The sequence below is a fragment of the Micromonospora vulcania genome, from assembly GCF_042658605.1.
Taxonomy (GTDB): Bacteria; Actinomycetota; Actinomycetes; order Mycobacteriales; family Micromonosporaceae; genus Micromonospora; species Micromonospora vulcania.
Genome location: NZ_JBHSQS010000025.1, coordinates 1 through 57,671, shown reverse-complemented (window position 1 = coordinate 57,671; position 57,671 = coordinate 1). Strand labels below are relative to the sequence as shown.

The 57,671-nt window shown below is 72.1% G+C and carries 45 protein-coding genes (1 of these 45 running past the window's edge); 27 read left to right on the top strand and 18 right to left on the bottom strand.

Going from position 1 to position 57,671, the window contains the following annotated elements; all coding sequences use genetic code 11:
* Together alr and ACFQGL_RS27600 are read right to left on the bottom strand one after the other, a co-directional pair.
* Nucleotides 1–1,096: the 5' portion of an alanine racemase gene (alr, locus tag ACFQGL_RS27605; RefSeq protein ID WP_377515447.1), read on the bottom strand. Its footprint begins 47 nt before the window's first position; only the first 1,096 of its 1,143 coding nucleotides appear in the window; the start codon lies at nucleotides 1,094–1,096; its stop codon lies off the left edge, out of view.
* Nucleotides 1,093–2,196 carry an acyltransferase family protein gene (locus ACFQGL_RS27600; protein ID WP_377515446.1) on the bottom strand — a complete coding sequence of 368 codons (1,104 nt, stop codon included), beginning with the start codon at nucleotides 2,194–2,196 and terminating at the stop codon, nucleotides 1,093–1,095. The genes alr and ACFQGL_RS27600 overlap by 4 nt, the downstream gene beginning before the upstream one ends.
* Nucleotides 2,197–2,345: 149 nt before the next feature.
* Here ACFQGL_RS27600 and ACFQGL_RS27595 point away from each other — a divergent pair, with 149 nt between their 5' ends.
* Together ACFQGL_RS27595 and ACFQGL_RS27590 are read left to right on the top strand one after the other, a co-directional pair.
* Nucleotides 2,346–3,221: an LLM class F420-dependent oxidoreductase gene (locus ACFQGL_RS27595; protein ID WP_377515445.1), complete on the top strand. Its 876-nt coding sequence runs from the start codon at nucleotides 2,346–2,348 to the stop codon at nucleotides 3,219–3,221.
* Between the two features lie 147 nt (nucleotides 3,222–3,368).
* Nucleotides 3,369–5,468 (top strand): serine/threonine protein kinase, encoded by a 2,100-nt coding sequence (locus tag ACFQGL_RS27590; RefSeq protein WP_377515444.1) that lies wholly within the window; start codon nucleotides 3,369–3,371, stop codon nucleotides 5,466–5,468.
* A gap of 66 nt (nucleotides 5,469–5,534) precedes the next feature.
* On the opposite strand, the gene ACFQGL_RS27585 is transcribed toward ACFQGL_RS27590, so the two are convergent.
* Nucleotides 5,535–7,778 carry a catalase gene (locus ACFQGL_RS27585; protein WP_377515443.1) on the bottom strand — a complete coding sequence of 748 codons (2,244 nt, stop codon included), beginning with the start codon at nucleotides 7,776–7,778 and terminating at the stop codon, nucleotides 5,535–5,537.
* A 210-nt stretch (nucleotides 7,779–7,988) separates the two neighbouring features.
* Between ACFQGL_RS27585 and ACFQGL_RS27580 the strand changes: the two genes are divergently transcribed.
* From ACFQGL_RS27580 to ACFQGL_RS27520, 13 genes are all read left to right on the top strand, one after another.
* Nucleotides 7,989–8,888 carry an alpha/beta hydrolase family protein gene (locus tag ACFQGL_RS27580; RefSeq protein WP_377515442.1) on the top strand — a complete coding sequence of 300 codons (900 nt, stop codon included), beginning with the start codon at nucleotides 7,989–7,991 and terminating at the stop codon, nucleotides 8,886–8,888.
* A gap of 137 nt (nucleotides 8,889–9,025) precedes the next feature.
* Nucleotides 9,026–9,811, top strand: coding sequence for an ABC transporter ATP-binding protein (locus ACFQGL_RS27575; RefSeq protein WP_377515441.1), 786 nt, complete (start codon nucleotides 9,026–9,028; stop codon nucleotides 9,809–9,811).
* Nucleotides 9,808–10,530: an ABC transporter ATP-binding protein gene (locus tag ACFQGL_RS27570; RefSeq protein WP_377515439.1), complete on the top strand. Its 723-nt coding sequence runs from the start codon at nucleotides 9,808–9,810 to the stop codon at nucleotides 10,528–10,530. The genes ACFQGL_RS27575 and ACFQGL_RS27570 overlap by 4 nt, the downstream gene beginning before the upstream one ends.
* A gap of 28 nt (nucleotides 10,531–10,558) precedes the next feature.
* Nucleotides 10,559–11,437, top strand: coding sequence for a branched-chain amino acid ABC transporter permease (locus ACFQGL_RS27565; protein WP_377515438.1), 879 nt, complete (start codon nucleotides 10,559–10,561; stop codon nucleotides 11,435–11,437).
* Complete coding sequence (locus tag ACFQGL_RS27560; protein ID WP_377515437.1) at nucleotides 11,434–12,549, top strand: branched-chain amino acid ABC transporter permease; 1,116 nt, start codon at nucleotides 11,434–11,436, stop codon at nucleotides 12,547–12,549. Before ACFQGL_RS27565 ends, ACFQGL_RS27560 begins: the two co-directional genes overlap by 4 nt.
* A gap of 82 nt (nucleotides 12,550–12,631) precedes the next feature.
* Nucleotides 12,632–13,918, top strand: a complete 1,287-nt coding sequence (locus ACFQGL_RS27555; RefSeq protein ID WP_377515436.1) for an ABC transporter substrate-binding protein — start codon at nucleotides 12,632–12,634, stop codon at nucleotides 13,916–13,918.
* 155 nt (nucleotides 13,919–14,073) lie between these two features.
* Nucleotides 14,074–14,841 (top strand): SDR family oxidoreductase, encoded by a 768-nt coding sequence (locus ACFQGL_RS27550; RefSeq protein ID WP_377515435.1) that lies wholly within the window; start codon nucleotides 14,074–14,076, stop codon nucleotides 14,839–14,841.
* A 103-nt stretch (nucleotides 14,842–14,944) separates the two neighbouring features.
* Nucleotides 14,945–15,556 carry a TetR/AcrR family transcriptional regulator gene (locus tag ACFQGL_RS27545; protein ID WP_377515434.1) on the top strand — a complete coding sequence of 204 codons (612 nt, stop codon included), beginning with the start codon at nucleotides 14,945–14,947 and terminating at the stop codon, nucleotides 15,554–15,556.
* Nucleotides 15,557–15,639: 83 nt separating this feature from the next.
* Nucleotides 15,640–18,414: a helix-turn-helix transcriptional regulator gene (locus tag ACFQGL_RS27540; RefSeq protein WP_377515433.1), complete on the top strand. Its 2,775-nt coding sequence runs from the start codon at nucleotides 15,640–15,642 to the stop codon at nucleotides 18,412–18,414.
* A 46-nt stretch (nucleotides 18,415–18,460) separates the two neighbouring features.
* The gene (locus ACFQGL_RS27535; protein ID WP_377515431.1) at nucleotides 18,461–19,609 is read left to right on the top strand and encodes an acyl-CoA dehydrogenase family protein; all 1,149 of its coding nucleotides are present in this window, start codon (nucleotides 18,461–18,463) and stop codon (nucleotides 19,607–19,609) included.
* 15 nt (nucleotides 19,610–19,624) lie between these two features.
* Entirely contained in the window at nucleotides 19,625–20,083 is a 459-nt protein-coding gene (locus tag ACFQGL_RS27530; protein ID WP_377515430.1) for a MaoC family dehydratase, read from the top strand.
* Nucleotides 20,084–20,448: 365 nt separating this feature from the next.
* Complete coding sequence (locus tag ACFQGL_RS27525) at nucleotides 20,449–21,744, top strand: extracellular catalytic domain type 1 short-chain-length polyhydroxyalkanoate depolymerase (protein WP_377515429.1); 1,296 nt, start codon at nucleotides 20,449–20,451, stop codon at nucleotides 21,742–21,744.
* A 41-nt stretch (nucleotides 21,745–21,785) separates the two neighbouring features.
* Nucleotides 21,786–23,147 carry a glycoside hydrolase family 10 protein gene (locus tag ACFQGL_RS27520; RefSeq protein WP_377515428.1) on the top strand — a complete coding sequence of 454 codons (1,362 nt, stop codon included), beginning with the start codon at nucleotides 21,786–21,788 and terminating at the stop codon, nucleotides 23,145–23,147.
* 82 nt (nucleotides 23,148–23,229) lie between these two features.
* Here ACFQGL_RS27520 and ACFQGL_RS27515 read toward each other — a convergent pair whose 3' ends face one another.
* Nucleotides 23,230–25,632 carry a beta-galactosidase gene (locus ACFQGL_RS27515; protein ID WP_377515427.1) on the bottom strand — a complete coding sequence of 801 codons (2,403 nt, stop codon included), beginning with the start codon at nucleotides 25,630–25,632 and terminating at the stop codon, nucleotides 23,230–23,232.
* Between the two features lie 117 nt (nucleotides 25,633–25,749).
* Between ACFQGL_RS27515 and ACFQGL_RS27510 the strand changes: the two genes are divergently transcribed.
* The 5 genes from ACFQGL_RS27510 (at nucleotide 25,750) to ACFQGL_RS27490 (ending at nucleotide 32,332) form a co-directional block, all read left to right on the top strand.
* Complete coding sequence (locus ACFQGL_RS27510) at nucleotides 25,750–26,781, top strand: LacI family DNA-binding transcriptional regulator (protein WP_377515426.1); 1,032 nt, start codon at nucleotides 25,750–25,752, stop codon at nucleotides 26,779–26,781.
* 8 nt (nucleotides 26,782–26,789) lie between these two features.
* Nucleotides 26,790–28,451 carry an ABC transporter substrate-binding protein gene (locus ACFQGL_RS27505; RefSeq protein WP_377515425.1) on the top strand — a complete coding sequence of 554 codons (1,662 nt, stop codon included), beginning with the start codon at nucleotides 26,790–26,792 and terminating at the stop codon, nucleotides 28,449–28,451.
* 63 nt (nucleotides 28,452–28,514) lie between these two features.
* Complete coding sequence (locus ACFQGL_RS27500; RefSeq protein WP_377515424.1) at nucleotides 28,515–29,510, top strand: ABC transporter permease; 996 nt, start codon at nucleotides 28,515–28,517, stop codon at nucleotides 29,508–29,510.
* Between the two features lie 22 nt (nucleotides 29,511–29,532).
* Nucleotides 29,533–30,462: an ABC transporter permease gene (locus ACFQGL_RS27495; protein WP_377515423.1), complete on the top strand. Its 930-nt coding sequence runs from the start codon at nucleotides 29,533–29,535 to the stop codon at nucleotides 30,460–30,462.
* Nucleotide 30,463: 1 nt separating this feature from the next.
* Nucleotides 30,464–32,332: an ABC transporter ATP-binding protein gene (locus ACFQGL_RS27490; protein ID WP_377515421.1), complete on the top strand. Its 1,869-nt coding sequence runs from the start codon at nucleotides 30,464–30,466 to the stop codon at nucleotides 32,330–32,332.
* A gap of 22 nt (nucleotides 32,333–32,354) precedes the next feature.
* On the opposite strand, the gene ACFQGL_RS27485 is transcribed toward ACFQGL_RS27490, so the two are convergent.
* The 5 genes from ACFQGL_RS27485 to ACFQGL_RS27465 all read right to left on the bottom strand — a co-directional run bounded on the left by ACFQGL_RS27485 (nucleotide 32,355) and on the right by ACFQGL_RS27465 (nucleotide 38,991).
* A complete protein-coding gene (locus ACFQGL_RS27485; protein ID WP_377515420.1) occupies nucleotides 32,355–32,594 on the bottom strand; it encodes a hypothetical protein in 240 nt (79 codons plus the stop codon).
* 94 nt (nucleotides 32,595–32,688) lie between these two features.
* The gene (locus ACFQGL_RS27480; protein ID WP_377515419.1) at nucleotides 32,689–34,227 is read right to left on the bottom strand and encodes an alpha-amylase family glycosyl hydrolase; all 1,539 of its coding nucleotides are present in this window, start codon (nucleotides 34,225–34,227) and stop codon (nucleotides 32,689–32,691) included.
* The gene (locus ACFQGL_RS27475) at nucleotides 34,224–35,966 is read right to left on the bottom strand and encodes a GH39 family glycosyl hydrolase (RefSeq protein ID WP_377515418.1); all 1,743 of its coding nucleotides are present in this window, start codon (nucleotides 35,964–35,966) and stop codon (nucleotides 34,224–34,226) included. The genes ACFQGL_RS27480 and ACFQGL_RS27475 overlap by 4 nt, the downstream gene beginning before the upstream one ends.
* A 3-nt stretch (nucleotides 35,967–35,969) precedes the next feature.
* Nucleotides 35,970–37,826, bottom strand: a complete 1,857-nt coding sequence (locus tag ACFQGL_RS27470; RefSeq protein WP_377515417.1) for a GH39 family glycosyl hydrolase — start codon at nucleotides 37,824–37,826, stop codon at nucleotides 35,970–35,972.
* Between the two features lie 139 nt (nucleotides 37,827–37,965).
* On the bottom strand, nucleotides 37,966–38,991 hold the full coding sequence (locus ACFQGL_RS27465) for a LacI family DNA-binding transcriptional regulator (protein WP_377515416.1): 1,026 nt from the start codon (nucleotides 38,989–38,991) through the stop codon (nucleotides 37,966–37,968).
* Nucleotides 38,992–39,096: 105 nt separating this feature from the next.
* Between ACFQGL_RS27465 and ACFQGL_RS27460 the strand changes: the two genes are divergently transcribed.
* Nucleotides 39,097–39,726, top strand: coding sequence for a VOC family protein (locus tag ACFQGL_RS27460; RefSeq protein ID WP_377515415.1), 630 nt, complete (start codon nucleotides 39,097–39,099; stop codon nucleotides 39,724–39,726).
* Between the two features lie 95 nt (nucleotides 39,727–39,821).
* Here the strand turns inward: ACFQGL_RS27460 and ACFQGL_RS27455 are convergent, their stop codons facing one another.
* Nucleotides 39,822–41,747, bottom strand: coding sequence for a S9 family peptidase (locus ACFQGL_RS27455; protein ID WP_377515414.1), 1,926 nt, complete (start codon nucleotides 41,745–41,747; stop codon nucleotides 39,822–39,824).
* Between the two features lie 84 nt (nucleotides 41,748–41,831).
* On the opposite strand from ACFQGL_RS27455, the gene ACFQGL_RS27450 reads away from it, so the two are divergent.
* Complete coding sequence (locus tag ACFQGL_RS27450) at nucleotides 41,832–42,374, top strand: RNA polymerase sigma factor (protein WP_377515413.1); 543 nt, start codon at nucleotides 41,832–41,834, stop codon at nucleotides 42,372–42,374.
* A complete protein-coding gene (locus ACFQGL_RS27445; protein WP_377515412.1) occupies nucleotides 42,371–43,405 on the top strand; it encodes a CU044_5270 family protein in 1,035 nt (344 codons plus the stop codon). Before ACFQGL_RS27450 ends, ACFQGL_RS27445 begins: the two co-directional genes overlap by 4 nt.
* Nucleotides 43,406–43,411: 6 nt before the next feature.
* Here ACFQGL_RS27445 and sthA read toward each other — a convergent pair whose 3' ends face one another.
* From sthA to ACFQGL_RS27430, 3 genes are read right to left on the bottom strand one after another with little or no spacing between them, the layout of a single operon-like run.
* Nucleotides 43,412–44,815 (bottom strand): Si-specific NAD(P)(+) transhydrogenase, encoded by a 1,404-nt coding sequence (sthA, locus tag ACFQGL_RS27440; RefSeq protein ID WP_377515411.1) that lies wholly within the window; start codon nucleotides 44,813–44,815, stop codon nucleotides 43,412–43,414.
* Between the two features lie 56 nt (nucleotides 44,816–44,871).
* Nucleotides 44,872–45,510, bottom strand: coding sequence for a response regulator (locus ACFQGL_RS27435; RefSeq protein WP_377515410.1), 639 nt, complete (start codon nucleotides 45,508–45,510; stop codon nucleotides 44,872–44,874).
* Entirely contained in the window at nucleotides 45,507–46,709 is a 1,203-nt protein-coding gene (locus ACFQGL_RS27430; RefSeq protein WP_377515409.1) for a sensor histidine kinase, read from the bottom strand. Before ACFQGL_RS27430 ends, ACFQGL_RS27435 begins: the two co-directional genes overlap by 4 nt.
* A gap of 147 nt (nucleotides 46,710–46,856) precedes the next feature.
* Here ACFQGL_RS27430 and ACFQGL_RS27425 point away from each other — a divergent pair, with 147 nt between their 5' ends.
* Nucleotides 46,857–47,612 carry an ABC transporter ATP-binding protein gene (locus ACFQGL_RS27425; protein WP_377515407.1) on the top strand — a complete coding sequence of 252 codons (756 nt, stop codon included), beginning with the start codon at nucleotides 46,857–46,859 and terminating at the stop codon, nucleotides 47,610–47,612.
* Entirely contained in the window at nucleotides 47,609–50,155 is a 2,547-nt protein-coding gene (locus ACFQGL_RS27420) for an ABC transporter permease (protein ID WP_377515405.1), read from the top strand. Before ACFQGL_RS27425 ends, ACFQGL_RS27420 begins: the two co-directional genes overlap by 4 nt.
* A 131-nt stretch (nucleotides 50,156–50,286) precedes the next feature.
* Here ACFQGL_RS27420 and ACFQGL_RS27415 read toward each other — a convergent pair whose 3' ends face one another.
* Together ACFQGL_RS27415 and ACFQGL_RS27410 are read right to left on the bottom strand one after the other, a co-directional pair.
* Nucleotides 50,287–52,545, bottom strand: coding sequence for an esterase-like activity of phytase family protein (locus ACFQGL_RS27415; RefSeq protein WP_377515403.1), 2,259 nt, complete (start codon nucleotides 52,543–52,545; stop codon nucleotides 50,287–50,289).
* Nucleotides 52,546–52,677: 132 nt separating this feature from the next.
* Nucleotides 52,678–53,100, bottom strand: coding sequence for a DUF2000 family protein (locus ACFQGL_RS27410; RefSeq protein ID WP_377515402.1), 423 nt, complete (start codon nucleotides 53,098–53,100; stop codon nucleotides 52,678–52,680).
* A 50-nt stretch (nucleotides 53,101–53,150) separates the two neighbouring features.
* Between ACFQGL_RS27410 and ACFQGL_RS27405 the strand changes: the two genes are divergently transcribed.
* Both ACFQGL_RS27405 and ACFQGL_RS27400 read left to right on the top strand, forming a co-directional pair.
* Nucleotides 53,151–54,002 (top strand): helix-turn-helix transcriptional regulator, encoded by an 852-nt coding sequence (locus ACFQGL_RS27405; protein WP_377515400.1) that lies wholly within the window; start codon nucleotides 53,151–53,153, stop codon nucleotides 54,000–54,002.
* Nucleotides 54,003–54,040: 38 nt separating this feature from the next.
* Nucleotides 54,041–54,862: an alpha/beta fold hydrolase gene (locus ACFQGL_RS27400; protein WP_377515399.1), complete on the top strand. Its 822-nt coding sequence runs from the start codon at nucleotides 54,041–54,043 to the stop codon at nucleotides 54,860–54,862.
* 3 nt (nucleotides 54,863–54,865) lie between these two features.
* Here the strand turns inward: ACFQGL_RS27400 and ACFQGL_RS27395 are convergent, their stop codons facing one another.
* From ACFQGL_RS27395 to ACFQGL_RS27385, 3 genes are all read right to left on the bottom strand, one after another.
* Entirely contained in the window at nucleotides 54,866–55,699 is an 834-nt protein-coding gene (locus ACFQGL_RS27395) for a helix-turn-helix transcriptional regulator (RefSeq protein ID WP_377515398.1), read from the bottom strand.
* Between the two features lie 162 nt (nucleotides 55,700–55,861).
* Complete coding sequence (locus ACFQGL_RS27390) at nucleotides 55,862–57,286, bottom strand: aldehyde dehydrogenase family protein (RefSeq protein WP_377515397.1); 1,425 nt, start codon at nucleotides 57,284–57,286, stop codon at nucleotides 55,862–55,864.
* Nucleotides 57,287–57,371: 85 nt separating this feature from the next.
* Nucleotides 57,372–57,671, bottom strand: a 300-nt coding sequence (locus ACFQGL_RS27385; protein ID WP_377515396.1) for a zinc-binding dehydrogenase, incomplete at its 5' end; no start/stop codon positions are given.

The following is a 57,671-nucleotide window of genomic DNA, read 5'->3' as shown; positions in this document are numbered from 1 at the left end:
CCCCGATCCCGGTCAAGATCTCGTGCGGGTTGGTGCCGGCCCACCGCGCCCATTCGGCGACGGTCGGCGCGGCGTCGTCGCCGCCGTCGGCGCCGAACACCACGACCGGATCCCCGATCGTCACCGGAAGCTCGCCGGCGTCGACCACGCACTGGTCCATGGCGATGCGCCCGACGATCGGGCAGCGTCGGCCGCCGAGCCACACCGACGCGCGGCCCTCGGCCGCCCGGGTCACACCGTCGGCGTAGCCGAGCGGCAGCAGGGCCAACGTGGTCGGGGCCTTGGTCACGTACTCCGGTCCGTAGGACACGCCCGTGCCGGCCGGTACCCGCTTCACGTTGACCACGGTCGTACGCAGCGTCAGCGCGGCACGCAGCCCGAACTCGCCGGGGCCGGCCTGGCCGAACGGGTCCACGCCGTACAGGGCGAGCCCGATCCGGCAGAGGTCGAAGCGGCTCCGGGGAGCCGACAGGGCGGCCGCCGAGTTCGCCAGGTGGACCAGGTCGGGGTCGAGGCCGGCGGAGCGGGCGAATCCCAGCGCCTCCTCGAAGGCGGCCACCTGTCGTGCCAGAGCGGGACTGCCCGGTATGTCCGCGTCGGCCAGGTGGGACCACACGCCGCGCACCCGGACCCCGCCCTCCCGCTCGTACTTCCGTGCCCAACCGACCAGTTCGGGCCAGTCGTTCCAGCCGGCCCCGTTGCGGGACAACCCGGTGTCGGCCTTGAGCTGCACCATGGCGGGCACGCCGAGCCGGTGGGCCGCGTCGGCGACCGCCCGGAGGTGGGTCGTCGTCGACACGCCGATGTCGACGCCCGCGGTGATCAACTTACCGAAGTCGTCATCCGGGCGGTGCAGCCAGCTCAGGGTAGGTGCGGTGATGCCCGCCCGGCGCAGGGCCAGGGCCTCGGCGGCCGAGGTCACACCCAGCCAGCCGGCGCCCGCGCACAGTGCCGCCCGGGCGACCGGCACCGCGCCGTGGCCGAACGCGTCCGCCTTCACGACGGCCATCAGTTCGGTGTCGGTGACCGACGCGATCGTCCGTACGTTGCTGGTGATCGCCCCCAGGTCGATCACCGCTTCGGCCAGCGCGCTCATCGGGCCGCCGCCACGTGGCGGGGTGCCGGCCGTCGGGAGGTGGGAAGGGCGAACAGCCAGCGTGCGTGGACCGCCAGCAGGCCGCGGTGCAGGGCCAGGCTCACGCCGATCACGAGCCCGGTGAGCAGGATCGGGTAGCCGAGCACGATCAGGCCCTGACCGACGCCGTCGAGCCCGGAGACCGGCGCGTGCAGGAGCCGGTGCAGCAGGGCCAGAACAGGCATGTGGATGACGTAGATGGGCAGCGTGATGCGGCCGAGCGTGGCCAGCCGGTCACCCAGAGCGGGCCAGCGGCCCAGCCGGGCGGCGGCGGTGACGCCGAAGGCGACCGCCACGACGGAGACCAGTGGCCAGACACCGAACCAGCGTTGGGCGCCGGCCACCGCCATCGCGGCGAGCGCGAGGACGTACGCGCCCGCGGTGAGCACGAGCCGGCGTCGGTTGGCGGTGGCCGCCCACCGTTCGATCTGCGGTCGCAGGTGAAGGCCGGCGAGGAAGAAGACCAGGTTCTGGTAGAGGCCGGCGCGGTTGCCCGGCGTGTCGAGCAGGCCAGCGGCGGCGACGGCGGACAGCGCGGCGGCGGGCACCAGGACCAGCGCCCGTGGCACCCGGCGGACCGTCTTGGCGATCGTGAAGTAGAGCGCCAGGGCGTACAGGTACCAGAGGTTGGAGGGCGTGATGGTGAGCTGTTCCAGCAGGCCGAGAAGCGAGGTGGCGCGGTCGGTCGGCAGGTCCGGGGCCAGGGCGAGGATCGCGGTGTGGATCAGCAGCCAGAGCGCGTACAGGTAGAGGAAGCCGGCGACCCGGCTGCGGGCGACGACCCGCCACGGCCGCAGGACGGCGTTCGCCGCGAAGACGCCGGAGATGGTGAAGAACAGCGGCATCCGCAGCGGCAGGAACTGCTCGCCCAGCGCGCCCCACAGGCCGGGCACCGGCACGCCGATGTGCCAGTCGATCTGCAGGTAGTCCTTGACCACGACGTGCCACAGGACGACGAGGATGATGCAGACGCCCTTCGCGGCGTCGGCCCACGCCGCGCGCTTGTCGGCGGGGTCGGGCTTGGCGGGTGGGGTGTCGGTGCGGGTCGGCAGTCGGCTCACTCGACCGAAGGTGTCAGCCGGATATCCGCACGTGATCCACGGATTGTCATGAACCGGTAATGGAGTTCGCCGGACGGTGCCGGCGGCTGCGCCGACCTTCGCGCCGGTGACCGCGATGAGCCATTAGGCTCGACTTGGAGGTGCCGAACATGAAGCTCGGGCTGCACTACTGGAACTACTCGACTCCGGCGGAGCCGGCGGCGATCGCACCGACTCTGGCCGAGACCGCCGCCGTCGCCGAGCAGGCCGGCGTCGCGTCGTTCACGGTGATGGACCATTTCTTCCAGATGGAGGCGGTGTTCGCGGCCGAGGAACCGATGCTGGAGGCGTACACCACGCTGGGTTTCGTCGCGGCGAAGACGCAGCGGATGACGCTGGGTGTGCTGGTGACCGGCGTGATGTACCGGTACCCGGGGCTGCTCGCCAAGACCGTGACGACCCTCGACGTGCTCTCCGGCGGCCGGGCCCGCCTCGGCATCGGCGCGTCCTGGTACGAGCGGGAGCAGCTCGGGCTGGGGGTGCCGGTGGTCCCGGTGGCCGAGCGGTTCGAGCGGCTGGAGGAGACGCTGCGCATCTGCCGGCAGATGTGGAGTGACGACGACGGCCCTTTCAACGGACGGCACTACCAGCTCGCCGAGACCATCAACTCGCCGCAGCCGTTGAGCCGCCCGCACCCGCCCATCATGATCGGTGGCAGCGGCGAGAAGAAGACCCTGCTCCTGGTGGCCCGCTACGCCGATGCCTGCAACCTGTTCGGCAGCGACAAGGGCGCCGCTGAGGTGGCACGCAAGCTGGACGTGCTGCGTGGGCACTGCGCCACCGAGGGCCGCGACTACGACACCATCGAGAAGACCGTGGTCGCCTCCCGGTCGCCGCTGGTCGACCTCGACGCGTTCCTCGCCGAGGTGTCCGACTACGCGGCGCTCGGGGTGAGCGAGGTGCAGGTCACGCCGGATCGACACCCGGTGGAGTTCGCCCAGCGGCTCGGCGACGAGGTGCTGCCGCGGTTGACCGACATCGGTTGAGCCCAGCGCCAGGCGTGCGATCGGGGGAGACCACTATGAACAGAAAGCAAATTTTCGGTACGCCCCGACGGGAATGATCCGAGTCACAAAATGGCTCTCGTGATCTGTCGGAAACGGTTCGCGCGATCGGCCGGGTAACCTCTCCGGGTGCCGCAGATCTTACCCTTCCTTGTTACCGATCGGTATGAAGTCCTGGAGCTCCTCGGCCAGGGCGGAATGGGTCGGGTGTGGAAAGCTCGCGACCAGATGCTGCAGCGGGACGTGGCCATCAAGGAAATCGTCCCGCCACCCGGCCTGACCGATCAGGCGCGCGAGGAATTGCGGATCCGATCGCTTCGCGAGGCGCGGGCGATCGCGAAGCTCGACCACCCCAACGCCGTTCGGGTATTCGACGTGTTGTTGGGCATCGACGGCGACCCGCAGATCGTGATGGAGTACGTGCCGTCCCGGTCGCTGCACGAGACCATCGCCGCGGACGGCCCCATTTCACCGGTGCGGGCGGCCGAGATCGGGCTGGCCGTGCTCGGCGCCCTTCGCGCCGCCCACCGCGCCGGGATCATGCACCGCGACGTGAAGCCGGCCAACATCCTGATCGGTGTCGACGGTCGGATCGTGCTCACCGACTTCGGCCTGGCCACCGCCGTCGAGGACGTCAACCTGACCCTCAGTGGCGTGGTGCTCGGCTCGCCCGCGTACGTCTCTCCCGAACGGGCCATGAGCGGCATCGTCGGCCCCGAGGGGGACTTCTGGTCGCTGGGCGCCACCCTGTTCGCCGCGGTCGAGGGCCAGTCGCCGTACGCCCGGCCGTCCAGCCTGATGAGCCTCACCGCGCTCGTCACCGAGCCACCGCCGGTGGCCCAGCACGCGGGACCGCTCGCGCCGGTGCTGACCGGACTGCTGCGCAAGGACCCGACCGAGCGGATCGACGCCGACACCGCCGAGCGGTTGCTGCGCGCGGTGCTCGCCGGGTCGCCGCAGCCCGCAGTGGGGACGACGACGGGGTTGGCGTCGACCGGGCTCCGGCCGCAGTCCGCGCCCCAGCCGACCGGCACCACTCACGTCGTACCCCTGATCCCGGCCGTGCCCACGCCCCAGGGCGGGGGGGCGCAGCCGGCGGCGACCACCACGCGGCGGCGACGGGCCTGGCTGATCGGCGGCGTCGCGGCCGCGCTGACGCTCGCAGTGGCGATCGGCGTCCCGCTGGCCACCCGCCGGGCGCCCGCCGACACCGGCAACGGGTCCGAGCTTGTGGAAGGGGCCCGGCCGGGCGCGTCGTCGCCGCCCGGCTCGTCGCCGGCCGCCACGGCGCACGGGTCGATCTCCTGGTCGGTCTACCGGGACACCACCGGCTTCAGCGTTCCGGCGCCGCGCGACTGGCGGATCCTGCGGCACGGGCGGCAGATCGAGTTTCTGGAGCCGGGCGGCGAGCGCGCCCTCACGGTCAGCCAGACCGACTCACCGCGTGGCGACCCGCTCGCCGAGCTGACCGCCCGCGCCAAGGATCCCGCCGTCGTGGGGCAGCTCCGTGACTACCGCCGGATCGAGGTCGTCGCGGTCAACTACCAGCTGAAGGCCGCTGACTGGGAGTGGGTCCACACCAGCCAGACCGGCACGGCGATGCACACCCGGCAGCGCACCTTCACGACCGCGAAGCGCAAGGGCTACAGCATCGCCTGGTCGACGCCCGATGCCGCCTGGACGGCCTCGGTGGACGCCTTCCGGGAGGTCACCGCGGGTTTCCGGCCGGTCTCGACGGCGGGGGGAACGACCACCACCACGACCAGCCCCAGTGCCGACCCCACCACGGGTTCGGGTCCGGGGTCGGTGGCGCTCACGCCGAGCGCTCGCCCGAGAACGGCGGGCGACCGGCTCGTCGGGGTGGCGAGCAAACGGTGCCTCGACATCTCGGCGCCCGACTCGCCCGACCCGGTCCGGTTGCAGCTCTGGGACTGTCAGGACGACCGTGACCGCAACCAGCTCTGGACGTTGCGGGCGGACGGGAGCGTGCAGCTGGGTGGCCGCTGCCTGGACGTGCTCGGCGCGTCGAGCGACGACGGGGCGGCGATCCAGATCACCACGTGCAACACCACTCCGGCCCAGCAGTTCACCCTCAACGGGCAGCGTCAACTCGTCAACGCGCACAGCGGGAAGTGCGTGGGCCCGGTGGACCTGGGCACCGGGAACGGTACGTCGATCGAGCAGCGGACCTGTACCAGCGCCGACGCCCAGGAGTGGACGCGGGGCTGACACCCCGACGGCCGCGGGCTGCCCTCCCGGCGAAGCGGAGGACAGCCCTCGAAGCGGTTCGTCGCGTCAGGCGACCGAGGCGGGGAACCGTTCCCACACCCGGTGCGCGGCCATCAGCTCCTGCACCGAGGCCAGGGCCTGCGCCCCGGACCCCGCCGTGACTACGCCGGGGCTGTCGGTCACCCCGACCTGCTCCAGCACCGTGGTGCCGGCTCCCCAGGCGCCGATCGCCTTGGCGTGCCGCCAGCACTCCTCGACGAGGAGCAGCACACGCGGATCCACGGTCGTCGTACCGGCGTCCGGTGCGGGGACCGCGTCCGGCGCGGGTGCCGGTGCGCCGGCCAGCAGGAGCGCGTCGAACTCGACCGACCGGCCGGTCGCGAAGGTCCGCTGGACGGGCAGGTCTCCCACCACGCCTCCGTGCGGGGCGATCAGGAGCGGCACCATGCCGGCGGCGAACACGGCCGCGCGTACCGGGGCGACGTCGTCGAGGTCGCCGTCGGGGTCGACGACGACCCCGACCGTGCGTCCGTCGGCCGGCCACTCCCCGCCGACCTGCGACAGCGCCGGGCTGGGTGTGACGTCGGCGAGCGGCACGGTCGGCTCCGGAGTGGGCAGACCGAGACCGGTCGCGACCTGGGCGCACAGCTCCGGGTCGATGTTGGCGAGGCTCTGCAACTGGCGTTCCTTGATCGCCTGGTGGTAGCACTTGCCCAGTTCGAAGGTGTAGGCGCGGATGATGTGCTCCTTCTCGACCGGCGACATGCTGAGCCAGAACAGCCGTGCCTGGCTGTAGTGGTCGTCGAAGGAGGCCGGGTTCGCCCGCACCTTGGGCGCCTCGGTCACCGTCACCGGTACGTCGAGGAAGGCGTGCTCGTCGTCGCCCGCCGGGAAGGGGTTGCCGCCGTCGAGTGAGTTCGGCCGGTACGGCGCGACTCCCGCGTGCACGGCCTGCTGGTGGAAGCCGTCCCGCAGCATGTCGTTGACCGGGGCGTGCGGACGGTTGATCGGGATCTGCGAGAAGTTCGGCCCGCCCAGTCGGGTGAGCTGCGTGTCGACGTACGAGAAGAGCCGGCCCTGCAGCAGCGGGTCGTTCGTGACGTCGATGCCGGGTGGGAGGTGCCCGAGGTGGAAGGCGACCTGCTCGGTCTCGGCGAAGAAGTTCGTCGGCGTCCGGTTCAGGGTCAGCTTCCCCACGAGCTGCACCGCCGCCAGTTCCTCCGGCACGATCTTCGTGGGATCGAGCAGGTCGATCCCGGCGAAGGTCTCCTCGGGGGTGTCGGGCAGGACCTGGATGCCCAGCTCCCACTCGGGGAACGCGCCGGCTTCGATCGCGTCGTAGAGGTCCCGCCGGTGAAAGTCCGGGTCCATGCCGCTGAGCATCTGCGCCTCCTCCCAGGTCAGGGAGTGCACGCCCAGCTTGGGCTTCCAGTGGAACTTGGCCAGCGCCGTCGCGCCGGCCTCGTTGACGAGGCGGAAGGTGTGGACGCCGAAGCCCTCCATCGTCCGGTACGAGCGCGGGATGCCGCGGTCGGACATGTTCCAGAGCGTGTGGTGCTGCGCCTCGGTGTGCAGCGAGACGAAGTCCCAGAAGGTGTCGTGTGCGCTCTGTGCCTGCGGGATCTCGCGGTCCGGGTGTGGCTTGGCGGCGTGGATGATGTCGGGGAACTTGATGGCGTCCTGGATGAAGAAGACCGGCATGTTGTTGCCGACGAGGTCGAAGGTGCCCTCGTCGGTGTAGAACTTCGTCGCGAAACCGCGGGCGTCACGGACGGTGTCGGCGGAACCGCGCGAGCCGAGGACGGTGGAGAACCGGACGAAGACGTCCGTCTCCCGCCCCTCCTTCAGGAAGCCGGCCCTGGTGACCTGCTCGGCGGTGCCGTACGCGGTGAACACACCGTGCGCGCCCGCGCCGCGCGCGTGCACCACGCGCTCGGGAATCCGCTCGTGGTCGAAATGCGTGATCTTCTCGCGTAGGTGGTGGTCCTGGAGCAGGGTCGGACCGCGCGGGCCGGCCTTGAGCGAGTGATCGGTGTCGCGGAGCCGCGCGCCCTGCGCGGTGGTGAGGTGCGCGCCCTGCTGACCGTTGGCGGTCGTCGGCGCGCCGGTCTCGGCACCGGTCGGCGTGCGCGTCTGCGGAGCACCCTGCTCCTCCTTCGGCGGCAGCGGATCGTGCGGAGTCGTCGGCTCCTCGACGGTGGGCGTACCGCCCGGTGCGCCGGGGACCTCCGGCGTCAGTGCCTCGGCGATCTTCTTCGAGGCTGTCTTCACGGCGTTCTTGGCCGCCTTGGCGGGCTTGCTGGAATCCACTGAACGAACCCCTCCATGGAACATTGACGAGCAGGCAACTGGCCCCCTACCCCAGGTCAGAGGGCCAAAACGCAACCGATGCCGCCGTTCCGGCCCGGGGGTGGCGTGCCCGCCCGTCGGCGGGGACTGGTGATTTCACCGATGCGTGGATCGGCGCGGACGCCAAAACTGACGGACGTCGATATCCCTCGACTCTAGGGAGTGCCCGACGTGTCGTCACCAACCACCACCCGTCCCCGTTCCGTGGCAGCCCGAGCCGTCCGGCTCGTGCTGGCCGCAACTCTGGTCGCCGGCGGCGTCGTGGCCGGAACCACCGGCCCGGCGCAGGCGGCGAACCCGTACGAGCGGGGTCCCGCCCCGACCACCGCGATCCTGGAGGCCAGTCGCGGTCCGTTCGCCACGTCCTCGCAGAACGTCTCGGCGTTGAGCGTCACCGGCTTCGGCGGCGGCGTCATCTACTACCCGACCTCCACCAGTGAGGGCACCTTCGGCGCCATCGCCATCTCGCCGGGCTTCACCGCCTACTGGTCCAGCATCAGCTGGCTCGGGCCGCGGCTCGCCTCGCACGGGTTCGTGGTGATCGGCATCGAGACCAACTCCACGCTGGACCAGCCGGACAGCCGCGGCCGGCAACTCCTCGCGGCACTCGACTACCTGACCCAGCGCAGCTCGGTGCGTACCCGGATCGACAGCAGTCGGCTCGCGGTCGCCGGTCACTCGATGGGTGGCGGCGGCACCCTGGAGGCGGCCTCGTCTCGGCCGTCGTTGCAGGCCGCGGTGCCGCTGGCGCCGTGGAACACGGACAAGAGCTGGTCCGAGCTCCGGGTGCCCACGCTGATCATCGGTGGGGAGAGCGACACCGTCGCGCCGGTCGCGTCGCACTCCGAGCCGTTCTACAACAGCATCCCGGCCTCCGCCGAGAAGGCGTACCTGGAGCTGAACAACGCGAGCCACTTCTTCCCGCAGTCGGTGAACACACCGACGGCGCGGCAGATGGTGGCCTGGCTCAAGCGGTTCGTCGACGACGACACCCGCTACGAGCAGTTCCTCTGCCCCGGACCGAGCGGGTCGCAGATCCAGGAGTACCGCAACACCTGCCCCAGTTCCTGAGCGTGACAGCGGGGCGGGCGCCGATGGCGGCCGCCCCGTCCGCGTGCGGCGACGGGGCATCGAAGGTATTGACGCGGAACCCGAGAAACGTACACTGCGAGTGTAAATAACACCCGCCACCGACATAGGGATGGGTGATGGAGCGCGGGCTCGCACTGCACCACATCGGCGTACGTTTCGGGGGCCTCACCGCCCTCGACGACGTCTCGCTGCAGGTGCCACCGAACCAGGTGGTGGGCGTGATCGGGCCCAACGGCGCCGGCAAGACCACGCTGTTCAACGTGATCTGCGGCTTCGTCGCGCCGGAGACGGGTTCGCTCACTCTGGACGGTGCGCCGCTGCGGCCCCGGCCGCACCGACTGACCCGGCTCGGCATCGCCCGGACCCTGCAGGGGACCGGGCTCTTCGCCGGGCTCACCGTGCTGGAGAACGTGATGGCCGGCGCGTCGCACACCGCGCGGGCCGGCTTCGTCTCGGCGGTGCTCGGGCTGCCCCGCAGCGACCGCGACGAGCAGCGGCTGCGCGCGCACGCCCTGGACATCCTCGACGACCTGGGGATCGCCGGGCACGCCGAGGCCGCGCCGACCACGCTGCCCTTCGCCGTACGCCAACGGGTCGCCCTGGCCCGCGCGCTCGCCGCCCGGCCCCGGCTGCTGCTGCTCGACGAACCCGCCGGTGGCCTCGGTGCCGATGACATCGACGAGCTGGCCGAGCTGGTCCGCCAGTTGCCCCGGCGGGAGTCCGACCCCTGCGCCGTGCTGCTGGTCGAGCACCACATGGATCTGGTGATGGCCGTCTGCGACGAGATCGTGGTGCTCGACTTCGGCCGGGTCATCGCCGCCGGCACGCCGGACGAGATCCGCGACGACCCGGCGGTCACCGACGCCTATCTCGGGGCCACCGTCGACGAGGCCGCCCTGTGAGCGCGCCGGACCTGCTCGTGGTGCGTGGCCTGGTGGCGGGCTACGGCGCCGCGCCCGTGCTGCACGCCATCGACCTCGCCGTTCCGGCCGGCACCATCGCCGCGGTCGTCGGGGCCAACGGCGCCGGCAAGACCACCCTGCTGCGCGCGCTCTCCGGCATGATCCGCCCCGCCGGCGGTCAGATCCTGCTCGACGGGGACGACCTGCGCGGGACGCCGGTGGAGCAGCTCGTCCGGCGCGGCATGGCGCACGTGCCGGAGGGGCGGGGCGTGATCAGCGAGTTGACCGTCGACGAGAACCTGCGGCTCGGTGGGCTGTGGCGTCGCGACCGGGCCGACGCCCGCCGCGCCCTCGACGAGGTCTACGAGCTGTTCGAGCCGCTGGCCCGGCGCCGCAAGCACCTCGGCCATCAGCTCTCCGGCGGCGAGCGGCAGATGCTGGCACTCGGCCGGGCACTGGTCGGCCGGCCGCGCCTGCTCCTGCTCGACGAACCGTCGCTCGGGCTGGCGCCGCGGGTGGTCGCCCGGACCATGGCCCTGCTGCGCCAGCTACGGGACCGTACCGGCCTGACCGTGCTGCTGGTCGAGCAGAACGTACGCAGCGCCCTCGCCGTCGCCGACCAGGGCGTCGTGATGTCCCTCGGTCGGGTGGTGATCGCCGCCCCGGCGGTCAAGCTGCGCGACGACGCCGATCTGCGGCACGCCTACCTCGGTTTCTGACCACTTCGTCCCCCAGGAGGGAGGACCGTTGGACCGCTTCGTCTTCCTCACCATCGACGGCCTGTCCCGTGGTGCGGTGTACGCCGCGTTCGCGCTGGCCCTGGTTCTCATCTGGCGGGCGGCGCGGGTCGTCAACTTCGCCCAGGGGGCGATGGCCGTCGCCGCCGCCTACGTCGCGTACACCGTCTCCGCGGCGACCGGCTCGTACTGGCTGGGCTTCGTGGTCGCGATCATCGCCGGGCTGGTGCTCGGTGCGGTGGTGGACCGCGCGGTGATGCGCTTCGTCGACCACCGGTCGCCGCTCAATCCGGTGATCGTCGCGCTCGGGCTGGTCCTGCTGATCCAGGCCATCCTGGGGATGGTGTACGGCAGCGAGTTCCGGCCCGCCGAGGCGCCGTTCAGCCGTTCCGCCCTCACCGCGGGCGGGGTCGCGCTGCTCTCGCCGTACGACCTGTTCGTCTTCGCGACGATCGGGGTGGTGGTCAGCGCGCTGGCCTGGGTCTTCGCGCGTACCCCGGTCGGGTTGCGGATGCGTGCGGCGGCCTTCGCTCCGGAGGTCTCCCGCCTGCTCGGCGTCAACGTCGGCGGCATGTTGACTCTCGGCTGGGCGCTCGCCTCCGGGGTGGGCGCGTTGGCCGCCATGCTGGTCCTGCCGACCGAGCTGGGTCTGCACCCGCACGCGATGGACCTGGTCTTCGTCTCGGCGTTCACCGCGGCGGTGGTGGGCGGGCTGGACAGTCCACCAGGGGCGGTGGTCGGCGGCCTGGTGGTGGGTCTGTTGCTGTCCTACGTGAGCGGCTACGCCGGCAGCGACCTCACCCCGTTGGCGGTGCTGGTGCTGCTGCTGGCGGTGCTGCTGGTCCGGCCCGGTGGGCTGTTCGCTCCGGTCGCCGCGAGGCGGGTGTGAGCGCCACCCAGGCGGCCCTGCCGCCGAAGCACCGGCTGGCCGACGAGGCCGGCGGTCGTCCGGCGGACCGTCGGCGGGGCTCCACGCTGCTGCGCCACCTCGCGGTCGTGCTCGCGGTCGGGCTGCTGCTGGTGGCGGTCAGCTACGCCGTCGAGCCGTTCCGCAACTTCCAGCTCGCCACCGTGGCGGCCTATCTCTGCGCCACCGCCGGTCTGACCGTCCTCACCGGGCTCAACGGCCAGCTCTCCCTCGGGCACGGCGCGTTGATGGCCACCGGCGCGTACACCGTGGCGTTGTGCCAGAACGAGTTCCTCGACCGGGGGATGACCGGCGGCTGGTTGTTGCCGCTCTCGCTCGGCGCGGCGATTCTCAGCACGGTCGCGGTCGGCGCGGTCGTCGGCGTCGCCGCGGCCCGGCTACGCGGCCCCTACCTGGCCGGGGTGACGCTCGCGGTGGCCGTCGTGGTGCCGGCGCTGGCCGTCACGTTCGACGGTGTCTTCAACGGCGAGCAGGGGCTGTCGGTGCCGGTGGAGCCGCCGCCGTTGGCGCTCGGCCCCTACTTCCCGTACGAGCGGTGGCAGCTCTGGCTCACCGGCGCCGCCACCCTGCTCGCCCTGCTGCTGCTGGCCAACCTGATCCGCAGCCGGTACGGGCGCACCTTCCGGGCGGTACGCGACGACGAGGTGGCCGCCCGGCTCGCCGGCATCCACGTGGCCCGTACCCAGGTCCTCGCGTTCGTGGTCAGCGCCGCCACCGCCGGCCTGGGCGGCGCCCTGCTCGCGGTGCTCGCGCAGAGCGTCTCACCCGGGGCGTTCTCGCTGACCCTGTCGCTCTTCCTGCTGATGGCCGTGGTGATCGGCGGTCTCGGCCGGCTCACCGGCGCGTTGTGGGGGGCCGTCCTGCTGGTCGCGCTGCCCGACCTCACCCACTCCGCGACGGAGCTGCTCACGCTCTCGCCCGCGGCGGCACAGCGGCTGGCGGGCAACCTCCCGCTGGCGATCTTCGGAGTCACCCTGATCGTCGTCATGATCGCCGCACCCGGCGGCGTGCAGGGTCTGCTGTCGCGCCTCGGCCGGGCCGTGCTGGCCCGGTGGCGGGCCCGACGGTCCTGAGCTGTCCCCCTGCCCGGCCTCGGCCGGGCGCACCACCACCACACCGTTCAAAGAACCGGACCGAGAAAGGTCGGTGTTTCCTATGCATCGCACGGCACAACGCGGTCTCGCGATCGCCAGCGCCATAGCCCTGCTGATAGCCGCCGCCGGTTGCAGCGGCGACGACGGTTCCGGTTCCGGCGGCGGATCGGTGCCCGGCGTCACCGCCGGCGAGATCGTCGTCGGCACCCACATGCCGCTCACCGGGCCGGCATCGGCCGGCTATTCCAAGATCGCCCCGGCGACGAAGGCGTACTTCGACTACGTCAACGCCAACGGCGGCGTGCACGGCCGGAAGATCACCTACAAGATCATGGACGACGGCTACAACCCGGCGAACACCCAGAACGTCGTACGCCAGCTCGTCCTGCAGGACAAGGTCTTCGCGATCCTGAACGGTCTCGGTACGCCGACGCACACCGGTGTGCTGGACTTCCTCAAGAGCAACCGGGTGCCCGACCTCTTCGTGGCGTCCGGCAGCCGCAGCTGGGACCAGCCGGACAAGTATCCGGGCACGTTCGGCTTCAACCCGGACTACACCGTCGAGGGCAAGATCCTCGCCAACTACGCGAAGGCGAACCTGGCCGGCAAGAAGCTCTGCTTCCTCGGCCAGGACGACGACTTCGGCCGGGACAGCCTGGCCGGCGTCGAGAAGGTGCTCGGCGCGTCCGCCGTGGCGGTCAAGCAGACGTACGTCACCAGCAACACCAACGTGGCACCGCAGATCGGCGCGTTCAAGGCGGCCAACTGCCAGGTCGTCGTGCTCGCCACGGTGCCCGGCTTCACCGCGCTCTCGATCGGCACCGCCGCGCGGTTGGGCTTCAAGCCACAGTGGTTGGTCTCCAACGTCGGCGCTGACCACCCGACCCTGGCCAAGCAGCTCGGCGCGGCGGCTCCGCTGCTGGAGGGCATGGTCGGCACCAACTACCTGCCCATGCAGAACGAGGTCACGAACCCCTGGATCGAGCTCTTCACGAAGGTCAACAAGGAGCACAACGGGGACGCCCCGTTCGACGGGAACACCGTCTACGGCATGTCGGTCGGCTACCTGTTCGTGCAGACCCTACTCGCCGCGGGCAAGGACCTCACCCGGGAGAAGGTGCTCGAGGCCGTGCAGAAGGGCGGCTTCAAGGGCCCCGGCCTGGTGCCGCTGCGCTTCTCCGACAAGGACCACTCCGGCTACGGCGGCCAGCGGCTGAGCCGGGTGACCGGGGGAGTGCAGAGCTACTTCGGGCCGGCGTACGAGACCGACGAGGCGGACGGGCCGGTCAACGAGTACACCGCCACCCCTGCGCCGCCGCCGGCCAACGGGATCCCATCCGGCTCCTGACCCGCACACCCGGCCGGGGACCGGGCGTGGTCGCGCCGCACAGCGCGGTGACCACGTCCGGTCCGTCGGCGTGCCCGGCCGGCCGTCATCCCGGTTGCCGCCCGCCGTCGTCCGGGCGTTGACCGGTGCCGACCGGCCCTCCTACTATCTGCACCGTGGATGCAGATTCAGGTCGGCTCGTGGATCGGGTCGCCATCATCACCGGTGCCAGTCGGGGGATCGGCCTGGCCATCGCCCAACGCCTGGTGGCCGAGGGTGCCCGGGTGGGCCTGACGGCCCGGCATCCGGAGGCCCTCGCGGAGGCGGTCGCCGTCCTGGGCGGGCCGGCGTACGCCGTGGCCGTGGCCGGTCGGGCCGACGACGCCGCGCACCGGGCCGCCGCGGTGCGGCAGGTCAGCGAGACGTTCGGGCCGGTCGACCTGCTGGTCAACAACACCGGCATCAACCCGGCCTACGGCCCGTTGGTCAGTCTGGACCTGGCGGCGGCGCGCAAGATCCTCGACGTCAACCTGGTCGCCGCGCTCGGTTGGGTGCAGGAGGTCTGCGCCGCGGGGATGACCGATCGGGGTGGCTGTGTGGTCAACGTGTCCTCGATCGCCGGCCTCGGCCCGTCACCCGGAATCGCCTTCTACGGGGTGAGCAAGGCCGCGCTCAACCACCTCACCGCCAGCCTCGCGGTGGAACTCGGGCCGTCCGTCCGGGTCAACGCCGTCGCTCCCGGAGTGGTGAAGACCCGCTTCGCCTCCGCGCTCTACGAGGGCCGGGAGGACGAGGTGGCCGCGGCGTACCCGCTCGGGCGACTCGGGCTGCCACAGGACGTGGCGGGCGCGGTCGCCTTCCTCGCCTCCACCGACGCCGCCTGGATCACCGGGCAGACCATCGTCTGCGATGGCGGCGTCACGCTGACCGGCCGGGCCGGATGACCCCGCCCGGGGCCGCGGGTGGCACCCCGGAACCGCTGATCACCGCCTGTCTAGACTCGACGTTGCGTCCGGGGGCGTCGTGGCGGTGAAGGGGCGGGGGCGGATGAACAGGGTCGAGGCCCCGGGTCGGGTCGACGGGCGGACCGCCCGCGCGGAGCGCACCCGTGCGGCCATCGTCGAGGCGCACCTCGCGCTCATCTCCGAGGGCGACCTGCGGCCGACCGGCGAGCGCATCGCCGAGCGGGCGGGCATCTCGCTGCGCACGCTGTGGACCAACTTCAAGGACATGGAGACGCTCTTCGAGGCGAGCGGCGCCGAGGTGCTGCGGCAGCAGGATGCCGCCTACCGGCCGATCTCGCCGGGGCTGCCGCTGGCGAAGCGGGTCGACGCGTACTGCCGGCAACGGGCACGGCTGCTCCAGCTCATCGCGCCGTCGGCGCGCGCCGCCCAGATGCGTGAGCTGGTCTCCGACCAGTTGCACCGCAACCGCCTCAAGCACATCGACCGCGTCCGGGGTGAGGTCGAGGAGCTGTTCGCCGCCGAGCTGGAGCAGGCTGGGCGGGGGCGGGAGCAACTGCTGCACGCGCTGGTGGGCGCGAGCATGTGGCCGGCCTGGTCGATGCTGCGGGACGGCCTGGGGCTGGGAGTGGACCAGGCCCGCGCGGTGATGGCCCGGACGGTGGGCGCGCTGCTGGCCGAGGTGGCGGCCGGCTGACGCCCGGTCGTCCCGATATCGCCCACCTCTTTCCATTCGGTTATCGATGGGTAACACTGTGACGCATGGTTAATGCATCACGAGTGCAAATAACCGTACTGCGCGGCCGGGACGACGAGTGCCGAGCTGTCCGGAACCTGTTGGCCGGCGTGCCCGACGGCGGCGGCGCCCTGGTGCTGCACGGCGAGCCGGGATCGGGCCGCAGCGCGTTGATCGGCTACGCCCACCGCTACGCCGCCGAGGGCTGCACTGTGCTCGCCGGCACCGGGCTGGCCGAGGAGGCGGCGCTGCCGTACGCCGGCCTGCAGCGGCTGCTCGATCCGGTGCTCGACCGGGCCGGCGTCCTGCCGGAGGCGCAGCGGCACCTGCTGCGACTGGCCCTGGCCGGCGAGGGTTGCCCGGCCGACCGCCGCCTGGCGCTGTCGATGGCCGTCCTCGGGCTGCTCGCCGCCGCCGCCCGGGACCGCCCGCTGCTGGTCACCATGGACGACGTCGACCGGGGCGACCCACCGACCGCGCAGGTGCTGGCCTTCGTGGCCCGCCGACTGCGGCACCTGCCGGTCGCCGTCCTGCTCACCGCCGACGTCACGGCCACGATCGACGGGGTTGCGGCGCACCGGCTCGGGCTGTTGAACGAGCGGGAGAGCGTCGCCGTCCTCGCCGACCGACTGCCCGAGTGGCCCTGCGCGCCGGTCGCGGCCGCGCTCGCCGCGGTCGGTGGCGGCAACCCACAGGCACTGGTGGACCTCGCCGACGTGCTCAGCCCCGGGCAGTGCAGGGGGGAGGAGCCGCTGCCCGGCGCGCCGCCGGCCGACGGCGCGCTGGGTCGCGCCTACCGGGCCCGGCTGGACCGACTGCCGTCCGACACCCGACGGATGCTGCTGCTCGCGGCACTCGACGAGGACGGGGAGCCGGCCACTCTGATCCGGGCGGCGGGGGCCGCCGGCACCGCGGTCGAGGCGCTGGCCCCGGCGGAGGTCGCCGGTCTGGTCCGCGTCGGCCCACGCGGCGTCACGTTCCCCCAGCCGCTGGCCCGCGCGATGGTCGCGGCCACCGCGCCGCTGGCGGAGCGCCGCGCGGCGCACCGGCTGCTCGCCGGCGCGCTCGACGCCGACGGGCAGCGGCTGCGCCGGGCGATGCACCTCGCCGCCGCGCAGACGGGCACCAACCCGGCGCTGGCCGTCGAGCTGGAACGGGCGGCGGCCGGTGGGCAGGGTGGCTGGGCCACCGCCTCGGCGGCGCTACGTCGGGCCGCCGAACTCAGCGACCAACCGACCCGTGCTGCCGCCCGCCTGCTGGCCGCCGCCCGGTACGCCTGGGCCGCCGGCCAACCGGCCCAGGTCCGGTTGCTGCTCGGCCGTCTGCGCGCGGTCTGCACGGATCCGACCGTCACCGGGCACGCCGACCTGCTGCGCGGCGAGCTGGAGCTGCGCTGCGACGCCGCCTCGGCGGCGTCCGCCACGTTGCTGACCGCCGCCGGCGCGGTGGCCGGGACCGACCGCGCGCTCGCGCTGACCGCGCTGGTGCGGGCCGGCGAGGCCGTCTGCTTCGCCGGCGACCAGTACCGGTACGCCGAGGTCGGGCGCCGGGCGACGGCCCTGCGACGCCCGAACGACCCACCGGCCGTCGAGCTGATGAGTTCCCTGGTCGCCGGAGTCGCGGCGACCCTGCGGGGCGACCACGAGCGGGCCGGGCCGGCACTGCGCCGAGCCGTCGTGCTGGGTGGCCGTTTGACCGGGCCCGCGCTCACCCCGACCGCGCTCACCTGCGCGGCGGCGGCCGGCCTGGTGGTGGCCGTGGACGGTGCGGCGCACCGGCTCGCCGAGCGCGCCGCCGTGCTGGCCCGGGAGCGGGGCGAGCTGTCCATGCTGTCCCGGGCGCTGGAGCTGCGGGCCGTCGCGGAGTACTGGCTGGGTCGGCACGAGGCGGCGGCCGAGACGTCCCGGGACGGGCTGCGGGTCGCCCGCGCCGCCGGCCAGGTCAACTGCGCCAACGTCCACCTGGGCATGCTCGCGGTACTGGCCGCCATCCGGGCCGACCGGGAGACCAGCCTGCGGCGGATCCGGGAGATCGGCGAGGCGCCGACGCCGGGCAGCCGGCCGCACGCGCTCGCCGGGTGGGCGCTGGCGGTGCTCGACCTGGTCGACGGCCGGCACGCCGAGGCGGCGGCCCGGCTGGCGTCCCTGGCCCGACTCGGCACCGGGCGGGGGCAGGTCCTCGTCCAGGTGATGGCCACCCCGTACCTGGTGGAGGCGGCCGCCGCCGACCTGCCGCACCGGCCGGTGGCGACCGCCGCGCTCGCCGTCTTCGACCGCTGGGCCAGCAGCACCGCGAGCCCGCTGCGCCGGGCCCTCTCCGCCCGGTGTCACGCCCTGCTCGCGTCACGGGGTAGCGGCGAGGCCGAGCGCGAGTTCGAGACGGCGCTGCGCCTGCACCCGACGGAGGCCGGCACGTTCGAGCGGGCCCGTACCGAGCTGCTCTTCGGTCAGGAGCTGCGCCGCAGTCGGCGTCCACGGGACGCCCGTGGACACCTGCACCAGGCCCGCGAGACGTTCATCCTGCTCGGGGCGAGCTGCTGGGCCGAGCAGGCGACCGCCGAGCTGCGCGCGGCCGGTGAGTCGGTCGGCCCGCCCGACCTGCCCGCGGCACGGCTGCTGACCGGCCAGCAACTGCGGATCGCCCAACTGGTCGCGGAGGGGGCCACCAACCGGGAGATCGCCGCGCGGATGTTCCTCTCCACCCGTACGGTCGACCACCACCTGCGCAACGTCTTTCACCGGCTCGGCATCCGTTCGCGTACCGAGTTGGCCCGTGCGTTCGCCGCCGAGCGGCACGCCGGTCTGGCCTCGGACCGCTGATCGTCCGGTCTGGACGACTTTAACTATCACCGCTAGTTTATTCGCCATGGAGCTCACCCTCTCCGAGGAGCAGACCGCGGTCCGTCAGCTCGCTGCCGATTTCGCCAACCGGGAGTTGGTGCCGCACGCGGCGGCCTGGGATCGGCGCGAGTCGGTCGACCCGGCCATCGTCGGGATGCTCGGCGACCTGGGCTTTCTGGGGCTGACCATCGACGAGTCCGACGGCGGTTCCGGCGGCGACCATGTGGCGTACTGCCTGGTCCTGGAGGAGCTTGGCCGGGGCGACTCGGCCGTGCGTGGCATCGTCTCGGTCTCGCTCGGTCTGGTCGCGAAGTCGATCGCCGCGCACGGGTCGGCCGCGCAGCGGGCCGAGTGGTTGCCCCGGCTCTGCTCCGGCGCCGCGCTCGGTTGCTTCGCGCTCACCGAGCCGGACAGCGGCTCGGACGCGGCAGCCCTGACCACCCGCGCCGTCCGCGACGGTGACGACTGGCTGCTCACCGGCACGAAGATGTTCATCACCAACGGCACCACCGCTGACGTCGCGCTGGTCTTCGCCCGCACCGGTGGCCCCGGGCACCGGGGCATCTCCGCGTTCCTGGTGCCCACGGCGAGCCCGGGGCTGACCCGGCGGGAGATCCACGGCAAGCTCGGCCTGCGCGGGCAGGCCACCGGGGAGTTGCGCTTCGACGAGGTACGGGTGCCCGACGCCGCCCGCCTCGGTGCCGAGGGTGGTGGTTTCCGCCTCGCGCTGGCCACTCTGGCCAAGGGCCGGATGTCCGTCGCCGCGGGCTGCGTCGGCATCGCCCAGGGCTGCCTGGACGCCGCGGTCGGCTACGCCGGCCAGCGGACCCAGTTCGGTAAACCCATCGCCAACCACCAGCTCGTCCAGCAACTGCTCGCCGGCATCGCGGTGGACACCGCGGCGGCACGGCTGCTGGTGTGGCAGGTGGCCGATCTGATCGACCGTGGCCAGCCGTTCGCCACCGAGGCCTCGATCGCGAAGCTCTTCGCCAGCGAGGCCGCCGTCCGCGCGGCCAACAACGCGGTCCAGGTCTTCGGGGGGTACGGCTACATCGACGAGTACCCGGTCGGCAAGTACCTGCGTGACGCCCGGGTCGCCACCCTCTACGAGGGCACCAGCCAGATCCAGCAACTCCTCATCGGACGCGCGCTCACCGGCGTCAACGCCTTCTAGCTAAGGGGCATCCGCATGCGAGTCTTCACCTCCGTCGACGAACTGGCCGCCGCGGTCGGCGAGACCCTCGGTCCCGGCCCCTGGCAACGGATCGAGCAGAGCCGCGTCGACCTCTTCGCCGACGCCACCGACGATCACCAGTGGATCCACCTCGACCCGGTACGCGCCGCGAGCGGACCGTTCGGTGGCACCATCGCGCACGGCTACCTGACCCTGTCGCTGCTGCCGTCGCTGGCCAGCCAGCTCTACCGGGTGCAGGGGGTGGCGATGGGCGTCAACTACGGCCTGAACCGGGTACGGTTTCCCGCCCCGGTCCGGGTCGGCGCCTCCGTACGGGCCACCGCCACCATCGCCGAGGTGTCCCCGGTGCAGGGTGGGGTGCAGATGGTCGCCTCGATCACCGTGGAGAGCGACGGCGGTGGCAAGCCGGTCTGCGTCGCCGAGACGGTCAGTCGGATCTATCCGGCTCGTTGACCGCCGTACCCCTTGAAGGTCTTGGCAGGTGATGGCCCCTCCGGGGGCAGCCTCCTTCCACGATTCGCGGTGCTCTGGCGGTGCGGCATGGCCGGGTCGCCGATCCGGAACTGTTCCGGAACATCTGCCGTGGATGGTGCTCCTGTTGTCGGCGTTCAGCGGGCCAGGGTGCGCCGTTCGCCATCCATGCCGAGGTAGAACGCCCGCAGCGGCATCTCAACTCTCATCGGTCTTCCGGAAGTATTGACAATCGAGCGTCCTCGATTAAAGCTGGCAGTCACGCGAGCCGCGGTCAGGGTCGGGCGAAGGGCAGTCCTCGATCTACTCCCCTTCCATGCGCCAACTCTCCCGAGGATTCGCAGACGATGAGACTCAAGACAGCAATGCTTGGCGCCCTCACGGCGACCATGACGCTGGCCGCCGCCGCGTTGACGTTCGCCGTGCCGGCCTCGGCGGCGACGCTGACCGAGGTGACCGGCTTCGGCGCCAACCCCACCAACCTTCGGATGCACCTGTACGTCCCGGACCGGCTGGCGACCCGGCCGGCGGTCCTGCTCGCCCTGCACTACTGCACCGGCTCGGGCCCGGCGTACCACTCCGGCACGCAGTACGCCGCGCTCGCGGACCGGTACGGGTTCATCGTGATCTACCCGTCGGTCACCCGTAGCAGCCTGTGCTGGGACGTGTCCTCGCCCCAGGCGCTGCGCCGGGGCGGCGGCAGTGACCCGGTCGGGCTCCTGGCGATGGTCGACCACGTGCGCCAGCGGTACGCCGTCGACCCGGAACGCATCTTCGTCACCGGCACCTCGTCCGGGGCCATGATGACGAACGTCCTGCTCGGCGACTACCCGGACGTGTTCGCAGCGGGTGCGTCGTTCGCCGGCGTGCCGTTCGGCTGCTTCGCCACCGGGGGCACCTCCGAGTGGAACAGCCAGTGCGCCAACGGCCAGGTCATCAGGACCCCGCAGCAGTGGGGGGACCTGGTCCGCGAGGCGTACCCCGGCTACACCGCTCGACGGCCACGGATGCAGATCTGGCACGGCACCAACGATGAGACGCTGCGCTACCCGAACTTCGGCGAGCAGGTCAAGCAGTGGACCAACGTGCACGGGTTGAGCCAGACGCCGACGTACACCGACTCGCCGCAGTCCGGTTACACCCGCACCCGGTACGGCGGCAGCGGCGGCACGGCCCCGGTCGAGGCGATCAGCATGCAGGGCGTCTCGCACAACCTGCCGGTCGACGCGGCGCAGGTGATCCGTTTCTTCGCGCTGGACGGCGTCACGCCGCCGACCAGCCCGCCGCCGAGCACGCCACCGCCGAGCACGCCACCGCCGACGACGGGTGCTTGCCGGGTCGGTTACGCGGTCAACGCCTGGAACACCGGCCTCACCGCGAGCATCACCATCACCAACACCGGCGCCGCCCCGGTGACCGGGTGGGCGCTGACCTTCGCACTGCCCGCCGGCCAGCGCATCACCACCGGCTGGAACGCGCAGTACGCGCCGGCGAGCGGCGCGGTGACCGCGAGCAACGTCTCGTACAACGCCACCATCGCGCCGAACGCCTCGGTCAGCATCGGCTTCCAGGCCACCCACGAGGGCGGCGCCGGCAGGCCCTCGTCGTTCGCGTTGAACGGCGTCGCCTGCTCGATCGCCTGAACGTCCCCGATCCCACCACCACCCAGAACTGGAGTTGCACGATGAGTAGAGCGACGTGGAAGGCGGCATGGAGAGCCGCTCTCGCACTGGTCGGGGCGGGCAGCCTCGCCGTCGGCGCGGCGATCCTCCTGGCGGGGCCGGCCGCCGCCGGCACCACGCTCGGCGCGTCCGCCGCCGAGAAGGGCCGATACTTCGGCACCGCCGTGGCCGCCAACAAACTGAGCGACAACACCTACGTCACGATCCTGAACCGCGAGTTCAACTCGGTGACCCCCGAGAACGAGATGAAGATCGACGCCACCGAGCCGCAGCAGGGCCAGTTCAGCTACGGCGCGGCGGACCAGATCGTCAACCACGCCCGCAGTCGCGGGATGAGCGTGCGCGGTCACACCCTGGCCTGGCACTCCCAGCAGCCCGGCTGGATGCAGAACCTGAGCGGGAGCACGCTGCGTCAGGCGATGCTCAACCACGTCACCCAGGTGGCGACGCACTTCCGGGGTCAGGTCGTGACCTGGGACGTGGTGAACGAGGCGTTCGCCGACGGCGGCTCCGGCGCCCGCCGCGATTCCAACCTCCAGCGCACCGGCAACGACTGGATCGAGGCCGCGTTCCGGGCCGCCCGGGCCGCCGACGCGACGGTGAAGCTCTGCTACAACGACTACAACACCGACGATTGGTCGCACGCGAAGACCCAGGCCGTGTACGCGATGGTGCGCGACTTCAAGCAGCGCGGCGTGCCGATCGACTGTGTGGGGTTCCAGTCGCACTTCAACAGCGGATCGCCGTACCCGGGCAACTACCGCACCACGCTGTCCAGCTTCGCGGCGCTCGGGGTCGACGTGCAGATCACCGAGCTGGACATCGAGGGCGCGTCGGCGGCCACCTACCGCAGCGTGGTGGAGGACTGCCTCGCCGTGGCCCGGTGCAACGGGGTGACCGTGTGGGGCATCCGGGACAGCGACTCGTGGCGGGCCTCGCAGACCCCGCTGCTGTTCACCAGCGGCGGTGCCAAGAAGCCGGCGTACGATGCGGTGCTCGCCGCGCTCAACAACGGAACCACCCCGCCCACCACCACGCCGCCGCCCACCACCACCCCGCCGCCTCCGGGCCCGGGTGCCTGCACCGCCGCTGTGTCGGTGAACCAGTGGACCGGCGGCTTCGTGGCTACCGTGCGGGTGACGGCCGGTTCCTCGGCCATCACCTCCTGGACGGTGACGATCGCGTTGCCGTCCGGCGCGACGGTCACCAACGCCTGGAACGCCAGCCGCAGTGCTGACACCGGCACCACGCGGTGGACGAACGTGGCCTACAACGGCCGGGTCGGCGCGGGTCAGTCCACCGAGTTCGGGTTCCAGGCCAACGGCACCGCCGGCAGCCTGAGCCCGACCTGCGCGGCGGGCTGAGCTGACACCGGCCGGTGTGCAGGGTGCCCCCACACCCTGCACACCGGCCGGCCCCCGTCGTCAGCCCCGCCGCCCGGCGCGGTCAGCCCAGAGTGATCCGGACCGGGTCGTCGGCCGGGCCGGCCGGCAGGCGTACGGTGACCCGGCCGTCGGCGGTGGTCACCGTGCCCCGGCTGGTGGTGACCGGCCGCTCGGTGGCCAGCACCACCACGTCGTCGCCCTGAGTGGGGCGTACGCCGATCGAGTCGCCGTCGGTCCAGGCCACCTCGCAGGTCGTCTCCACCAGCGTCGCGTCGCCGACCCGGATGCCGTAGGGCAGGATCAGGCCGGTTCGGGCGGGCACCCGGATCGCTCGGCCGTCGAGTACCGGGGTGCCGTGCCAACTCAGCGTGACCGTCACCGCCGACGGCGCCACGTTGACCAGGTGCAGCAGCCGCTGCCCGGTCCGGTCGACGGTGGAGGTCAGCACCAGGCCGGGCCCGTCGGCCCGCGGGTCGAGTCGGGGGCGTACGCCCAGCCGGTCCAGGGCGCCGCGCCAGAACGCGAGGTCGCACGGCACGTCGGCGGCGACCACCACGGCCCGGCCGGCACCGCAGGTGACCTCCACGGCACACGGCTCGTTCGAGCCGATCTCGGTGAGGATCGGCCGGGCGTTCGTGCCGGCGAGGTGCTGGGCGTAGCCGACCCGCACCTCGGGTCGGCCGGCCGCCCACCCGTGCCCGATCACCGACGGGAAGTAGTGCGGGCCGCCCTCGACCCGTCCGGTGACGCTCAGCCCCAGCGCGTCGGCGAGCAGCGTGCAGGGTGTGCCGTCGTGGTCACGTTCGGGCAGCACTCCGTGCAGCAGTAGTCCGCCGCCGCCGTGCAGATGGTCGACGAGTCGTTGCTGGACGTCGCGCCCCAGCGTGGTGGCGCTGGCCAGGGCGATCACCCCACTGGTGGGGCCGGCCGACTGCAGGTCCACGGCCGGGAACGAGTAGCCGGCCAGCAGCAGCGCCCGCGCGAGCACGTCACGCGGCCCCATGCCCCGGAACCGTTCCAGGTCGGCGACCTGCTCGGCGCGGGACGACGAGGCCGGGTGGTGGTACTCGGTGAGGTAGTGGTCGGGGACGAAGCCGAGCGCCAGCCCGTCGTCCTCCTCGTCCGAGTCGGCCAGCAGGTCGGCGACGCCGCGTACGGCGTGCAGCGCCCGCTTCGCGGCGTCGAAGGTCGGGTTGAGTCGCCCCTCCGGGCCGACCGGCGCGGCGAAGCCGTGTCGCTCGCCGGTGAACGCGATCCGGTCGTTGCCGTCGCCCACCGGCTCGGCCAGTGGCGGGTTGTGGCCACCGGCGAACAGGTAGAGGTTGAGCAGCCGGTTGCCCTGCGCCACGCAGAGCCGGGTCTTCAGCTCGACCGCCTCCGGTGGGTAGAGCGTCGACAGGTCCTCGCCGTAGTCGCCGTTGCCCGCCTCGAACTCCAGCGAGGTCAGGGGCTGGTCGGCGTCGTGCACGGCGGCCAGGAACGCGTTGCCCACGTACAGGTCCGCGACGTTCGTGACGGTGAGGTCGCCCAGGTAGTAGTCCGAGCCGGAGGTCACCTGCGGCAGCCCACGGTAGGACTCGAAGAGCTGACTGATGCCGATCGGGAAGCTCTGCCCGCGACCACCGCCGGTGCCGTGCACGTTGATCAGGAACGGCACCCCGCGTACGCCGTGCCGCTCGGCGCTGGCGCGCAGCTCGGCCACGTAGCGGCGGTACCGGTCGCGCATGTACCGGCCCAGGTCGTCGTGCACGGACAGGGACCGCGCCTCGGCCGGGGTGCGCAGCGCCGCCGCCCAGGCCGCCGGGTCGCCCGGGTCGGCGCCGATCCGCTCGGCGGCGGCGTCCTTGCCGTACCGGTCGACGGCCCACCGGCGCAGGTCCTCGCAGAGCAGGTCGGTGAGGTCGGGGGAGTTGGTAACCCAGGAGAGCATGCCGATCTCGTTGTCCAGCTGCACCGCGATCACCGGGCCACCGCGACCGGCCAGCCGCTCGGCGATCACCGGCATGACCTCGGCGTACCACCCGTCGGCGGCGGCGAGGAACTCCGGGGCGAGGTAGTCGACGGTGCGGGTCGCGATCGGCGCGCCATCCCAGGTGGACGGCAGCAGGTGGGGGTGCTCGTCGTACACCCGGTAGGGGATGCCCTCGTTCTTGACCTCGGCCATGATGAACGGCCCGGGGCGGACCACCGCGTGCAGGCCACGTTCGTGGGCCAGGTCGAGGAAGCCGGCCAGGTCCCGCTGCTCATGGGTACGCCCCGTGAGGTCGACCGTGCCGTCCGGCAACTCGTGCCAGAGCCAGGGCACGTACGTGGCCACCGTGTCGGCGCCGCACTCGCGTAGCCGGTCGAGCCGGTCGGCCCAGTCGGCCCTGGCCAGCCGGAAGTAGTGCACTTCTCCGGCGAGCAGCAGTCGGGGGCGACCGTCGACGACGATCCTGCGGTTCTGGAGCAACACTTCGGACATATGACCTGTCTCATCCTCTCGGGCGCATCTCGGGCCACCTCTTGTGATCTGCCACGAGGCTGCTTATGGTGCCTGAAACCGGTTTCTGTTAACCGCACGTTACGGATCGAGGGGGCCATGGGCAACAGTCGGATCACGGTTCGGGAGATCGCCCGCCTGGCCGGCGTGTCCGTCGCCACCGTCTCCCGGGTCTCCAACGGCACCGGCCAGGTGTCGCCTGAGCTGCGGCAACGGGTCCTCGACGCGATCGAGCTGCACGGCTACCAACCCGACCATCTGGGCCGGGCGCTGGCCGCCCGCCGACACGGCGCGCTCGGCCTGGTCTTTCCGGGCCTCTCCGGCCCCTACTTCAGCGAACTCATCCAGGGCTTCGAGTCCGAGGCGGTGCCCGCCCGGGCCAGCGTGCACATCCTCTGCACCCACCTGCGGGAGGACTCCGACGCCCAGGTGCTGGAGATGGCACGGCGGGTCGACGGCATCGCCGTGATGGGCGGCACCATCTCGGAGTCGGCGCTGCGCACGCTCGCCGACCTGGTCCCGGTGGTCGTCCTGGCCGGCCCGGGCGGCGACGCGGTGCCCTCGGTCGGCGTGGACAACGCCGACGCCATGAGCCGGCTGACCGGGCACCTGCTCGCCGAGCACGGCCTGCGTGACCTGGTGTTCGTGGGCACCCCGGAGGGATCACCCGACGTCAGCCAACGATGGGCCGGCTTCCTGGCCGCCCACCGGGAGCTGGGGCTCACCCCGCCCACCGAGCCGATCCGGGTCAGCATGCAGCAGCCCGACGGCGTGCTCGCCGCAGACCAGTTGCTGCACGACCGGCAGCCCCCGGACGCCATCGTCTGTGCGAACGACGAGATCGCCCTCGGTGCCCTCGTCGGTGCTCTCGGTCGTGGCCTGCGGGTGCCGCAGGACCTGGTCATCACCGGATTCGACGACGCGCCCATGGCCGCGCTCGTCTCTCCTCCACTCACCACCGTCCGCCAGCCGGTGCGGGAGTTGGCGGCCGAGGCCGCCCGACTGATCCTGCACGCCGCTGGCGAACCCGGCGCCCCCGCGCCGGAGGGCATCGTCCTCCCCACCGAGGTCGTCGTGCGCCGCAGTTGTGGCTGCCCGACGGCCACCACCCCTGGAGGTACCGGCAAGTGAAGAGATCCATGTTCGTCCGGACTGCCGCGATCGTGGCGGCGCTGACGCTGACCGTAACCGGTTGCACCGGTACCGAGTCCGCATCCGGTCCCGGCACCGAGGGGCGCATCGCGTTCCTCGACTACGGCGACTTCGGCGGTGGGAGCAATCCACAGGCCAACTACAACCCATACCTGGACGCCACCCGCCTCGGCGCCACCGAATACCTCTTCGAGCAGTTGGTCGCCTACGACAGCTACGGCTGCCAGGCCAAGCCCTGGCTGGCCACACAGTGGACCTGGACGGACCCGCAGACGCTGGTCTGGAAGCTGCGCGACGGGGTGACGTGGAACGACGGCAAGCCGTTCACCGCCGAGGACGTCACCTTCACCTACGACATGCTCAAGCAGCACAAGGCGCTGGACGTCAAGGGCATCTGGCGGTACCTCAGCGCGGTCGAGACGACCGACCCGAAGACCGTGACGATGCGGTTCACCCAGCCCGGTGCGGCGGCGTTCACGCTGTTCGGCGAGATCAAGATCGTGCCGAAGCACGTCTGGTCCACCGTGGCCGACCCGGTGACCTACACCAACGCCGAGAAGCCGGTCGGCACCGGCCCGTTCACCGTCAAGGCCTTCAATCCGCAGCAGCTCACCCTCGGCCGCAACGCCAGCTACTGGCAGGCCGACAAGGTCAAGGTCGACGAGCTACGGTTCCACAAGGCCGACGGGGGCGGCCAGATCGACCAGCTCAAGCTCAGCCGCGGTGAGTACGACACCAACGCCATGTTCGTACCGGACATCAAGAAGGCGTACGTCGACCGGGACCCGGCGAACAACAAGTACTGGTACCCCTCCGGCGGCTCGATCAGCGTCTACCTGAACCTGACCAAGGCCCCCTTCAACGACACCGCCTTCCGCAAGGCGCTGGTGCCCGCGTTCAACCGGCAGGAGATCGTCGACAAGGCACAGCTCGGCTACGTCAAGCCGGCCAGCCAGACCGGTCTGGTGGTGCCCGGGCAGGCCGAGTGGCTGCCCAAGGACCTGCCCAACCAGGGCGTCGCCGGCTACGACCCGGCCAAGGCCGACGCCGACCTGACCGCCGCCGGCTACCCGAAGAACGGCGCCGGCAAGCGCGTGGGCAAGGACGGCAAGCCGATCGCCTTCAGCTTCCGGGTGCCCGGCTCCTGGACCGACTGGGTGCAGGCGCAGCGGATCATCGTGGCCAACCTCAACGCGCTCGGCTTCACCGTCCGGGCCGAGACGCCGACCCCCGAGGCGTACGAGAACGACCGGGCGATCGGCAACTACGACGCGGTGCTCGGTGTGCACGGCGGCTCCTGCAACATGTTCCGCAACTTCCAGGAGCCGCTGGCCAGCGACCAGTCCGCGCCGATCGGCAAGAAGGCCGTCAGCAACTTCGTACGCTGGAACGACCCGCACACCGACCAGTTGATCGCCACCCTGCGCACCGCCACCGACGAGTCGGCGCAGAAGGCCGCCGTCGCCGACCTGACCAAGGTGATGGTGGACCAGGTGCCGGTGATCCCGCTCTGGTACGGGGCGAAGTGGTTCCAGTACCGCACCGCGAAGGCGACCGGCTGGCCGAACGAGCAGGACCCGTACGCCGGGCCCAGCGACAACCTGCTCATCGTCACGCACCTGCAGCCCGCCGGGACCCCCGCCAAGTAGCCGCTGGCCGGCCGGTGTGCCCGCGCACGCCGGCCGGCCCGTCATCCCGAAGGGAGGGCCCCGGTGGCCTACGTCGCCAGACGCTTCCTGTTCTTCATCGGCACCCTGTGGGCCGCCGTCACACTCAACTTCCTCATTCCCCGACTGCAACCCGGCGACCCGGCCGAGGCGATCGTGTCGCGGCTGGCCGGGCAGAGCGAGAGCATCGACCCGGCCCAGCTGCAAGCCATCCGGACCATGCTCGGCACCCCGGACGGCAACCTCTTCGAGCAGTACGTGCGGTACCTCGGCGCGGTCGTGCACGGCGACTTCGGGGTGTCGTACACCTACTTCCCCTACAGCGTCACCCACATGATCGGGCAGGCCCTGCCGTGGACGGTGATCCTGGTCGGGGTCACCCAGATCATCTCGTTCATCGTCGGTACGCTGCTGGGCACCTGGGCCGCGTACCGGCGCAACAGCCGGGTCGACTCGGTGATCACCCTCGGCTCGACGTTCCTCGGCACGCTGCCGTTCTTCTGGCTCGCCCTGCTGCTCATCTACGTCTTCGCGATCACCCTGCGCTGGTTCCCCGAGCGCGGCGGCTACGGCGGCGGCAGCAGTCCCGGTTGGAGCTGGATCTTCATCTCCGACGCGTTCCAACACAGCGTGCTGCCCGCCGTCGCGCTGCTGATCACCGGCCCGATCGGCTGGATCATCGGAATGCGCAACAACATGGTGCAGAGCCTCGGCGAGGACCACGCGCGGCTCGCCGTGGCCCGCGGCCTGCCCCGACGGCGCATCGCGCTCACCTACGGCGCGCGGATCGCGATCCTGCCCAACGTCACCGGCTTCGCCATCGCGCTGGGCAGCGTCCTGGGCGGCACCGTGCTCGTGGAGACCGTCTTCAACTATCCGGGCATGGGCCGGCTGCTACTGGAGTCGGTGTCCAGCCGGGACTATCCGCTGACGCAGGCGATCTTCCTGTTCACCACGGTCGGCGTGCTGGTCGCGAACTTCCTCGCGGACCTGCTCTACGGGTTCCTCGACCCCCGGGTGCGAAAGGCGGAGACGGCATGACCGAGCGGACCGAGGAGCTGTCATGAGCACACCCGCTCCCGCCGTACCGGCCCCGGGCACCGACACCGAGGGCGTGCAGGCCACCGCCGCCGAGTTGGCCCGGCGCAGCCGGCTCCCCGGCTGGTTCGTCATCCTGTGGCGCAACGGCAAGTGCCGCACCGGGCTGCTGATGTTGGGCGCCTTCGTGCTGGTCGCGCTGTTCGCACCGCTGATCGCGCCGGCCGACCCGCGGGCCGACGACTTCCCGACCTCGCTCGGCCCGACCGGTGCGCACTGGCTCGGCACCACGGCGCAGGGCGAGGACGTCTTCTCGCAACTGGTCGTGGGTGCCCGTACCTCGTTGATCGTCGGGATCGCGGCCGGGCTGCTCTCCACCCTGATCGGGCTGGTCATCGGGCTGACCGCCGGCTACCTGCAGGGCTGGCTCGACGAGGTGCTCTCCTTCCTGATCAACCTCGGTCTGGTGGTGCCGGCACTGCCGCTGATGGTGACGCTGGCCGCGTACGCGCCGGTCCGTGGGCTGTGGCTGATCATCGCCGTGATCAGCGTGACCGGCTGGGCGTACGGCGCCCGGATCAAGCGGTCACAGATCATCACGCTGCGTACCCGGGACTACATCACGGCCGCCCGGTTCGCCGGCGACGGCACCGCCCGGATCATCGCCCGGGAGATCGTGCCCAACATGACCTCGCTGATCGTGGTCGGCTTCATGGGCGCGGCGCTCGGCGCGATCGGTGGCGAGGCGGGCCTGGCGTTCCTCGGCCTCGGCGACCCACAGACGGTCAGCTGGGGCACCATGCTCAACCAGGCCAGCCTCGGAGGCGCCCTGCTCACCGGGCAGTGGGCCTGGCTGATCGCCCCCGGCCTGGCGCTCTCGCTGCTGATCACCTCGTTCACTCTGATCAACTTCGGCATCGACGCGCTGAGCAACCCCCACCTCCGGGAGGAATGAGATGGCCCTGCTCCAGGTGGAGAACCTCTCCGTCACCTACACGCCGCGCGACCTGCCGGCCAACCGCGCCGTCCACAACGTCTCGTTCGACATCGGCGAGGGCGAGTTCGTCGGGCTGCTGGGAGAGTCCGGCTGCGGCAAGTCCACGCTCGGCAACGCGATCCTGCGGCTGCTGTCCCCGCCGGCCAGGATCAGCGGCGGCCGGGTCACCTTCGACGGCGTCGAGCTGACCAGCGCCAGCGAGGACGAGCTTCGTCGCCTGCGCTGGACGAACCTGTCCACGGTCTTCCAGAGCAGCATGAACTCGCTCAACCCGGTGATCCGGGTGCAGGCGCAGTTCGCCGACACCTTCGCCGCTCACAAGATCCCCGGTGACGTCACCGCGCGGGCCACCGAACTGCTCGAACTGGTCTCGCTGGACCCCCAGGTGCTCAGGGCGTACCCGCACGAACTCTCCGGCGGGATGAAACAGCGGGTCGCGCTGGCCCTCGCGCTGGCCCTGCGCCCCAAGCTGGTGGTGCTGGACGAGCCGACCACCGGGCTGGACGTGGTCGTGCAACGCAGCATCCTCACCCGACTGGCCGAGCTACGCCGCGAGCTGGGCTTCGCGGTGCTGTTCATCAGCCACGACCTGGGTACGGTGCTGGAGATGGCCGACCGGGTGATGGTGATGTACGGCGGCGAGATCGTCGAGAACCGTTCGGCGGCCAGCATGCTGCACGAGCCGCGCCACCCCTACAGCCGAGGGTTGCTCGGCTCGTACGCCGACCCACGCCTGCCCGACGTGCAGGTCACCTACATCCCGGGCCGGCCGCCGGACCTGTCCCGGCCGCAGTCGGGCTGCCTGTTCACCCCGCGCTGCCCGCATGCCGAGGACGCCTGTCGGCAGGTGCACCCCGAGTTGCTGCCCGAGCACGACGGGCTGGTCCGCTGCCTGGTCGCCCAGCAGGACCGCCTGCCGGTCGTACGCCTCGGCGCGGCGGACGCCGCCGCCACGATCGGCAGCCACTTCCCGGCCACCGGCGCCCTGACCGACCCGACCGGCACCCCCGACGAGGCCGTCCTCTCCGTCGACGGCGTCACCAAGCGCTACACCAGCCGGCGTGGGCTGCGTACCAACACGGTCGAGGCCGTTCGGGACGTCTCGTTCACCCTGCACCCGGGCCGGGTCACCGCCCTGGTGGGCCAGAGCGGCAGCGGCAAGTCGACGATCGCCCGCCTGATCACCGGCGTCGAGCGCCCCAGCACGGGCGAGGTGCGCTTCGACGGCGAAAAGGGCCCGACGGTACGGGTGGACCGACTGCGCGGCCGCGCCCTGGTCGGCTACCGCCGACACGTGCAGATGGTCTTCCAGGACCCGTTCAGCGCCCTCAATCCGACCCGGACGGTGGCGTACGCCCTGTCCCGTCCACTGGTCAACTTCGCCGGGCTCCGCGGTGCCGCGATCCGGGAACGTTCGGCGCAGCTGCTGGAGAGCGTGGGGCTCGCCCCGGCCGGGCAGTTCCTCGACAAACTGCCACACCAGCTCTCCGGTGGCCAGCGCCAGCGGGTGGTGACCGCCAGGGCGCTCGCCCCCGACCCGCAGGTGCTCATCGCCGACGAGCCGATCTCGATGCTGGACGTGTCGATCCGCGCCGAGATCCTGGAACTGCTCGGCGAGCTGGTCCGCACCCGGCGGCTCGCGATGCTCTACATCACCCACGACCTGCTCAGCGCCCGGCTGCTCGCCGACGAGGTGCTGGTGCTCAACCAGGGGGTGCTGGTGGAGCGCGGCCCGACCCGGGAGGTGATCGGGGCCGCGCAGGACGACTACACGAAGCTGCTGCTCGACTCGATTCCCAACCCGTTCGCCCCGGCCGGGCGCTCGTAGGCGCAGCACATGGAACGCTGGATCAGCGAGCTGGCAGGTTGAGCAGGTCACGGGCGCCCTGCCGGAGCAGGGCCGCCGCGACGGACGTCCCGAGGGTGATCGGATCCGCCGCCCACTCGTGCACGTCGAGCACGGTCTTGCCGTCGAGGCTGATCACCCGTGCCCGTAGGCCGAGGCGTCCGTCAGGCTCGGTGCGTGCGAGCGCAGCGATGGGGGAATGGCAGTTGCCCTGCAGGATGTGCAGCATGGTCCGTTCGGACATACCAGCGAGGGTAGTCCGCTGGATATCGACGCCGACCAGCAGCCCGGATGTGCGTCCAGGCCAGACGGAGCACTCGACGGGTAGGGAGTGCCGGTCAGCACAACCAGGCGGTCGACCGGCCGGGCAGCATCAGCCCGTCCACCGGGGCGCTGGCGAGCAGCACCCGATCTCCGTACGGTCGAACGTCGATCGGGGTGTCACCCAGGTTGACCAGGCAGCTCGGGCCGTCGGTGCCTCGGCGGAAGGCGAGGCAGTCGGCGGGTGCCTCCAACCAGGACACCTGTGCCGGTCGACCGCGCCAGTGCGTGCCACGCAGCGACACCGCCGCCCGGGTCAGCGCCAGCGTCGAGGCCGGGTCGTCGACCTGCCGGGCCACCGCGAAGTCACCCCAGCCGGCCGGCTGCGGCAGCCACGGCGTCGACCCGTCCGGCCCGAAGCCGTAGGGCACCGGCTGCGTGGTCCAGGGCAGCGGCACCCGTGCACCGTCGCGCCCCCGGTCGGTGCCGCCGGAGCGGCGGAACACCGGGTCGCGGATCTCGTCGTCGGCCAGCGCCACCTCGGGCAGACCCAGCTCGTCACCGGCGTAGAGGTACACCGCGCCGGGCAGCGCGAGCATCAGCAGCACCATGGCCCGGGCGCCGTCGCGGCCCCACCGCTGCACGGCACGGCTCACGTCGTGACTGCCGTACACCCAGGCCGGCAGGCGGTCGTGCCGGGCGGTGGCGGCGAGCAGCGCGTCCACCCCCGCCCGCCAGGGTTCCGGTCGCAGTGGCCAGTAGAGCGGGTCCATGGCGAAGGCCTGGCCCAACTCGTCGGGGCGCAGGTACGGCTCGATCACCTCCGGGCCGCCCCAGGTCTCGGCCACCCCGAGCCGGTCACCCGGGTACGCGGCGAGCTGCCGTGCCCACCGGCGGTAGATCTCGTGCACGTCCTCGCGGTCGCTGTACGGCGCCGGGTCGCCGGGCCGCCAACCGGCGGGCAGCTCGGGGTACGTCGGGTCCTTCGTCAGCGAGCCGGCGGCGTCGAAGCGCACCCCGTCCACGCCTCGATCAAGCCAGAACCGCAGTGTGGCCACCGCGTCCGCGGCCACCTCGGGATGCTCGTGGCGCAGGTCGGGCTGCTCGGTGTCGAACAGGTGCAGGTACCACTCGCCGTCGCCGAAGGGCGCCCACGCGGAGCCCCCGAAGATGGACGGCCAGCCGTTCGGTGGCAACTCGCCGGCCACGCCGCGACCGGGCCGGACGTGGAACCGGTCCCGCTCGGGCGAGCCGGGGCCGGCCGCGCGGGCCGCTACGAACCAGGGGTGCGCGCTGGAGACGTGGTTGAGCACCAGGTCGACCACCACCCGCAGGCCCAGGCGGTGCGCGTCGTCGATCAGCCCGTCCACCTCGGCGAGGCTGCCCAGCCGCGGGTCGACCTCGCGGTGGTCGGACACGTCGTACCCGGCGTCGTGATCCGGGCTCGGATAGAACGGGGTCAGCCAGACCGCGTCGACGCCGAGATCGGCCAGGTACGGCAACCGGGACCGGGCACCGGCCAGGTCACCGAGGCCGTCACCGTCGGCGTCGACGAAGGAGCGCAGGTAGACCTCGTAGGTGACGGCCTCGCGCCACCACGGTCCGGTGTCGGTCATCGCGGGGTCAGCTCCAGCAGGGAGATCGAGGGCATGGGCAGGGTCACCGACAACTCGACCGAGCCGCGATCGGGGGTGAGTGTCGTCGGTGGGGTCGTGTCGGCGAGACGGTCGGCGGCCCGTAGTGCGTCCCACTGCTCGTCGGTCGGCCACCCGTCGACGCCGAGTCGCCGGGCGGTGCCGGCGAGGTTGGAGGTCTGCTCGTCGAGCCGCCGATGCCGCAGCTCGTACGCGCCGTACGCCAGCCCGTCGACGCGCAGCCGGACCGACCGGTGCAGCCGGTCGTGGTCGAGCACGCCCTGGTCGAGGGTGCCGTTCCAGAGCACCACCGCGACCCGTCCGGTCTGCGGGTCGACCGACGGCCAGACCCGGACCAGGGTGCCCGCACCGTCACCGTCGAGCCGGGCGGCGAGTTGCTCCGGGGCGAGTCGCTCCAGCATCCACAGCGCCCAGAACCGGGGTTTCGCCAGCCCACCGACCGACAGCAGCCCGAACCCGCCGTGCAGCAGTGCGGGCGGTCGGCCCAGCTCCTCGAAGTGGTCGCTGGCCACCCAGCAGGCCAGCGCCGCCACCCGACCGGCGGCCTCCTGCATTCCGGTGGCCACGAAGGCCGCCGAGAGCACCGAGTCGTTGACCGGCGCGAAGTGCGTGGGGGAGGGGCCCCACTCGGTCCAGAGCAGTGGCGTACCGGCCCGACCGTGCCGGGCCAGCGTCGGGCGCAGGTCCACCGGCGGACTGCCGTAGACGTGTGTGGAGAGGAAGTCCAGCGGGGCGCCGGAGGCGTCGACGTGATCGAGGAACGGCTCGATCCACTTCGTCGCCGCGGTCGCCGGCCCGCCGACGGGCAGGCCGGGGCAGGCCGCCCGTACGGCCCTGGCGGTCACGTCGTACATCCGTAGGTAGTCGTCCCTGCTGCCGGTCCAGAAACAGTCCAGGTCGGGTTCGTTCCACACCTCGACCGCCCAGCGGCGCAGTTCGGCGTCGCCGACCCGGTGCCGCAGGTGCCGGACCAGGTCCCCGACCAGGTTGGCCCATCGGTCCCAGTCGCGCGGTGGACTCGACACGCCGGCGTCGGTCACCACCCGGGACGGGTCGCGGGCCAGCGCCCGAGGGGTGAACGACAGCTCCAGCACCGGCCGCAACCCGGTCGGGGCCAGCGCGTCCAGCACCGCGTCGATGCCGGCGAAGTCGTGCACCGGCTCGCCGTCGACCTCGCGGTAGACGCCGAGGTCGTCGCCGAGGATGCCGTGTGCCCGGACCCGCTCGACGCCCAGCTCGCGGTGCACCCGGCCGAGCGCGGCGGCGAGCCCGGCGCCCATCTGCTCGCCGCCGACCCGGTCGGTGCAGAGCAGCAGGCTCAGGTGTTCCGAGCCGATCATGTCCCGCCAGGGCCGGTGCACCGGCCCGAGTGCCCGGGCCGCGTCGATGGTCACCTCGACCACGCCGTCGCCGTCGGCCCGGGCCGCGACCGGCGCCGTCGGCGGCCCGAGCGGGCTGTCGTCGGGCCGGTCCGGGTCGAGCACCGGGCGGACCGCGTACCGCACGGTCCGTCCGGGCTCGACAGTGGTGTCCCCGTACGGTGGCCCGGGCACCGCCAGCAGGTCGCCGCCGCGATGGTCGACCACCCGGTACGGGCCGTCGCCGTCGGCCCGGTGCACCAGGTAGCCGACGGCGTCAGGCACCCGATCCCAGTCGACGCTCACCTGACCGCGACCGGCACGGACCCGAGGGGAGGTCACCGTTCAGCTCCCGGCGACCTCGATCAGCACGGCACCCGGCTGAGGCAGCAGCAGCTCCACCACCGCGGCCCCGCCCCGGACCCGGGCGTCGACCTTCTCGGTGAGCAGCGCGTCGGCGGCGCGCAGCGCGTCCCACTGCTGCTCGGCGGGCCAGTCGGTCACCCCGAGCTGGTCGGCCAGCGTCGTGACATCGCCGTGCTCGCGGTCGAGCCTGGTCACCGTCACCGTCCGGCCGGCGGCACCCTCGACGGCGAGCCGGATCTGCCGGGCCAACGCCGGGTCACCGTCGCGCTTGGACTGGTCGAGCGTGGACGCCCAGACCAGGATGGCGAGGCTCCCGTCGGCACGGCGGCTGGCCCAGGTCTGCACCAGACCGTCCGCGCCGTCTCCGGACGCCTCGACGGCCAGCTCGGTCTCGCCGAGTTCGGCGAGCATCCGCAGGGCGTGGTAGCGGGGCTTGGCGATGCCGCCAACGGTGATCAGACCGAAGCCGCCGTGCAGCAGCCGCGGTGGGCGGCCCAGCTCCTCGAAGTGGTCGCTGGCGACCCAGTAGGAGAGCGCGTCGACCCGCCCGGCCGCCGATCGCATGCCGCTGAGCAGGAAGGTCGCCGCCGAGGTGCCGTCGTTGACCGGGTGGAAGTGGGTGGGCGTCACGCCCCACTCGGTCCACAGGATCCGTGCGTCCGGGAAGCCCAGCCGGTGCAGGGTCGGGCGCAGGTCCAGCGGCGGGCTGCCGTAGGTGTGGGTGGAGACGAAGTCGACCGGCGCGCCCGAGCGGTTGGCGTGCTCCAGCAGCGCGTCCACCCAACCGGCGGCGGCCGACGACGGCCCGCCGACGGGAATGCGCGGGTCGACGTCCTTGACCGCCTGGGCGGTGACGTCGTAGAGCCGCATCCACTCGTCCCGGGTGCCGGACCAGAACACCTCCAGGTTGGCCTCGTTCCACACCTCGAAGTCCCAGGTCAGCACCGTGTCGCCGTACCGCTCCAGCAGGTGCGCGACGAACGCCCGGACCAGGTCGGCCCAGCGCTGCCAGTCCTTGGGCGGGGAGATGAAGCCGCGGTACTGGAAGACCGTCTTCTCCGGGTCGCTGGCCAGGTCGTGAGGCAGGAAACCGATCTCCACGACCGGTCGCAGGCCGATGGAGAGCAGCAGGTCGTAGACCCGGTCGACGCCGGTGAAGTCGAGCACCGGCTCGCCGTCGACCTCGCGGTAGACGGCCAGGTCGTCGTGGAAGATCGCATGCGCGCGCACCGACTCCACACCGACCTCCTCGCGGATGCGGCGCAGCGCGGCGAGCAGTTCGGCGCCGATCTCCCGACCGCCGGAGGTGTCCGTGCAGAGCAGTTGGGACAGCCGCTCGCTGCCGATCATCGGCTGCCAGGGCCGGGGCAGCGGCACGCCCTCGGCGGCGGCGTCGACCCGCAGCGCGACGGTCGGCGCGGCGTCACCCGCCAGCAGTGCGGCGGCGTGGACCGGGGCGCCGAGCGGGCCGGTCACGGTGACCTCGGGTACGGCGGCCACCGCGTACGCGTACGTCTCGCCGGCCTCGCCGGTGGTGTCGACGTACCAGGTGTCGGGCACCGAGAGGACGTCGCCGCCGAGGTGGTCGATCGGGGTGAGTTCACCAGCGGGTACGCCGTCGCGCAGCGGCGCGCGGTGCACCAGGTAACCGACCGCGCCGGCGACCGGTGACCAGCGCAGCTGGACGTGTCCGACGCCGGCGGTGGCCACCAGGTCGTCGGGCGGGGCGAGTTGCGGGGTGCCGGTCGTGGTGCCGTCCTCATCGCTGCGCAGCGCGATGCGGGCCTCCCAGTCGGATCGGGCGTCTGCCGGTTGGCGGTCGCTTGCGCTCGTCACCGGGGTACCTCCAGGTGTGTCGTGTGGTCGGCCGGTCCGAGCACTGTAACCGGTTTCTGCGATGGTTGCGCCAGAGGAGCCGGGACTTTTTCGCGTACGGTGCCGGCCTGTCCGAGTCGATCCGGCAGAGCGGAGGTGACTAGCCGGCGCGGCGGTGACCGGTCGCCGCGCAGCCGCAGCTGCTCCGGACGACCACCTCGGTCGGCAGCACCAGGGTCGGCCCGTCACGGTCGGCGTCCCCGGTGGCCAGTTGCAGCAGCAGCCGCGCGGTCCGCGCGGCGAGCTCGCGGACCGGCTGGCGTACGGTCGTCAGCGCCGGCGTGACGAGGGCCGCCATCGGGGCGTCGTCGAAGCCGGTGATCACGAGATCCTCCGGCACCCGGAGCCCGTGACCGGACGCGCCGACGAGCACGCCGAGGGCGGTCTCGTCGTTGGCGCAGACGATGCCCTGCGGGCGGATGCTGCGGCGCAGCAACTGCTGGGCGGCGAAGACCCCGTCGGGCTGCTGCAACCCGACCCGGATCGGGGCGCGGGGCAGCGGCAGGCCCAGTTGGCGGTACGCCTCGCGGAAGCCCGCCCAGCGTTCGCTCACGTCGGGCGAGCCACTCGGGTTGCCGACGAACTCGAGCCGCCGCAGCGCGTGGTCGACCAGCAGGTGCCGGGTCAGCTCGGTCATCGAGGCCGCGTTCTCGACCCGTACGGCCGGCACGCCGGGCGGTCCGTCGCCGGCCAGGACCACGACCGGGACCATGCCGGCCAGCTCTTCGAGGGTCTCGTCGGACAGGGTGCCACCCAGCACGGCCAGGCCGTCCACCCGGTGCGCCATGTCGATCACCTCGGCGTCGGAGTCGGCGCGCAGGTGGGTGCAGAGGATGTGCACGCTGGTCCGGGAATTCACCGCCTCGGACTCGAAGCCCTGGATCAACTCCGAGAAGTACGGGCCGGACAGCCCGGGGAAGACCAGCCCCACGGCGCCGTGGCGACGGGCGGCAAGGGCCTGGCCGAGGTGGTGCGGGCGGTACCCGTGCTCCTCGATGGCTCGCAGCACCCGGCGGCGGGTCTCCTCGGAGACCTGACCGGTGCCGTTGGAGACCCGGGAGACCGTCGCGACGGACACGCCGGCCAGGCGGGCGACCTCCCGCGCTGTCAGTCGAGCGTTGCCCATGCCTGCCGATCCGTTTCTGCGAAACCGGTTACGGCAGCACTATATGGAGCTTCATCGAAGGCCACAACAGTCAGGCGGTCCGCTGCCGATGTTAGGTTCACCCGCATGACCGTGCAGATCACCGCCCGGCAGTTCCACGCGGCCGATGGCGTTGAGGACTGGCGCTGCCTCTACCACGTGGTCTCGGCCTACTTCCGAACTGGCTCGCTGACCAGGGGCATCGCTCTCGTCGACGAAATCGGCCGGCTCGTTGGCGACGACGAGCAGCAGTACCTCAACGTCGACCTGCGCCACGCTGGTGTCACGGTGTCGCTGACCCGGCGCGACGTCGCGCTGGCCCGGCGGATCTCGGCCGCGGCCAGGGAACTGGGCATCGTCGGTGACCCGACCGCCGTGCAACTTGTCTGCGTCACCCTCGACGCGCTCGTTGGCGCGGACGTGCTGCCGTTCTGGCAGGCGGTGCTGGGTTACCGCCGAATCGGCGACGACTACCTGGCCGACCCGTCGCGCCGAGGCCCGGGCCTCGGGTTGCAGCAGTTGGACGCGGTGCGCCCACAACGAAACCGCCTGCACCTCGATGTCGCCGTCCCGCACGACCAGGCCGAAGCCCGTATCGCCGCGGCGCTGGCTGCCGGCGGCCACCTCGTCTCTGCCGAACACGCGCCGAAGTGGTGGGTCCTGGCCGACGCCGAGGGCAACGAAGCGTGCGTCGCCACCTGGGTCGGCCGCGAATAGCGGATCCGGATGCTGGCCCACGTCGATCACGCGAACACTGCCTCGGCCGACGCCCGCCCGGCCAGCCGGGGCGATCGTGGCGGTCGGACGGTGGCTCAACCAAGCCACCGGTCGAACCAGGCGCGGGTGCGGCCCAGTACGTCGAGTTGGTGGTTGCGTTCGCGGATCGAGTGGTTCTCTCGGGGATAGACGACGTACTCGTGTTCGACCCCGAACCTGCGTAGTGCGCGGTGAAAGAACTCCGCCTGTGAGACCGGAACGTTCGTGTCGTTCCCGCCGTGCAGGATCAGCACCGGCGTGCGGACCTTCGAGGCGTACGAGATCGGGCTGAGCCGGTCGTGGCGGTGCGGGCCCGTCCCCTCCCAGCCGCTGCTACCGCCGAGGGCGGCTTCGAACGGCCCCTGCTCTCCGGTTGCGGCGAGCATCCCCCAGTCGCTGATTCCGGCTCCCATCACGGCGGCCTTGAATCGGTCGGTCTGTCCGACCGCCCACGCGGCCATGAACCCGCCGTGGCTCCAGCCGCCGATGCCCAGCCGGTCCGGGTTGGCGATGCCGTCGGCGACGAGCAGGTCGATGCCGGTGCAGATGTCGGTCCACTCGTCGAGGCCGACCGCGCCGGCGACGCGCGCCGCGAAGTCGTGGCCGTGCCCTTGCCCGCCGCGCGGGTTCGGCAGGAACACGGCGTAGCCGGCGGTCGCCAGCCACTGGCCGGACGGGTTCCAGCCGAGCATGAGGCGGTCGGCGTGTCGGTCGTACGGGCCGCCGTGGACCAGCGTCACGAGCGGAAAGGGCCCGTCCTTGTGAGAACGGCCGGCGGGCAGGATCAGCAGGCCGTCGAGGACCAGCCCGTCGGATGCCTGGTATGACAGGCGTTCCTGGACGCCCCACTGGATGGCGCGGAGTTCGGGCCTGAGGTCGGTCAGCCTCGTCAGCGGCCCGCTCGTGGGGCCGGCGCAGACGTCTGCGGGCTCGTAGGACGTGCTGACGACCGCCGCGACGACGTCGCCGTCCCGGTTTGTGGTCAACGACGTCGCGATGCCGTCGACTCGGGACAGCTCGACGAGGGTGGGCCCGGCCGGATCGAGCCGGTGGATCGCGGTATCGAGCCCGTCGGCGACCAGTGCCAGTGGCGGACCGGTATCGACCTGAACCAGGCTGCTCGGGCAGACGCTCGTGCCGGCGGTCAGGTTGCGGTGTGCCCCCACCGGCCCGTTCCCCGGCACGACGACGTCGAGAACCGCGTCTCCGCCCACCAGAGCGGGCGGGGTCTTCGCGACATATGCCAGGTGCCAGGCGTCGTCGACGGACCACCAGACGACCGACGACGCGTCCGCCGCGGCCGGGCCGAGCTCCCGCGTCGCGCCGCTGACCGGGTCGAGCAGGTGCAGGCCGGGCTTCACCAGACCTGGGTCCACGTCGGGGGTCGACCAGGTCAGTATCGCCAGCATTCCATCGTCCGGCCGCTGGGCCACCTCGACGACATGCCGATCGCCGAACGCGTCCGGCGTCCGGACCTCCCGGCGTCGTACGTCGAGTAGCCGCAGCCGGTCCGGGTGTACGCGTTCACCCCACACCCGAGCATCGTCGCGCTCCCGGTCGCGGCGTTCGTCCGCAGCGGACGGCTCATCGGCTGCGATCACGACGACCAGGTCGGGATCGGCCAGCGGGAGGTGACCAGACACCCCACCGGACCAGGACGTGACCGCCTCCACGACGCCGTCGACCAACCCGACCCGGTGCAGCTGCGCCGTGCCACGCTCGGCTCGGTCAGAGAGAAAGTAGATCAACAGCGAGTCCGCGGCCCACCGCGGCGCCGAATCGTGCGCCTCACCCGAGGTCAATCGTCGCGGCGGCCCGGTCCCGTCGCTGGCGGTGACCCAGAGTTCGCTGGTTGGGTGGTCACCGGCCCGTCCGACCGGGGAGACCACGTAGGCGACCCATCTGCCGTCCGGCGACAGGGCCAATGCGTGCGGAAGACGACCGTCGACCACCAACTCGGCGGTGAGCTCGGTATGCGCCACCGCTGCACAGTAGCGACCGGCGGATTTCACAGTGTGATGTCATGACTCGTCCCGGACATAAGCCCAATAGGGGGTGCTGTGGACGTGGCGGAGGATCAGTTCACCGAGTTGTACCAGCGTCATCACGGTGACGTGTGGCGCTACGTGGCCCGTCGCGTCGTCGGGTCCGACGTCGGTGACGTGGTCGCCGAGGTGTTCCTGGTGGCGTGGCGCCGCCTGGCTGATGTCCCGGCGGGCTCGGCCTTGCCGTGGCTGTACGGGGTGGCTCGGCTGGTGCTGTCGAACGAGGCCAGGGGTCGCCGACGGTGGCGGGAGTTGACGCTGCGCGTGGCGGCCGAGCCGGACCAGTCGGTGGTGGTCGATCACGCCGATGCGGTGATCAGCCAGCGTGACGTGGCTGTCGCGTTCGCGCAGGTGTCCGGTGCCGACCAGGAGATTCTGCGGCTGGTGGCCTGGGAGCGGTTGACCCCCGCCGAGGCGGCGCTCGTGCTCGGCTGCTCGCGAGCGACGTTCGCGATGCGGTTGATGCGGGCCCGTCGCCGGCTTCGGGCACGGCTGGCGGTGGCCGTCGACGGCGCGAGCCGGACGCCGGACGCGGTCGATGACGAAATGAGGAGGGTGCGATGAACGCCGTCGACGATGTCCGCGATCTGCTGGGTGGTCTGGACCCGGCCCGGGACGGCCGGCCGGGCGACGAGGAGAGCCGGGCGCGGGAGCTGACCCGGATCCTCGCCACCGACCGCACGGTGGGAAACGGCCGGCGTCGGATTCCGCGTCGTCGTCTCCTGCTGATGGCGGGCGCGGCGGTGCTGGCGGTTGCCGCGGGTGGGGTCGCGATCGAGGCGGCGCGGGAACCACGGTCGGCCTGGGCGGCCACGCCGGCGATCCTCACGTTCGGCCCGCCGGCGAGTGACGAACGCGCCGACGCCCGACTGCGGCACCTGGCCGAGGTCGCGGCGGGGCAACCGGCCCCGGACCGGCCGGCCGGGACCGTGGAGCACCTGGAGTCGGCGAACTGGTTCCTGAACTCCTCGATCTCCGGCGGCCGGACGACGTCTGGCGTCGTACCCCAGCAGTGGCGGTCCTGGCGGACCGACGACGACGCCGGTCGGATGATCAAGAAGGAGTTGCCACCGACGTTCCGCTCCGAAGCCGACCGCCGTGAGTGGCAGCGGCGCGGTGGCCGGGTCGGCTCGTCACGGGAGGTGACCGACTACCCGGCCGGCCAGTTCCACTCCGGTTGGTCCGGCGCCGTGCCGACGGACCCGACGGCGCTACGGGCGTGGTTCACCACGGGCATGACGGTGGACGTGGCGCCGGTGCAGTATCTGGAGTACGTCGCCGAGCTGGCCGGGGTACGTCTGCTGAGCCCGGCACAGCGCGCCGCCGCGCTGCGGCTGCTGGCCAGCCTGCCGGGCATCACCGTGAGCGGGACCGTCACCGACCGGGCCGGCCGCGCCGGGGAGGCGTTCTCGATCACCTCCGACGCGCACGGCCTGCCCGCCCAGTACACGGTCATCGTCGACGCGCGGTCCGGCTCGTTGCTCGGCTACGAGGAGGTGCTCACCACGACCGCGGGCATGCTGAACGTGACGATCCCCGCGGTGATCAGCTACCGCTCGTACCTGGTCGCCGAGTATGCGGTGATGCCCCGTTGAAGGCGCTCAGCCGTCGATCCGGGTGATGTTGCGGATCTTGTTGGACGCGTCCAGGGCCGCCACCTTGTACGCCTCGGCCAGCGTCGGATAGTTGAACACGGCGTCGACCAGGTAGTCGATCGTGCCGCCGCAGCCGATCACCGCCTGCCCGATGTGGACGATCTCGGTGGCGGCGGTGCCGAACACGTGCACGCCGAGCAGCCGGCCGTCGTCGGGGGAGACGAGCAGCTTCAGCATGCCGTACGAGTCGCCCACGATCTGACCGCGCGCCAACTCGCGGTAGCGCGCGATGCCCACCTCGAACGGCGTCGAGGAGTCGGTCAGTTGCCCCTCGGTCTGCCCGACGAAGCTGATCTCCGGGATCGTGTAGATGCCGATCGGCTGTAGGCCGTGCATCTCCCGGATCGGCTCACCGCAGGCGTGCTGCGCGGCCAGGCGGCCCTGTTCCATCGACGTGGACGCCAGGGCCGGAAAGCCGATCACGTCACCGACCGCGTAGATGTTGTCGACCGACGTGCGGTAGTTGGCGTCGACCTTGATCCGGCCGCGCTTGTCCGCCTCCAGCCCGGCCGCCTCCAGCGCCAGGTCGTCGGTCTGGCCCTGCCGGCCGGCGGAGTACATCACCGTGTCGGCGACGATCTTCTTGCCGCTCTTGAGGATGCACAGGGCCGCCGTCTGGTGCTTCTCCACCGCCGCGACCTCCTCACCGAAGCGGAACGCCACGGAGAGGTCACGCAGGTGGTACTTGAGCGACTCGACCACCTCGTCGTCGCAGAACTCGAGCATCCGGTCGCGGCGCTCCACCACGGTCACCTTGGTGCCGAGCGCGGCGAACATGGACGCGTACTCCATCCCGATCACCCCGGCGCCGACCACGACCATGCTGCGGGGTACGGCCTGCAGGTTGATGACACCGTCCGAGTCCACGATGGTCCGGTCGTCGAAGTCGACACTGTCCGGCCGGGCCGGGCGGGTGCCCGCCGCGATGATGATCTTGTCGAAGGTGACCCGGGTGTCGCGGCCGGAGCCGCCGTCGACCCAGATCGCGTGCGCGTCCGCGAACCGGCCAGTGCCGGTGATCATGGCGACCCGGTTGCGGGCCAACTGGTTGCGGATCACGTCGGTCTGCCGGGTGATCACATGTTGGGTACGGGCGGCCAGGTCGCTGACCGTGATCTCTTCCTTGACCCGGTAGCTGCTGCCGTAGAGGTCCCGCTGGCTGAGCCCGGTCAGATAGAGCACGGCCTCGCGTAGCGTCTTGGAGGGGACGGTGCCGGTGTTGATGCACACCCCACCGATCATGTCGCGGCGGTCCACGATGCCGACCCGCCTGCCGAGCTTGGCAGCGGCGATCGCGGCCTTCTGTCCACTGGGGCCGGAGCCCAGCACCAACAGGTCGTAGTCATACACAATCGTTAGCCTCGCAAGATGTCGCGGCCCGCGCCAGACCCGGGAGCGGCCCTTCGTCAGCCGACGAGGCGGCGTTCCCAGGCCCAGGCGGCGATCTCGACCCGGTTCCGGGCCGGAAGCTTCATCTGCACGCTGGCCAGGTGGGTCTTGACGGTGCCGACGGCGATGAAGAGCTGGGCGGCGATCTCGGCGTTGGTCAGGCCCCGGGCGACGAGCCGCACGACGTCGAGTTCCCGTGGGGACAGCCCGGCGTCGTCGCGCACCGCGGCGGGTGTGCTCAGGTGCTCCAGCAGCCGAACCGTGATAGAGGGGCTGATCAGCGCGTCACCGAAAACGGCCGCGCGGACGGCCTCCACGAGCAGCGCCGGGCCGGAGTCCTTGAGCAGGAAGCCGCAGGCGCCGTTGGACAGCGCGGTGTGCACGTACTCGTCGAGGTCGAAGGTGGTCACCACGACCACCCGGATCGGGTCGGCCACGCCCGGCCCGGCGAGCAGCCGCAGCGCTTCGAGCCCGTCGAGGCGAGGCATCCGGATGTCCAGCAGGACCACGTCCGGGCGCAGGCGGCGGGCCAGCTCGACCGCGGCGACCCCGTCGGCCGCCTCGCCGACCACCTCCATGTCCGACTGCGCCTCGATGATCATGCCGAAGCCGGTCCGGACCATCGCCTGGTCGTCGGCGATCACCACCCGGATCACGGGAGCACCGCCGGGCGAAGCGGCAGCGCAGCGTCGAGCACCCAGCCGCCGGCGACGCCGGGCCCGGCGGTGATCGTTCCGCCGAGGGCGCGTACCCGCTCGGTGAGGCCCAGCAGGCCGAAGCCGTGCCCCCGGGCCGGCGCCGTACGCGGGGTCGCGCCGTCGTCGGCCACCCGGATCAACAACCAGTCCGGGGTACGACGTACCGCCACGTCCACGGCTCGCGCGTCCGGGGCGTGCTGACGGGTGTTGGTCAACCCCTCCATCACCACCCGGTACGCCGACGTGGAGACCTCGACCGGCAGCCCGTCCAACGGGCCGTCGACGTGCAACCGGGCCGGGCTGCCCGCCGTGGCGTTGTGCCCCTCGATCAACGGAGCCAGCTCGGCCACGCCGGCGAGCGGGGCCAGCGGCGCGTCCGGCGGGGCGTCCGGATTACGCAGGATGCCGACCATCCGCCGCATCGAGGTCATCGTCTCCGCACCGGCCCGCTCGATCTGTTCCAGGGCGGTGATCACCCGCTGCGGGTCCTGCTCGGCGACGAACCGGGCGCCCTGCGCCTGCACCACGATGCCGGTGACGTGGTGGGCGATGAAGTCGTGCAGGTCGCGGGCGAACTCGGCGCGCTGCTCGGCCCGGACCAGCGCGATCGTCCGGTCCCGCCGGGTGGCGATGACGCGCAGGTAGATCCCGCCGGCGGCGGCGCCGACCGCGGCGAGCGCCTGGACCAGCCCGAAGATCACGTACACGCTCTCCGTGCCGGAGCGCAGCGGCAGCGCCGCGACGGCGAGCGCGGTGAGCGCCGCAGCCCACGGCGCGATCCGGGGTGCGCCCTGGCGGGCCACCACGAAGACCACCGCCAGCAGCCCGGCCGACTCGGCGAGCCCCCAGCTGCCGCCGAACACGTAGCTTCCGGTCGACGTGAACAACCAGACACTGAACGTGACGGTGAGTGAGGCGGCGCTGAGCACGAGCGCCGACATCGGCAACCTTCGGGAGCCCTGCCGGTGCACCGGCAGCCACACCAGCGCGGTCGCCACCGCCAGCCCCACCCGCACCAGGATGAGCAGAGCGGCGTCCGTACGCATCCCGGTGGCCAGGCCGAACCGAAGGTCGAAGAGGCCGAGCAGGGCCAGCGTCGCCAGGCCGGCGAGCTGACCCAGGCGTACCCACCATGTCGAGAGTCCCGGCGTGTTCATCGTGACCCAGAGTAGCCAGGGCGGCGGTGTAGACGGATCGGCCGAAAGGCAGACCCGACAGTCGGGATCCCCCGCCGCGGGCCGATGCGGCAACCGGGCCATGGCGGCGAGGCTTCCCCGGTCACCATCGCAGTCACTGGAGGAACGATGAAAACGCACGCCCCGCCGGAGATCAGCCAGGCCGTCGCCGCGGTCGATCTGGTGAAGGTGTACGGCAGCGGCGACACCGCGGTCCGTGCCCTGGACGGGGTCTCGGTCGGCTTCGGTCGGGCCGAGTTCACCGCGATCATGGGCTCGTCCGGGTCCGGCAAGTCGACGCTTATGCACTGCCTCGCCGGCCTGGACACGGCCACCTCCGGGCGGGTCCTGCTCGGCGGCACGGAGCTGACCGGGCAGTCCGACCGGACGCTGACCCGGGTACGCCGGGATCGGATCGGGTTCGTCTTCCAGTCGTTCAACCTGCTGCCGCAGCTCACCGCCGCGCAGAACATCACCCTGCCGCTGGATCTCGCCGGCCGGCAGCCGGACAGCGAACTGCTCGCGCACCTGGTCGACGTGCTGGGGCTCGGCCAGCGGCTCGGTCACCGGCCCAGCGAGCTGTCCGGCGGCCAGCAGCAGCGCGTCGCGCTGGCCCGGGCGTTGGTGTCGCGGCCCGAGGTGGTCTTCGCCGACGAGCCGACCGGCAACCTGGACTCCCGCGCCGGAGCCGAGGTGCTCACCATCCTGCGCGACTCCGTACGCGACCTCGGCCAGACGGTCGTCATGGTCACCCACGACCCGATCGCCGCCGCGTACGCCGACCGGGTGGTGCTGCTCGCCGACGGTCGGGTCGCCGGCGAGATCGACAAGCCGGACCAGGTCTCGGTCACCGACGCGTTGCGCGAGTTGGCGGCTGCCGCATGAGGGCGACGGTGTTGCGTACCCAGGTGAGCGGGGCGGCCCGCCGTCCGGGCCGGCTGATCCTGACCGGGCTCGCCGTCCTGGTCGCGTCGTTCGTCGTCTTCGGCACCGTGCTGGTGCAGCAGATCACCGAACGAACCACGCGGGACAACCTCAGCGGCACCCCGGCCGCCACCGACCTGGTGATCGGCGACCTCGACCACGAGCCGCCGACCGTGGCGGCGCTGCGGCAGGTCGGTGCGCTGCCCGGCGTCGCCGAGGCGGTGGGCCGGCTGACGGTCGGCGTGTCCATCGGCCAGGGGTACGTCAACCTCCAGGCCGATCCGGGCACCGGTCCGCTGGCCACCGTCCGGTTGATCGAGGGCAGCTACCCGGACAGCCCCGGGGAGATCGCGGTCAGCCCGCGTACCGTCGAACGGCTGGGGCTCTCGGTCGGCACCGTGACCAGCGGGTTCGGCGGTGAACTCACCACCCCCACCCGGCTCACCGTCACCGGCGTGGTCGCCACCCCCGACGACGGCGGTTACAACGCGTACGCCCCGGGCGACGTCATCCTGGCTTGGGGCCACCTGAGGGCGCTGGAGCGGATCGACCTGCGGGTGGCCCCCGGCGAGGCGGCGGCGACCGTCCGGCAACGGGCGGCGGCGGTGGTCCCGGCCGACCTGCCGATCCGTACCGGCGACGAGGTACGCCAGGCCGAGGCGAACGCCGCGGCCGAGCAGGTCTCGAAGCTGTTCGCCCTGGTCGGCATGTTCGTCGCGGTCGCCGTCGCCGCCGCGGCGTTGGTGGTCACGTCGACCTTCCGCATCGTCTTCGCCCAGCGGATGCGCCAGCTCGCGCTGCTGCGTGCGGTCGGCGCGAGCCGGGCCACGCTGGTCGGAGCGCTGACCGCCGAGGGTGCCCTGACCGGGCTTGTCGCCGGCGTCGTCGGGGTCACCGGGGCGCTCGCCGTCGGGTACGCGCTCCCGGCGATCCTGCGCGCCAGCGGCCGGGCGGTCTCGTCGCCGGGCCTGCCGCTGGCGGCGGCGGGCGCGGTGGTGGTCGGCGCGGTCGTCCTCACCGTGCTGGCGGTCCTGGCGCCGGCCTTCTCCGCCGCCCGGGTCTCCCCGTTGGAGGCGCTTCGCGTGGCGAGCGTCACCGCCGGCCGGCGCGGCATCGGTGTGCCGCGCCTGGTGGCCGGGCTGCTGCTGGTCGTCGGTGCGGCCCTGGCCGGCGCCGCGACGATCAGCCGGTTGCCGACGCCGGACCAGGAGTCCTACGACCCGATGTCGGGGTTGCTCCTGCTCGTTGTCTCCGGTGCGCTGGCGTTCTTCGCCCTGGTGGCCCTCGGGCCGCTGCTGGTGCGCCCGGTGCTGGCCGTGGTGGGCTGGCCGCTACGCCAGTTCGGGCCGCACGGACGGCTGGCCGTCGGTGGGATCGGTGGCACGCCCCGCCGGGCCGCCGCGATCTCCGTCGTGGTCGCGCTCGGCGTGACCCTGATCTCCGGCGTGCTGATCGGCGGCGCGTCGATGCGGGTCCTCGCCGACCGGGAGATGGCGCTCGCCGCACCGGCCGACTTCGAGGTCACCACCAACGAGGGCCCGCTGCCGGCGGCTGTCGTGACGCGGGTCGAGGCGGCGCGGGGCGAACTGGCGCGGGTGGTGCCGTACCGGCGGGTCGACGACGTCACCCTGGTGCGAGGCGGCGAGCTGCTTGGTGACCCGGTGTCCGACGGCGAGTCCGGATACCCGACGAGCGATCTCGACCTGACGGCGTTGCCGAGCACCGACGATCTGGACGTGGCGCACGGCACGTTGGCCGAGCGTGGCCCGGGCCGGATCGTGCTCGGCGGTTGGGTCGCCCGGAGAACCGGGCTGGGGGTCGGTGACACCGCCGCGCTCGCCCGTGCCGGGCGGACGGTCGACGTACGGGTGGTCGCGGTCCTGCCCGACAACGGCCCACTGAACACCGGCATCCTCACCGACTCCGCCGACCTCGACCGGCTCGGTGCGCCGGCGGCGTACAAGGGGTTGCTGGCCGACGCGTCCCGCTCGGGGGAGGATGGCCGTACCGCCGCCGTGCGGGCGCTGCGACAGGCGATCGGGGACAGCAACGGGGTGGGCCTCGCGGTCCTCGCCGACGAGCGGGACCGCAACGACTCGCTGCTGGGCACGCTGCTCTGGATCGCCGTCGGCCTGGTCAGCCTGACCGTGCTCATCGCGGTGGTCGGTGTGGGGTCGACGACCGCGCTCTCGGTCGTGGAGCGGGCACGCGAGTCCGGTCTGCTCCGCGCGGTCGGCCTGTCCCGGGCCGGTCTGCGCACCATGTTGACGACCGAGTCCGGCCTCTACGGGGTGATCGGTGCGACCTTCGGCCTGCTGCTCGGCGTCCCGTACGCCTGGTTGACGGTCCAGACCCTGGGGCTCAACGCGCCGCTGGCCCTGCCGGTGCTGCCGCTGGTCGGGCTCTTCGTGGCGCTGGTCGTGCTGACCGCGTTGGCCGGTGTGCTGCCGGCCCGCCGGGCGGCCCGGGTCAGCCCCGTGGCGGCGTTGGGGACCGACGGCTGAACTCCGCCGTGGCCCGGTGGCCCCACAACCGGGGTCGCCGGGCCACGACGCCCGGATCGGTTGCCGAAGCACCGTCGGAAACGCGGAACGGCTCCCGGCGCAGCGTGCCGGGAGCCGTTCCGCCGAGCGGCCTACCGCAGGCCGGGAACGTCGATCACGATCAGCTCGGTGTCGTCCGCACGCCCCGGGATACGGCCGTCATTGCCCGGGAAGTTGTTGTCGTTGGCGACGAGCACCCGGTCACCGCCGAGCGGCAGCACCGACTCGACCGACTGCAGAGGGAACGAGAAGAGCGGGCCGACGCCGTACTCACCCGGGCGGGCCGGGGTGGAGACGCCCGTCGGGTCGGCGATGTGCATCAGGTCGACCACCGTGCGCCGCGGCAGGTAGCCGTCCGCGCCCGCCTCGTCCAGATCGGTGACGACCAGGCGCTTGACCTGCGTCTTGGCGCCCATCTCGTTGTCCCGCTCGATCAGCAGCAGCCGCCGACCGTCGAGCACGGCCGCGTCACCGACCATCAGGGACGGATCGTCCACCCGGAACGACCAGGTGCGGCCGGTGTACCGACCGTGCCGTACGTCGAACTCGTAGACCACCCGACGGCGCTGGTCGGGGTCGGTGGTCTTCGCCTTCTCCAGGATGGGGTAGAGGGTCCAGCCGTCCTGGCTGACCGCCATCGCCTCGAAACCGCCGCTGGCCGGCTGGTTCGGCGTCTCGCCCGGCGCCAGGTCGGGCGACTGCGGCGACTTGCCGCCGTCGGGCAGCGGGATCGGCGCCCGCAGCACCTTGCCGGTCCGGTCGGTGTTGATCAGGTACGGGCCGAACTCGTCGCCGATCCACAGGTTGCCCCGCGCGTCCCGGGCCAGCGACTCGATGTCGAAGTCCGCGCCGGTCAGCAGACGGTCCCGGGTCTCGCCGTTGACGATCGGGAACGGCACCTTGTGGTCGGGGTCGCGGAAGCTGATGTGCCCACGGATGGACACGCCCTGGCGGTGGTAGTTCGGCTCGATCTCGTACGCCCGCAGCAGGAAGTCCGCCGAGTTGTCCTTCGCGCCGAAGCCGTTGTCCGGCATGGCGAGCAGCCGCTTTCCGGAGCGGTCACCGGGCTGCGCCGGAATCACCGCGGAGAAGCCGGGGATGGGCTGGCCGGGGAAGGGCGCGCTGATCCCGTTGACCGGGTTGGTGGCGAGCTGGGTGCCGGAGATCGGACCCGGCTGGTACGCGGTCGCCGACAGCAGCGCCCGGTCCTTCAGCGTCACCTCGGACCGCAGCCGCACCGACAGCGAGTAGACCCGGGTGGTCTGGGTGGCGCTGCCGTTGTCGTCGGAGATGAGGTAGAGCTCGCGGCGACCGTCGGGGAGCTGGCCGCCGAGCGCGGCGCCCTCGATGTTGTCCAGCAGGGGATTGGGCTGCGGCTGCTTCGAGGTGGCGCCGGACGGCGGGCAGTCGGCGATGTCGACCAGCAACTCCTTGCCGAGCCACGCGCGCGAATCGGTCACCGTGGACAGCGACGGCACCGCGGACACGTCGGGTGCGCCGGTCGCGGAGACGCGGTAGACCCGCACCGTGTTGCCGACTCCGGTGGTGAAGCCCCGTTCCACGGCGAGGAACTGCTCGTCGCCGAGCGCCACCAGCTCGACCAGACCCAGGTTGGGGTCGGTGCGGTACGCGTACTGGCCGGTCGGGGTGTAGGCGCCGCCCTCACGGCCGGCGTACCGAAGAATCCGCTGCAGCCCCCGACCCCCGGCGTCGCGGCCGTCCGCGGCGAGCGGCCCCTCCATCCCGGCGTAGAGCATCCGGTGGTCCGGGGTGGTGGTCAGGGCCTCGAAGGTCTGGTTGACCGCGGCCTCGCCGGCCGGGGCGACGTGGAACCGGTCCGGCACCGGAAGCGACGCGATCTCGCGGCCGTCGGAGAGCCGGAACCGACGGATCGTCGGCTCCCGCTCCGAGCTGGCCAGGATGGTGGCCCCGTCGCGCTCGACGACGAGCCCCTCACCGTCGAAGTCCGCGCCGGTGTACGGCGTGCCGTCCGGGCGGGTGAGCGGGTGGACGTCGCGGACACCCACGTCGACCCCGCGCCGGTCGGTCTTCAGGCCCAGCTCGTACACCCGGGCGGGAGTGGTACCGATGTTGTCCACCAGCGCCAGGGCGCGTCCGGGACGGGCGAACGCCAGAGCGGACAGGCCGGAGACCGGAGTGTCCGCGAACGTGGTCTTGTCGAGGGCGTCGGAGAAGCCGAGCAGCGACGCGTCCGGCGCGCAGCTCGCCCCCGTGCCCGGGTGCTCCGGGGTCGGGTGTGCCGACGCGCCGGGCGTCGGCGCCGCCGCGAGCAGCGAGATCGCCACCGCCGCGGACGCGACGGCCCGGATCCGGATGGAATTGGTACGCACGTGACCTCCAGCATCGAGTCGCGGTAGTTACCGCCGGCCGATGCAAACGTCCGCCGCTCACCACAGTGGAACCCCCACCGGAACGTCACCTGAACAGCCAGTGCACGGTGTTGTGCCGCGGAGCCGAGGTGGTCAGGGGTGCATGGTCGCGCCCCTGAGCACCTTGTCCACCACGTTGCGTGGCGCGTGCAGCGCCAACCCCACCAGGTCGAGCTTCTCCCGACCGACCGCCTGCACGGCGGCCCGGTTGTCCCGGTCGTTGCCGGTGGCGAACAGTTCCTGCGTGAAGATCGCCGGACGCAGCCCGCGGGTGAGTGCGCGTGAGTGCGCGCCGACCAGCGTGGCGCGGTCACCGGCGAAGATCAGCACCGGCTGGCCGAACATCGGCAGGTATCGGGTGCCGTCCGCGTCGCGGTACTCCTCGCCGAGCAACTCCGGCTCGGCGTGGGCGATGCCGCTGACCAGGAAGGCGGTGACGTTCAGCCGCTGCCAGCTCGCCAGGTCGCTGCGGAGCAGCACGGCGATCTTGGTGGGGAAACGGATTGGTTCGGTCATGGCGTCGAGGCTGCCCGCCCCGAGGCCGCCCGGTCTTGTACGTTCTTAGCGTGGCCACCCGCCCGGCGGGCTCGCACGTCAGCGCGTGGCGACCCGCGGTAGCCGGGGTCGCCGAGGTGTTCCACGCCCATTTCGTGGATCACGCCTACCCGCCGCACGTGCACGACGTGTGGACGCTGCTGATCGTCGACGACGGTGCGGTCCACTTCGACCTCGACCGGCACCGGCACGGGGCGCTGCGCACGTCGGTCACGCTGCTGCCGCCGTACGTGCCGCACGACGGCCGTTCCGCCAGCGCGAACGGATTTCGTAAGCGGGTCCTGTACCTCGACACCTCGGCGCTCGGTGCCGAACTCGTCGGTCGGGTGGTCGACCAGCCGGACCTGGCCGATCCGCACCTGCGCGACCGGATCCACCACCTGCACCGGGTGCTCGCCGGACCCGGGGACGAGTTCGAGGCCGAGAGTCGGCTCGCGTTCATCCTGGACCGGCTGCGTCAGCAGCTCCGTCAGCGCGCGCCGAGCAGCGTCCAGCCGGTCGCGCGGGGCCTGGCCGAGCGACTGCGTGAGCTGCTGGATGCCCGGACCGTCGAGGGCGTCACGCTGCGCGAGGCGGCCGAGTTGCTGCACGCCCACCCGACCCACCTGGTCCGCGCGTTCACCCAGGTGCACGGGCTGCCACCGCACTCGTACCTGACCGGTCGCCGGGTCGAGCTGGCCCGTCGGTTGCTCCTTGCCGGGCAGCGTCCGGCCGAGGTCGCCGCCGCGGCGGGGTTCTTCGACCAGGCGCACCTGACCCGACACTTCCGGCGTTACCTGGGCATCAGCCCGGCCCGCTATCCGCGTGCCCGGAGCGGGTGGCATTCGGGCGATGCGGCCTGTCCGGCGAACGGTCGCACCTAGCATCGGAGGAGGACCCTCCCAGACCAGGAGAAATCGGCATGAGCTACCTCACCACGAAGGACGGCACCGACCTCTACTACAAGGACTGGGGCACCGGGCCGGTCGTCACCTTCTCGCACGGCTGGCCGTTGAGCGCGGACGCCTGGGACGGGCAGATGCACTTTCTCGCCACGAACGGGTTCCGGGTCGTCGCGCACGACCGCCGGGGGCACGGCCGGTCGAGCCAGTCCGGCAGCCACAACGACATGGACGGGTACGCCGACGACCTGGCCACCGTCATCGAGGCGCTGGACCTGCGGGACGTCACCCTGGTCGGCCACTCCACCGGCGGCGGCGAGGTGGCCCGCTACATCGGCCGGCACGGGACGGGACGGGTCGCCAAGGCGGTGCTCATCTCCGCCGTACCGCCGATCATGGTGCAGTCCCCGGACAACCCGGAGGGGCTGCCGATCAGCGTGTTCGACGACCTGCGGACCCAGCTCTTCGCCGACCGGTCGCAGTTCTACCAGGACCTGGCGCTGATGTTCTACGGCGCCAACCGCAAGGGCGCGAAGGTGTCCAAGGGCATCCTCGACCAGTTCTGGCTGTGGAGCATGCAGGCCGGCCTGTGGAACGCCTACCAGAGCATCAAGGCGTTCTCCGAGACCGACTTCCGCGACGACCTCGCGAAATTCGACGTCCCGACGCTGGTGTTGCACGGCGAGGACGACCAGATCGTCCCTGTCAAGGACTCGGCGCACAAGACGGCGAAGCTCGTCGCGAACGCCAAGGAGATCTACTACCCGGGTGCCCCGCACGGCATCACCTCGACGATGCAGGACCAGGTCAACAAGGACCTGCTGGCGTTCCTGAAGAGCTGAGCCTCAGACGAGCTGGCCGCCGATGACGGCGAGCAGCCGCAGCTTCTCGTCGCTCTCCGAGCCGGGTACGGCGGTGAAGACCAGCAGCGTCTGGGACTGGTCCGGATCCACCAGGGTCTGGCAGTGCAGCTCCAGCGGACCCACCTCGGGGTGCACGAAGTGCTTCGGCGGGCAGTAGCTGCCCGGCACCGGGTGCTCCCGCCACAGCCGGGCGAACTCCGGGCTCCGGGTCAGCAGGTCGTCGACGATCGCGGCGGCCCGCGACCCCTGCCCGTCGCGGGTGTACGCGGCGTGCAGGTGCGCGACGAGGAGCCGGCTCTGCGTCGGGCGGTCCTCGACCCGGTGCAGCAGCCGTGCCTGCGGGTCGGTGAACCAGCGGTGGTGCAGGCTGCGGGCCAACCCGGCGTGCCGGGTCTCGTCACCGAGCAGCGCGATCGCGGGCGCGGTCTGCGTCAGGGTCTCGCCGAGGTGGTTCACCACCTGCGCGGGAGTGTCCTGCAACCGGTCGAGGATCCGCATCATCCCCGGGTTGACGTGGTCGGCCCGGACCGAGCGGTGCGGGACGGCGTGACCGCCGAGCTGGAACAGGTGGTCACGTTCGGCCAGCGTGAGCCGGAGGCCACGGGCCAGCGCGGCGAGCATCTGCTCGGAGGGGCGCGGGCCGCGCTGCTGCTCCAGCCGGCTGTAGTAGTCGGTGGACATTCCGCTCAACGCGGCGACTTCCTCGCGGCGGAGCCCACCGGTGCGTCGCCGCTGCCCCCGGGGCAGCCCCACGTCCTCGGGCTGGAGCGCCTCGCGTCGGGTGCGCAGGAAGCTGGCGAGTTGGGCGCGGTTCACGATGACTCCTCCACGTCGCGTTACAACAGGCGGACGCTGGTGCGCTGTTCCCCGGCGACCCACCCTCCGGATCGGGGAACGGGCTTTTGGGCGGTGATGGGCGGGGTGTCCCGGCGGACGGGACACCCCGACATCGTCGAACTCAAGCCGGAGGACGGCCGGTCACCGCTGGATGGACTTGGTCTCCAGGAACTCCTCCAGGCCGAAGCGGCCGAACTCGCGGCCGTTGCCGGACTGCTTGTAGCCGCCGAACGGGGCGAGCGGGTTCCAGTGGCCGGCGTTGACGTCGACCTGACCCACCCGTAGCCGCCGGGCCACCGCCAGCGCGTGCTCCGGCTCACCGAAGACGCCGCTGGTCAGGCCGTACAGGGTGCCGTTGGCGATGGCCACGGCCTCCTCCTCGTCGGCGTACGGGATGATCGTCAGCACCGGGCCGAAGATCTCCTCCTGGGCGATCGCGGAGGTCGGGTCGACGTCGGCGAAGATCGTCGGCTGGACGTACGCGCCGGTGGGCAGGCCGGCCGGTCGGTCCGGGCCGCCCACCACCAGCCGGGCGCCGTCGGCGATGCCCCGCTCGATGTACCCGAGGACCTTCTGCCGGTGCGCCTCGGAGGCCATCGGGCCGATCCGGGTGGCCTCGTCGGTCGGGTCGCCCACGGTGTACTGCTTCGCCGCCTCGACGGCCAACGCCACGACCTCGTCCTGGCGCGACGCGGGCACCAGCATTCGCGGCCACGCGCCGCAGACCTGGCCGCCGTTGGTGAACGACATCATGAGGCCCCGGTCGACCGCCGCCGGCAGGTCGGCGTCGTCGAGGATGATGTTCGCGCCCTTGCCGCCCAACTCCAGGGCGACCCGCTTGACGGTCTCGGCGGCCACCGCCGCGATGCGCTTCCCGGCCCGGGTGGAGCCGGTGAATGAGATCATGTCGATGTCCGGGTGGGCCGACATGGCCTCGCCGACGCTCGCGCCGGTGCCGTAGACGACGTTGAACACGCCCGCCGGCACGCCCGCCTCGGCGGCGACCTCGGCGAGGATCCGCGCGGTCAGCGGGGCGTTCTCGGACGGCTTGAAGACCATCGTGTTGCCGGCGAGCAGCGCTGGCGCGAGCTTGGAGACGATCTGCTGGAGTGGGAAGTTCCACGGGGTGATCGCGCCGACCACGCCGATCGGCTCGCGGACCAGCAGCGAGTTGCCGATCTCCTCGGTCCACGGAAAGTCGTCGGCCAGGCCGGCGATGGAGTCGACCACCGCGGCCGGGAAACTGACCTGGGCGGTCCGGGACATGCCGATCGGGGAGCCCATCTCGGCGGTGATCGCACCGGCGATCTCCTCCTGCCGGGCGGCGAGGCCCGCGCCGAGGCGGCGCAGCACGTCCGCGCGGTGCTGCGGCGTGGTCGCCGCCCAGCCGGGGAAGGCGGCCCGAGCGGCGGCGACGGCACGGTCCACGTCGGCGGCGGTGCCGGCCGGCGTCTCGGCGACGACCGCGCCGGTCGCCGGGTTGACGACGGGCAGAGTGCCGGCGGTGCCGGCGACGGTCTCGCCACCGATCCAGTGACCGGTGACGGTGTAGGTGGAAGATGTCATGCACCGACCGTGGCACCGGCCCGGAACCCCAACCAGGTGCGGTTTATCCAGGGTCTGGCGATCCCTGGCTGGGGTCGGGCACGGATCAGAGGGCGAGGACGATCCGGCCGGACGCCGCGCCGGTGGCCTGCCGGACCCAGGCGTCCGCGACCGAGGTGAACGGCACCACCTCATGGTCGACGGTGAGCCGGCCGGCCGCCGCGTGCCCGGCCACCACGCCCAGCGCCGCCGCCCGCTGCTCGGTGGAGAGCGAGTTGTTGGTGTAGCCGATCACGTGCAGCGATCCACCACGCAGCACCGCGGACTCGACCGGCGCGCTCGCGTGCGCCGCGCTGCCCAGGTTGACCAGACGGCCACCCGGGCGCAGCACCCCCGCGGGCGCCCC

Excerpts from the sequence above, each read along its gene's own strand:
- ACFQGL_RS27595 (WP_377515445.1), top strand. The coding sequence starts at position 2,346 with ATGAAGCTCGGGCTGCACTACTGGAACTACTCGACTCCGGCGGAGCCG.
- ACFQGL_RS27575 (WP_377515441.1), top strand. The coding sequence starts at position 9,026 with ATGGAGCGCGGGCTCGCACTGCACCACATCGGCGTACGTTTCGGGGGC.
- ACFQGL_RS27555 (WP_377515436.1), top strand. The coding sequence starts at position 12,632 with ATGCATCGCACGGCACAACGCGGTCTCGCGATCGCCAGCGCCATAGCC.
- ACFQGL_RS27545 (WP_377515434.1), top strand. The coding sequence starts at position 14,945 with ATGAACAGGGTCGAGGCCCCGGGTCGGGTCGACGGGCGGACCGCCCGC.
- ACFQGL_RS27535 (WP_377515431.1), top strand. The coding sequence starts at position 18,461 with ATGGAGCTCACCCTCTCCGAGGAGCAGACCGCGGTCCGTCAGCTCGCT.
- ACFQGL_RS27530 (WP_377515430.1), top strand. The coding sequence starts at position 19,625 with ATGCGAGTCTTCACCTCCGTCGACGAACTGGCCGCCGCGGTCGGCGAG.
- ACFQGL_RS27525 (WP_377515429.1), top strand. The coding sequence starts at position 20,449 with ATGAGACTCAAGACAGCAATGCTTGGCGCCCTCACGGCGACCATGACG.
- ACFQGL_RS27520 (WP_377515428.1), top strand. The coding sequence starts at position 21,786 with ATGAGTAGAGCGACGTGGAAGGCGGCATGGAGAGCCGCTCTCGCACTG.
- ACFQGL_RS27515 (WP_377515427.1), bottom strand. The coding sequence starts at position 25,632 with ATGTCCGAAGTGTTGCTCCAGAACCGCAGGATCGTCGTCGACGGTCGC.
- ACFQGL_RS27510 (WP_377515426.1), top strand. The coding sequence starts at position 25,750 with ATGGGCAACAGTCGGATCACGGTTCGGGAGATCGCCCGCCTGGCCGGC.
- ACFQGL_RS27505 (WP_377515425.1), top strand. The coding sequence starts at position 26,790 with ATGTTCGTCCGGACTGCCGCGATCGTGGCGGCGCTGACGCTGACCGTA.
- ACFQGL_RS27495 (WP_377515423.1), top strand. The coding sequence starts at position 29,533 with ATGAGCACACCCGCTCCCGCCGTACCGGCCCCGGGCACCGACACCGAG.
- ACFQGL_RS27490 (WP_377515421.1), top strand. The coding sequence starts at position 30,464 with ATGGCCCTGCTCCAGGTGGAGAACCTCTCCGTCACCTACACGCCGCGC.
- ACFQGL_RS27485 (WP_377515420.1), bottom strand. The coding sequence starts at position 32,594 with ATGTCCGAACGGACCATGCTGCACATCCTGCAGGGCAACTGCCATTCC.
- ACFQGL_RS27480 (WP_377515419.1), bottom strand. The coding sequence starts at position 34,227 with ATGACCGACACCGGACCGTGGTGGCGCGAGGCCGTCACCTACGAGGTC.
- ACFQGL_RS27465 (WP_377515416.1), bottom strand. The coding sequence starts at position 38,991 with ATGGGCAACGCTCGACTGACAGCGCGGGAGGTCGCCCGCCTGGCCGGC.
- ACFQGL_RS27460 (WP_377515415.1), top strand. The coding sequence starts at position 39,097 with ATGACCGTGCAGATCACCGCCCGGCAGTTCCACGCGGCCGATGGCGTT.
- ACFQGL_RS27445 (WP_377515412.1), top strand. The coding sequence starts at position 42,371 with ATGAACGCCGTCGACGATGTCCGCGATCTGCTGGGTGGTCTGGACCCG.
- ACFQGL_RS27430 (WP_377515409.1), bottom strand. The coding sequence starts at position 46,709 with ATGAACACGCCGGGACTCTCGACATGGTGGGTACGCCTGGGTCAGCTC.
- ACFQGL_RS27425 (WP_377515407.1), top strand. The coding sequence starts at position 46,857 with ATGAAAACGCACGCCCCGCCGGAGATCAGCCAGGCCGTCGCCGCGGTC.
- ACFQGL_RS27420 (WP_377515405.1), top strand. The coding sequence starts at position 47,609 with ATGAGGGCGACGGTGTTGCGTACCCAGGTGAGCGGGGCGGCCCGCCGT.
- ACFQGL_RS27410 (WP_377515402.1), bottom strand. The coding sequence starts at position 53,100 with ATGACCGAACCAATCCGTTTCCCCACCAAGATCGCCGTGCTGCTCCGC.
- ACFQGL_RS27400 (WP_377515399.1), top strand. The coding sequence starts at position 54,041 with ATGAGCTACCTCACCACGAAGGACGGCACCGACCTCTACTACAAGGAC.
- ACFQGL_RS27390 (WP_377515397.1), bottom strand. The coding sequence starts at position 57,286 with ATGACATCTTCCACCTACACCGTCACCGGTCACTGGATCGGTGGCGAG.